The sequence below is a fragment of the Aliirhizobium cellulosilyticum genome (assembly GCF_014198105.1).
GTDB lineage: Bacteria > Pseudomonadota > Alphaproteobacteria > Rhizobiales > Rhizobiaceae > Neorhizobium > Neorhizobium cellulosilyticum.
This window is the reverse complement of the sequence record NZ_JACIGW010000004.1, coordinates 403465-461135: the sequence shown is the minus strand read 5'-3', so window position 1 is coordinate 461135 and position 57671 is coordinate 403465. Positions and strand designations below refer to the sequence as shown.

54 protein-coding genes (2 of these 54 only partly in view) are annotated in these 57671 nt (G+C 60.8%); 26 read left to right on the top strand and 28 right to left on the bottom strand.

Annotated elements, in window-relative coordinates; translation table 11 throughout:
- The 12 genes from GGE33_RS19270 to GGE33_RS19215 all read right to left on the bottom strand — a co-directional run.
- Positions 1 to 1046, bottom strand: partial view of a gamma-glutamyltransferase family protein gene (locus GGE33_RS19270; RefSeq protein ID WP_183826702.1) — the 5' portion only. 739 nt of this gene lie to the left of the window's left edge; only the first 1046 of its 1785 coding nucleotides appear in the window; the start codon lies at positions 1044 to 1046; its stop codon lies off the left edge, out of view.
- A gap of 39 nt (positions 1047 to 1085) precedes the next feature.
- Positions 1086 to 1958, bottom strand: coding sequence for an ABC transporter permease (locus tag GGE33_RS19265; protein ID WP_183826700.1), 873 nt, complete (start codon positions 1956 to 1958; stop codon positions 1086 to 1088).
- Positions 1959 to 1968: 10 nt separating this feature from the next.
- Entirely contained in the window at positions 1969 to 2916 is a 948-nt protein-coding gene (locus GGE33_RS19260; RefSeq protein WP_183826696.1) for an ABC transporter permease, read from the bottom strand.
- Positions 2917 to 3009: 93 nt separating this feature from the next.
- Positions 3010 to 4518 carry an ABC transporter substrate-binding protein gene (locus GGE33_RS19255; RefSeq protein ID WP_183826693.1) on the bottom strand — a complete coding sequence of 503 codons (1509 nt, stop codon included), beginning with the start codon at positions 4516 to 4518 and terminating at the stop codon, positions 3010 to 3012.
- An 83-nt stretch (positions 4519 to 4601) separates the two neighbouring features.
- The gene (locus GGE33_RS19250; RefSeq protein WP_183826690.1) at positions 4602 to 5375 is read right to left on the bottom strand and encodes a FadR/GntR family transcriptional regulator; all 774 of its coding nucleotides are present in this window, start codon (positions 5373 to 5375) and stop codon (positions 4602 to 4604) included.
- A 233-nt stretch (positions 5376 to 5608) separates the two neighbouring features.
- Entirely contained in the window at positions 5609 to 6733 is a 1125-nt protein-coding gene (locus tag GGE33_RS19245; RefSeq protein ID WP_183826687.1) for a M24 family metallopeptidase, read from the bottom strand.
- A 1-nt stretch (position 6734) separates the two neighbouring features.
- A complete protein-coding gene (locus GGE33_RS19240) occupies positions 6735 to 7955 on the bottom strand; it encodes a M20 family metallopeptidase (RefSeq protein WP_183826684.1) in 1221 nt (406 codons plus the stop codon).
- A gap of 35 nt (positions 7956 to 7990) precedes the next feature.
- Positions 7991 to 9622, bottom strand: coding sequence for a dipeptide ABC transporter ATP-binding protein (locus GGE33_RS19235; RefSeq protein WP_183826680.1), 1632 nt, complete (start codon positions 9620 to 9622; stop codon positions 7991 to 7993).
- 10 nt (positions 9623 to 9632) lie between these two features.
- A complete protein-coding gene (locus GGE33_RS19230; RefSeq protein ID WP_183826677.1) occupies positions 9633 to 10457 on the bottom strand; it encodes an ABC transporter permease in 825 nt (274 codons plus the stop codon).
- The gene (locus GGE33_RS19225) at positions 10450 to 11397 is read right to left on the bottom strand and encodes an ABC transporter permease (protein WP_183826805.1); all 948 of its coding nucleotides are present in this window, start codon (positions 11395 to 11397) and stop codon (positions 10450 to 10452) included. Before GGE33_RS19225 ends, GGE33_RS19230 begins: the two co-directional genes overlap by 8 nt.
- 287 nt (positions 11398 to 11684) lie before the next feature.
- Complete coding sequence (locus GGE33_RS19220; RefSeq protein ID WP_183826674.1) at positions 11685 to 13235, bottom strand: ABC transporter substrate-binding protein; 1551 nt, start codon at positions 13233 to 13235, stop codon at positions 11685 to 11687.
- A 35-nt stretch (positions 13236 to 13270) separates the two neighbouring features.
- The gene (locus GGE33_RS19215; protein ID WP_183826671.1) at positions 13271 to 14584 is read right to left on the bottom strand and encodes a M20 family metallopeptidase; all 1314 of its coding nucleotides are present in this window, start codon (positions 14582 to 14584) and stop codon (positions 13271 to 13273) included.
- 114 nt (positions 14585 to 14698) lie between these two features.
- Here GGE33_RS19215 and GGE33_RS19210 point away from each other — a divergent pair, with 114 nt between their 5' ends.
- Positions 14699 to 15463 (top strand): GntR family transcriptional regulator, encoded by a 765-nt coding sequence (locus tag GGE33_RS19210; RefSeq protein WP_148146675.1) that lies wholly within the window; start codon positions 14699 to 14701, stop codon positions 15461 to 15463.
- 45 nt (positions 15464 to 15508) lie between these two features.
- Here the strand turns inward: GGE33_RS19210 and GGE33_RS19205 are convergent, their stop codons facing one another.
- Positions 15509 to 16582, bottom strand: a complete 1074-nt coding sequence (locus tag GGE33_RS19205) for an NAD/NADP-dependent octopine/nopaline dehydrogenase family protein (RefSeq protein WP_183826668.1) — start codon at positions 16580 to 16582, stop codon at positions 15509 to 15511.
- 47 nt (positions 16583 to 16629) lie between these two features.
- Positions 16630 to 17091, bottom strand: a complete 462-nt coding sequence (locus GGE33_RS19200; RefSeq protein ID WP_148146678.1) for an Lrp/AsnC family transcriptional regulator — start codon at positions 17089 to 17091, stop codon at positions 16630 to 16632.
- Positions 17092 to 17426: 335 nt separating this feature from the next.
- Between GGE33_RS19200 and GGE33_RS19195 the strand changes: the two genes are divergently transcribed.
- The 10 genes from GGE33_RS19195 (at position 17427) to GGE33_RS19150 (ending at position 26878) form a co-directional block, all read left to right on the top strand.
- Positions 17427 to 18167, top strand: coding sequence for an aspartate/glutamate racemase family protein (locus tag GGE33_RS19195; RefSeq protein WP_183826665.1), 741 nt, complete (start codon positions 17427 to 17429; stop codon positions 18165 to 18167).
- A 60-nt stretch (positions 18168 to 18227) separates the two neighbouring features.
- Complete coding sequence (locus tag GGE33_RS19190) at positions 18228 to 19328, top strand: extracellular solute-binding protein (RefSeq protein WP_183685528.1); 1101 nt, start codon at positions 18228 to 18230, stop codon at positions 19326 to 19328.
- Between the two features lie 109 nt (positions 19329 to 19437).
- Entirely contained in the window at positions 19438 to 20403 is a 966-nt protein-coding gene (locus GGE33_RS19185; RefSeq protein WP_246436253.1) for an ABC transporter permease, read from the top strand.
- Between the two features lie 11 nt (positions 20404 to 20414).
- Positions 20415 to 21206: an ABC transporter permease gene (locus GGE33_RS19180; protein WP_148146684.1), complete on the top strand. Its 792-nt coding sequence runs from the start codon at positions 20415 to 20417 to the stop codon at positions 21204 to 21206.
- 4 nt (positions 21207 to 21210) lie between these two features.
- On the top strand, positions 21211 to 22281 hold the full coding sequence (locus tag GGE33_RS19175) for an ABC transporter ATP-binding protein (protein WP_148146686.1): 1071 nt from the start codon (positions 21211 to 21213) through the stop codon (positions 22279 to 22281).
- Between the two features lie 87 nt (positions 22282 to 22368).
- Positions 22369 to 23850, top strand: a complete 1482-nt coding sequence (locus GGE33_RS19170) for a flavin-containing monooxygenase (RefSeq protein WP_183826662.1) — start codon at positions 22369 to 22371, stop codon at positions 23848 to 23850.
- 8 nt (positions 23851 to 23858) lie between these two features.
- Positions 23859 to 24449, top strand: coding sequence for a 2-hydroxychromene-2-carboxylate isomerase (locus tag GGE33_RS19165; protein WP_183826659.1), 591 nt, complete (start codon positions 23859 to 23861; stop codon positions 24447 to 24449).
- Between the two features lie 13 nt (positions 24450 to 24462).
- Complete coding sequence (locus GGE33_RS19160; protein WP_183826656.1) at positions 24463 to 24969, top strand: CMD domain protein; 507 nt, start codon at positions 24463 to 24465, stop codon at positions 24967 to 24969.
- Position 24970: 1 nt separating this feature from the next.
- Entirely contained in the window at positions 24971 to 25549 is a 579-nt protein-coding gene (locus GGE33_RS19155; protein WP_183826653.1) for a peroxidase-related enzyme, read from the top strand.
- Entirely contained in the window at positions 25550 to 26878 is a 1329-nt protein-coding gene (locus GGE33_RS19150; protein ID WP_343062537.1) for an MATE family efflux transporter, read from the top strand.
- A 14-nt stretch (positions 26879 to 26892) separates the two neighbouring features.
- Here GGE33_RS19150 and GGE33_RS19145 read toward each other — a convergent pair whose 3' ends face one another.
- Together GGE33_RS19145 and GGE33_RS19140 are read right to left on the bottom strand one after the other, a co-directional pair.
- Positions 26893 to 28185 (bottom strand): MFS transporter, encoded by a 1293-nt coding sequence (locus tag GGE33_RS19145; protein WP_183826650.1) that lies wholly within the window; start codon positions 28183 to 28185, stop codon positions 26893 to 26895.
- Positions 28186 to 28493: 308 nt separating this feature from the next.
- Positions 28494 to 29357, bottom strand: coding sequence for a MurR/RpiR family transcriptional regulator (locus GGE33_RS19140; RefSeq protein ID WP_183826647.1), 864 nt, complete (start codon positions 29355 to 29357; stop codon positions 28494 to 28496).
- Positions 29358 to 29551: 194 nt separating this feature from the next.
- Here GGE33_RS19140 and GGE33_RS19135 point away from each other — a divergent pair, with 194 nt between their 5' ends.
- The 7 genes from GGE33_RS19135 (at position 29552) to GGE33_RS19105 (ending at position 38400) form a co-directional block, all read left to right on the top strand.
- Entirely contained in the window at positions 29552 to 30640 is a 1089-nt protein-coding gene (locus GGE33_RS19135) for a D-TA family PLP-dependent enzyme (RefSeq protein ID WP_183826645.1), read from the top strand.
- 523 nt (positions 30641 to 31163) lie between these two features.
- The gene (locus GGE33_RS19130) at positions 31164 to 32645 is read left to right on the top strand and encodes a M81 family metallopeptidase (protein ID WP_183826642.1); all 1482 of its coding nucleotides are present in this window, start codon (positions 31164 to 31166) and stop codon (positions 32643 to 32645) included.
- A gap of 56 nt (positions 32646 to 32701) precedes the next feature.
- Positions 32702 to 34219 carry an ABC transporter substrate-binding protein gene (locus tag GGE33_RS19125; RefSeq protein ID WP_183826639.1) on the top strand — a complete coding sequence of 506 codons (1518 nt, stop codon included), beginning with the start codon at positions 32702 to 32704 and terminating at the stop codon, positions 34217 to 34219.
- A gap of 135 nt (positions 34220 to 34354) precedes the next feature.
- Entirely contained in the window at positions 34355 to 35296 is a 942-nt protein-coding gene (locus GGE33_RS19120; protein ID WP_183826799.1) for an ABC transporter permease subunit, read from the top strand.
- The gene (locus GGE33_RS19115; protein WP_183826637.1) at positions 35293 to 36156 is read left to right on the top strand and encodes an ABC transporter permease; all 864 of its coding nucleotides are present in this window, start codon (positions 35293 to 35295) and stop codon (positions 36154 to 36156) included. Before GGE33_RS19120 ends, GGE33_RS19115 begins: the two co-directional genes overlap by 4 nt.
- 2 nt (positions 36157 to 36158) lie before the next feature.
- Positions 36159 to 37964, top strand: coding sequence for an ABC transporter ATP-binding protein (locus GGE33_RS19110; protein WP_183826634.1), 1806 nt, complete (start codon positions 36159 to 36161; stop codon positions 37962 to 37964).
- Positions 37965 to 38004: 40 nt separating this feature from the next.
- Complete coding sequence (locus GGE33_RS19105; protein WP_183826631.1) at positions 38005 to 38400, top strand: RidA family protein; 396 nt, start codon at positions 38005 to 38007, stop codon at positions 38398 to 38400.
- Between the two features lie 353 nt (positions 38401 to 38753).
- Here the strand turns inward: GGE33_RS19105 and GGE33_RS19100 are convergent, their stop codons facing one another.
- The 8 genes from GGE33_RS19100 to GGE33_RS19065 all read right to left on the bottom strand — a co-directional run bounded on the left by GGE33_RS19100 (position 38754) and on the right by GGE33_RS19065 (position 48019).
- Positions 38754 to 39680: a dihydrodipicolinate synthase family protein gene (locus GGE33_RS19100; RefSeq protein WP_183826628.1), complete on the bottom strand. Its 927-nt coding sequence runs from the start codon at positions 39678 to 39680 to the stop codon at positions 38754 to 38756.
- Positions 39681 to 39732: 52 nt separating this feature from the next.
- The gene (locus tag GGE33_RS19095) at positions 39733 to 40518 is read right to left on the bottom strand and encodes an SDR family oxidoreductase (RefSeq protein ID WP_183826624.1); all 786 of its coding nucleotides are present in this window, start codon (positions 40516 to 40518) and stop codon (positions 39733 to 39735) included.
- A 39-nt stretch (positions 40519 to 40557) separates the two neighbouring features.
- Positions 40558 to 41772 (bottom strand): M24 family metallopeptidase, encoded by a 1215-nt coding sequence (locus GGE33_RS19090; protein ID WP_183826621.1) that lies wholly within the window; start codon positions 41770 to 41772, stop codon positions 40558 to 40560.
- On the bottom strand, positions 41769 to 43451 hold the full coding sequence (locus GGE33_RS19085; protein ID WP_246436251.1) for a dipeptide ABC transporter ATP-binding protein: 1683 nt from the start codon (positions 43449 to 43451) through the stop codon (positions 41769 to 41771). The genes GGE33_RS19090 and GGE33_RS19085 overlap by 4 nt, the downstream gene beginning before the upstream one ends.
- Positions 43448 to 44269, bottom strand: a complete 822-nt coding sequence (locus GGE33_RS19080; RefSeq protein ID WP_183826618.1) for an ABC transporter permease — start codon at positions 44267 to 44269, stop codon at positions 43448 to 43450. Before GGE33_RS19080 ends, GGE33_RS19085 begins: the two co-directional genes overlap by 4 nt.
- Positions 44262 to 45212: an ABC transporter permease gene (locus GGE33_RS19075; protein WP_148146713.1), complete on the bottom strand. Its 951-nt coding sequence runs from the start codon at positions 45210 to 45212 to the stop codon at positions 44262 to 44264. The genes GGE33_RS19080 and GGE33_RS19075 overlap by 8 nt, the downstream gene beginning before the upstream one ends.
- A 5-nt stretch (positions 45213 to 45217) precedes the next feature.
- A complete protein-coding gene (locus GGE33_RS19070; RefSeq protein ID WP_183826615.1) occupies positions 45218 to 46768 on the bottom strand; it encodes an ABC transporter substrate-binding protein in 1551 nt (516 codons plus the stop codon).
- A gap of 81 nt (positions 46769 to 46849) precedes the next feature.
- Positions 46850 to 48019: a M24 family metallopeptidase gene (locus GGE33_RS19065; protein WP_246436272.1), complete on the bottom strand. Its 1170-nt coding sequence runs from the start codon at positions 48017 to 48019 to the stop codon at positions 46850 to 46852.
- A gap of 242 nt (positions 48020 to 48261) precedes the next feature.
- Here GGE33_RS19065 and GGE33_RS19060 point away from each other — a divergent pair, with 242 nt between their 5' ends.
- Genes GGE33_RS19060 through GGE33_RS19040 form a run of 5 tightly spaced genes read left to right on the top strand, consistent with a single transcriptional unit; the run spans position 48262 to position 52911 of the window.
- Entirely contained in the window at positions 48262 to 48921 is a 660-nt protein-coding gene (locus GGE33_RS19060; RefSeq protein ID WP_183826608.1) for a GntR family transcriptional regulator, read from the top strand.
- The gene (locus tag GGE33_RS19055) at positions 48918 to 50231 is read left to right on the top strand and encodes a hydantoinase/carbamoylase family amidase (protein ID WP_183826605.1); all 1314 of its coding nucleotides are present in this window, start codon (positions 48918 to 48920) and stop codon (positions 50229 to 50231) included. Before GGE33_RS19060 ends, GGE33_RS19055 begins: the two co-directional genes overlap by 4 nt.
- A 2-nt stretch (positions 50232 to 50233) precedes the next feature.
- A complete protein-coding gene (locus GGE33_RS19050) occupies positions 50234 to 51187 on the top strand; it encodes an NAD(P)-dependent oxidoreductase (RefSeq protein ID WP_183826602.1) in 954 nt (317 codons plus the stop codon).
- Between the two features lie 21 nt (positions 51188 to 51208).
- Positions 51209 to 51970, top strand: a complete 762-nt coding sequence (gene pxpB / locus GGE33_RS19045; protein WP_183826599.1) for a 5-oxoprolinase subunit PxpB — start codon at positions 51209 to 51211, stop codon at positions 51968 to 51970.
- Entirely contained in the window at positions 51967 to 52911 is a 945-nt protein-coding gene (locus GGE33_RS19040) for a 5-oxoprolinase subunit C family protein (RefSeq protein WP_183826596.1), read from the top strand. Before pxpB ends, GGE33_RS19040 begins: the two co-directional genes overlap by 4 nt.
- A 249-nt stretch (positions 52912 to 53160) precedes the next feature.
- Here GGE33_RS19040 and GGE33_RS19035 read toward each other — a convergent pair whose 3' ends face one another.
- Positions 53161 to 53931, bottom strand: coding sequence for a LamB/YcsF family protein (locus tag GGE33_RS19035; protein ID WP_183826593.1), 771 nt, complete (start codon positions 53929 to 53931; stop codon positions 53161 to 53163).
- A 127-nt stretch (positions 53932 to 54058) separates the two neighbouring features.
- Between GGE33_RS19035 and GGE33_RS19030 the strand changes: the two genes are divergently transcribed.
- Positions 54059 to 54760 carry a type 1 glutamine amidotransferase gene (locus GGE33_RS19030; protein WP_148146729.1) on the top strand — a complete coding sequence of 234 codons (702 nt, stop codon included), beginning with the start codon at positions 54059 to 54061 and terminating at the stop codon, positions 54758 to 54760.
- Positions 54761 to 54792: 32 nt separating this feature from the next.
- On the top strand, positions 54793 to 55923 hold the full coding sequence (locus GGE33_RS19025; RefSeq protein WP_183826590.1) for a M24 family metallopeptidase: 1131 nt from the start codon (positions 54793 to 54795) through the stop codon (positions 55921 to 55923).
- Between the two features lie 108 nt (positions 55924 to 56031).
- Here the strand turns inward: GGE33_RS19025 and GGE33_RS19020 are convergent, their stop codons facing one another.
- The 3 genes from GGE33_RS19020 to GGE33_RS19010 all read right to left on the bottom strand — a co-directional run bounded on the left by GGE33_RS19020 (position 56032) and on the right by GGE33_RS19010 (position 57078).
- Positions 56032 to 56202 carry a hypothetical protein gene (locus tag GGE33_RS19020; protein ID WP_183826587.1) on the bottom strand — a complete coding sequence of 57 codons (171 nt, stop codon included), beginning with the start codon at positions 56200 to 56202 and terminating at the stop codon, positions 56032 to 56034.
- 65 nt (positions 56203 to 56267) lie between these two features.
- A complete protein-coding gene (locus GGE33_RS19015; protein ID WP_183685548.1) occupies positions 56268 to 56432 on the bottom strand; it encodes a hypothetical protein in 165 nt (54 codons plus the stop codon).
- 445 nt (positions 56433 to 56877) lie between these two features.
- On the bottom strand, positions 56878 to 57078 hold the full coding sequence (locus GGE33_RS19010) for a hypothetical protein (protein ID WP_148146733.1): 201 nt from the start codon (positions 57076 to 57078) through the stop codon (positions 56878 to 56880).
- Positions 57079 to 57616: 538 nt separating this feature from the next.
- On the opposite strand from GGE33_RS19010, the gene repA reads away from it, so the two are divergent.
- Positions 57617 to 57671, top strand: the beginning of a protein-coding gene (gene repA, locus GGE33_RS19005; protein ID WP_183826584.1) for a plasmid partitioning protein RepA. It continues 1142 nt past the right edge of the window; the window shows 55 of its 1197 coding nt (coding positions 1-55); it begins with the start codon at positions 57617 to 57619; its stop codon lies beyond the right edge, outside the window.

Genomic DNA, 57671 nt, shown 5'->3' with positions numbered 1-57671 from the left:
CGCTCGGTATTATAGCCTTCCGAGAGAAGATATTCGGTCGGGATCTGACCAAATTCCGGATCGCCATAATAGACCTCTCGGTCGGCGAAGGCGAGTTTCATCGCCTCGACCACCGTATGGACGAAATCCGGGCCAGACGGGTCCATGGCGGCAAGATCAAAACCCTTCAAGAGCGCAAGCGACTGAAGAAGCACCGGCCCCTGCCCCCAGGCCGGCGTCTTGGCGATCGTCCAGTCCTGATAATCCAGTGTCTGCGGCGCTTCGACGGTGGCGCTCCAGTTCGCCATGTCTTCAGCGGTCAAGACACCCTTGTGCTTGGAGCCGCTCGCATCCATGACTTCGGCGGTCTTGAGGTAGCTATCGATCGTTTCCGCCACGAAGCCGCGATAGAAGGCGTCACGCGCCGCCTCGACCTGATTTTCGCGGCCGGTCCTGGCTTCCGATTCCGCGATGATGCGCTTGTAGGTCTCGGCCAAGACCGGGTTCTTGAAATTGGCATGTGCTTCCGGTGCAGAACCGCCCGGCAGCCAGGTTTCGTAGGAGGTCGGCCATTCCTTCTTGAAGAAATCGGCAAGGCCCTTGATCGTATTCGACACGCGCGGCAGCGTCGGATGACCGTGCTCGGCGTAATAAATCGCCGGCTCCAGCACCTCGCGCACGCTCATCGTGCCGTAGTCGCGCAGCATCAGCATCCAGCCATCGAAGGCACCGGGAATGACTGTGGCCAGCAACCCGTCGCCGGGGATGAGTTTCAGGCCTTCGGATGTGTAGTGCTCGATCGTGGCGCCTGCCGGTGCCGGCCCCTGCGCGCAAATGACTTCCACCTTGTCGGTCTTCTTGGAATAAAAGACAGCCGGCATATCGCCGCCCGGGCCGCAGAGATGCGGCTCGACGATTTGCAGAACGAAGCCGGTGGCAACAGCGGCGTCAAAGGCATTGCCGCCCTTTTCGAGGATAGCCATGCCGACGGCGGATGCGATCCAATGCGTGGAGGTAACGACGCCGAAGGTGCCGAGGATTTCGGGGCGAGTGGTAAAATCGGACATTCTTGGAATTCCCTATGAGATTTCAGGCTTCGCCCAGTCTTAGGCTTCGCGAGGATCGAGTGCATCGCGCAGGCCGTCGCCAAGCAGATTGAACCCGATGACGACGAGGAAGATTGCGATACCAGGCCACATGGTCATCCACGGTGCCTGGCTCAGAAAGTTCTTGGCGGTGTTGAGCATCGAACCCCAGCTTGGTGCTGGCGCCTGCTGGCCCAGCCCGAGGAAAGAAAGGCTTGCTTCCGCGATGATCGCGGTCGCCACCGTAAGCGTTGCCTGAACGATGATCGGGGCAAAGACATTGGGCAGGATGTAGCGGGTCATGATGTCGAAATGGTTCAGGCCGATCGAACGAGCGCCCTCGACATAGTCCTCCGTCTTGACCGCAAGCACCTGGCCGCGGGTCAGCCGCACGAAGATCGGCATGGCCGAAAGACCGATGGCGATCATCGCATTGGTCAGGCTCGGGCCGAGAAAGGCGGCAAGCGCGATCGCCATGATGAGGAAGGGCATGGCAAGCAGAGCCTCGGTGACACGCGAGATCACCATGTCGACCCAGCCGCCGAAATATCCGGCGATCAGGCCAAAGGGCACGCCGATCACCACGGCGATCAGAACCGAGACGACACCGGCCATCAGCGAGGCCTGCGCGCCGTAGATCATCCGCGAGAGAATGTCGCGTCCGAGATCGTCAGTGCCGAGCCAGTGGGCGGCGGATGGTGCCTTGCGGATCGCGCCCCAGCTTGTGGCAATTGGATCGGCGATCGGCAGGATCGGAGCGGCGATGGCGAGAATGGCGAAGAAAAGCACGATGATCAGGCCGGCAAGGGCCGACCTGTTGCGCTTCATCTTCTTCCAGGCGCGGCTCTCCTGTCGCTTGGCAGGGATGGAGATGGTGGAGTTGATGGAGGTCATATCGTCGTCCTCAGATAGTCGCCCTGAGGCGCGGATTGAGCAGGACATAGGCAATGTCGGCGAGAAGGTTCATCAGGATGAAGCCGACGGCGGTGCAGAGCACAATACCCTGGACGACGGCATAATCGCGGGTGAACACGGCATCAACGGTCATCTTGCCAAAGCCCGGAATGGTGAAAATCTGTTCGGTCAGGACGGCACCGGCAAGCAGCTCGCCGAAGAGCAGCGCCAGAAGCGTGATGACCGGCAGAAGCGCGTTGCGGAAACTGTGCGACAAGATGATCTCGCGTGGCGACAGCCCTTTGGCGCGGGCGGTGCGGATATAGTCGGAGCTTAAAACCGCGACCATGGCCGAGCGGGTATGGCGCATCAGCGTCGCGGCAAGCGCATTGCCGAGGACGAAGGCCGGCATGATCATCGTCTGGATGGAACGGACCGGATCGACGAAGATCGACTCGTAACCGGAGGCCGGAAGCCAGCCGAGCTGGACCGAGACGAGCAGGATCAGCATGATACCGAGCCAGAAATTCGGGATGGAGAGGCCGGAAAGCGCCACGATATTGGCGGTGTAGTCGATCCAGGTATTCTTCTTCACCGCAGCCAGAATACCGATCGGGATGCCGATGATCATCGCGAAGAACATCGCCATGACGGCAAGCTGAATGGTGACCGGCAGTTTCTGTCCGATCAGTTCCAGCACCGGCTGGTTGGTTCTGAGTGAAATGCCGAAATCACCTGTCACGACGCCGCCCAGCCAGTTGAGGTACTGAATCGGCATCGGATCGTTGAGACGATATTTCTCGCGCAGGAATTCGATCGTAGCCGGATCGCGCTCTTCACCGGCCATGGCCAGAACCGGGTCACCGGGCAAAAGCTTCTGCAATGAAAAGACGAAGATCGAAATGATCAGCAGCGTCGGGATCGCGACCAGTAGTCGCTTGCCGATGTAAACAGGCATGGCATCGCCCTCGTTCAGGCTAGGTCTCGGTATGGTCAGTGTGGGCGCCGCACGAGGAATGTCCCCGTGCGGCTGCCTTTCTGAAATCGGCGATCAGTCCTTGCTGACGCCGAGCAGACGGATCATGCCGTCCGGCGACGGAGCCCAGCCCTTGACCTTCTTGGAAAGGGCGTAGGCATAAGGCTGGTGGCCGAGGTAGATGATCGGCATGTCCTCATCGAGGATCGTCATGGCCGCGTCATACTTTTCCTTGCGGACGGCATCATCGGTTGAGGCGCGGGCCGCGTTGAGCAGCTCGTCGACCTTCGGGTTGCAATATTTCACGTCGTTAATGCCGCCCTTGCAGGTGACGAACTGGTGAATATTGCCATCCGGATCGATACGGCCGGACCAGTCCGAACGGGACAGCTGATAGTTGCCGGCGGTCTGTTCGGAAAGAAGCGTGGCGAATTCGGTTGCCTTCAGCGTGACGTTGAAGCCGGCTTCGGCCACCATCGACTGGATGACCTGCATCATCTGCGTCTGGGTGGTATTGTTGGCGTGCTGCAGCTCGATATCGAGCTTCTCATAGCCCGCTTCCTTCATCAGCTGCTTGGCCTTTTCGATATCGCGGGCCGGAACCGGGATATCCTTGTCAAACCAGGGGCTCGACGGCGGGAACGGCTGGTTGCCGGCCTTGGACGTGCCTTCGAAAACGATATGGCCGATTGCTTCGCGGTCAATCGCCAGCGAAAATGCCTGGCGCAGGCGCTTGTCCTTGCCCAGCGGATTGTCCGCACGCGGGCCGTTGCCGATGTTGACATACATCGCCATGTAACCCGGACCGATGACGTCGGCATAGGTGAGGTTCGCGTCGTTCTTCACCGATTCCGCGTCGGAAGCGGAAATACGCTCGGCCATGTCGAGATCGCCTGAACGCAGGTTGGCGAGCTTCACCGTCGTGTCGGGGATAGGCAGATAGGTCACCTTGTCGACCAGAACCTTATCCTTGTCCCAGTAGTCGGCGAATTTTTCCAGCACGATACGATCCTGCTGGATACGCTCGACGAACTTGAACGGGCCGGCGCAAACCGGTTTGGAGCCGAAATTGGCGCCGAGTTCCTTGGCGGCCTTCGGAGCGACGATCATACCGGCGCGATCGGAGAGCTGGGCAAGCAGCGTAACGTCAGCGGATTTCAAGGTGAACTTGACTTCCAGCGGACCGGTTGCCTCGACCTTGGCGACCGAGGAAAGCTCGCTCTTGCGGCGCGATTCCGGCAGGGTCATGTTGCGCTCGATGGTGGCGACAACGGCTGCAGCATCGAGCACTTCGCCGTCATGGAACTTGACGCCATCACGGATCTTCATCGTCAAAACCTTGCCCTCTTCGGACCAGGCCCATTCGGTGGCGAGCTGCGGCACGACCTTCATGTCCTGGTCGATATCGACAAGCTTGTCGCACATCGCGGTATAGACGATGCGGCCGACAAAGGTGCGCGACTGGGCAGGATCCAGCACGTCCGCGTCGTCGTTGAGGCCGATGCGTAGTTCAGACGACATGGCCGGCATGGCCATCAAGGCACTGGCGAGCAGCGCCGCACTCAAAGCGGTAATTCTCTTCATGTTCTATCCTCTGGTCTGACTATCTTTGACGTTATTTTTCTTGTTGGCCGGCCCGACGGGCCAGGCGGTCTCCAGTCGGCGGATCACGAGGCGGCGCTGATGTCGCCTCCGTCGGTTTCCTCCGTATCGGCCGACGATACCGCCGAAGCAGTGTCGTCGAGAAACTCAAGTGAGGTGGCGCGGATCAGGCGCTCCTGGTGCATCAGAAGGTGCTGGCGCATGGCTTCGCCCGCCCGCCCGGGATCCCGGGCGGCAATCGCATCGACGATCGCCATGTGCTGTTCGTAAGAGGTTCGCCCATTGGTTCCGGTGCGCCGGGCGCGTTCGCGGATGGACTGCCACGCCTCGTCCTGGCGAACGCGGTTGACCACATCGAAAATCGACAGAAAAAGTCCATTGCCGGCGCTCTGGGCGATCTGACGATGGAGTGAACCGTCCCACAATTCCTTGGAATCTGCGTCGGTGCTCTGCCCGGTCTTTTCGGCAAGTGCCCGCATCCGCTCGATCTCGGAGGGCTTGGCACGCATGGCGGCAAGCTGCGCCAGTTGCGGCTCGATGCGCAGGCGCACTTCCATGATTTCCATGAAATCGGTGCCGGCAACCAGTTCATCGACCTGAGCAGACCAGCCATCCGGCTTTTCACCCAGAAAGGTTCCGGCTCCCTGACGCCGCCAGACCAGCCCCTCCGCCTCCAGGACTTCCAGCGCACGGCGGACTGCCCGACGGCCGACATTCAGGGTCTCCGCAAAGGCCCGCTCCGTCGGAAGACGTCCATCCTTTGCCACCTCGCCGTTCCGAATGAACTCGCGAAGCTTTGCCAAGGCGAAGTTGGAATTGTCGTTAGGGTTTGCAGTCAAGTCGCACCATTTGGTCGAACCAATTGTCTATTGGTTCATCTTGGAGGATTTTTCTCACGCCCGTCAAGCCATTTTTTTAGGCTTCATCCACCATCGCTCAAAATGTAAGCAAACAAGGTTAGTTGGTTCGGCAGTTTTCAACCTGCCGCTACATCTGCACAGCAAAACGCCGGCATCTCGGGTGAGGCGCCGGCAAGGTTGCAGACATCAGAACTGGTGCCGGAGACGGTGTTTCAGACCGTTACGCGCATGATGACGCGTGGGGACTTTGTGAGGCGAATACCGCCCTGCTTGCCGACCACCACCGTTTCACTAAAGCCGAGGCCCTGCGCTGTGGCATAGAGATGGAAGACCATGCCTTCCTCCAGCGGCCAGTCGGATGTCGGCAGGAAGGTGCCGGAAAAGTCACTGGTACGCGGGGTCCGGGTGTAAAGACCTAGCGTATAGGCGGTGACATTGTCGTAGACCGGTCGCAGGCCGGCATCGAGCACGCCCTTGCGCATGATCGCATCGACATCGCTGGTAATCGCACCGGGTTTCATCGCGGCAATCTGCTGGTCCTGCAATTCGACCAGCTTCTCCGCTGCCGCCGCAAGCGCATCCGATGGCTTGCCCACCACGATCGGCCGCATCATCCGCGCTCCGTAATTGCCGACGCGTGGAATGAGCTCGACATGCAACACGTCGCCCTCCTCGATCGCCTCGGTCTTGAACACGCCGTGGAGAAACTCATGGCTGCCGGAAGCCTTGACTACCGGACCGACCTCACCGGTATCAGCGCCCTCGCGCAGGAACACACCCGATGCAATGGCGGCCGCATCGCGCGTCGTCATGCCAGGCTCTGCCTGTCTTGCGATCTCCGCCATCGCCTTATCAGCAATTTCGGATGCCTGGGCAAGAACGGCAATCTCTTCCTCGGATTTCACCCAGCGCAGGCTGTCGCTCAGGCCCGGCATAGGCACGAATGTCGCCTCCGGCAGCAGCGCCTGGAGCCGCATGAAAGTGGCGGCACTCATGCTGTAGGAATTTGTATCGAGAGCAATCCGCGCTCTGCCAAAACCGTGGTCGCGGATGCTTGCGGCAACGGCCGAATGCGCTTCATCGGTATCGGCAAAGCCGACGACATCGGTAATCCAGCTCTTCTCTCGGCATGGGGCTTCATCGAGCGCACGCAAACAAAACCAGGCTTCACCTTCGCGCGGCAAAAACGCCGCGCGATACATGGTTTCGGAGACGGTATAACCCGTCAGCCATGCGAGAAGCTCGCCGCTGTCGGCGAGAAGCAGATCGGCGCCAGAAGACGCCATGGCGTCCCGGGCGAGAGCGATACGACGATCATATTCCGCCCGGGAGAACATCTTATGCCACCTCGCAGATATCGAGGATGGTCAGCATGTAGACGCGGATCATGTCGAGGAAGTCGATGATGTCGACGCGCTCGTCCGGCATGGTGTTGTACCGGCCACCCGGACCGCAGACGATGCCTTCCATACCAAGTTCATGATAGAGATGGCCAGCATCGGTGCCGTAGAAACGCGTGGGGGTGATAGCACCGGTTGGCTGCTTTTCGCCGCGCACGGCTTCGTAAGCGGCATTGATCGACTTGACGATGCGGCTATCCGGCGAAACCTCGAAAGGCGGCATCAATGGGCGGCCTTCGATCATGTCCGGAACCAGCTTGGCCTGAAGCCCGGGGAAGCGGCCTTCAAGCAGACGCAGTTCCGCTTCGACGTCTGCCAGCACGCTTTCCTGCGTCTGTCCCGGTGCATAGCGCAACGAACCGCGCAGGCGGACGAAATCGGCCACCTGCGGCGGACGCCACTCGGCGAAATCCCTGCCGAGCGCGCCATGAACGACGCCGACATGGCCGCGGTTGATCGAGCGATGCGCATCGCTCTTGGCGCCGCTGAAGGTCATCGCGTTGATGCGCGGAATGATATCGCAGGCCGCTGCAATCGCATCGACGGATTCCTCGCGCTTCGAAAGATGACGCGTGTCGCCGGTCAGTTCGATCACATAGCTGAGTGCTGCCGCATGCATGGTCACGGCAACGAGATCGCTCGGCTCGCTGTTGATGAAATAGTCGGCTTTCACGCCGCTCCTGATGGCCGCCAGCGTGCCGACGCCGCCCTGCAATTCGCCGACGACGAAGGTCAGGACCACATCGCCCTTCAGCTTGACGCCCGCATCGAGCAGTGTCTTCACCGCGCAGAAATAGGCGGCGTCACCGGCCTTCATGTTGGACACGCCGATGCCGTAGATGAACTTGTCGTCGACCAGGCCGGCATAAGGATCGACCGTCCAGCCTTCGGTCACCGGGTTGGTGTCGAGATGGCCGTTGAACAGCAGGCTCTTGCCCCCGCCCTCACCCTTCAGGTGACCGATCGTGTTGAAGCGGCGGCCTTCGTCAAACGCCTGAAGCTCGGCCTCGACGCCGATCTTTTCGAGTTCCTTGGCCATCCAGCGGGCGAGATCCTTCTCGCCTTCGGTCTCCGAATGGCTCTTGTGCTGGACCATTTTCGACAGGAAATCGAGGCAGGCCTTTTCGTCGATCCGATCCACGAGGGACTTCGGGTCCATTGTCATGCTCCTTGATGCAGTATCACTGGTATTGGTCATTGAAATTGGGCGGCCGCGCGCGGCACCGCTTCGATCAGCCGGCGGGTATAGTCGGCCCGATCAGGGCTATCGATCTCGTCTGCCTTCACCACCTCGATCAGGTCGCCGCGATACATGACGGCGATCCGGTGGGCGATCTGGCGGATAAGGTTGAGATCGTGGGTGATGAAGAGATAGGCCGTGCCGCTCGCCTTCTGCAGTTCGAGCAGCAGCTCTACCACGGAAGCCTGAACTGAAACGTCGAGCGCCGAGGTGATCTCGTCACAGATGACCAGCTTCGGCTTCGAGGCAAAGGCACGGGCAATTGCCACACGCTGTTTCTCGCCACCGGAAAGCTGGTGCGGATAACGGTTGGCATGGGTGCGTGGCAGGCGCACCTGTTCCAGCATGTCGCCGACCTGTTTTTCCAGATCGCTCCCATCACCGAACAGTTTCAGCGGCCGCGAGAGGATTTCAAAAATCTTCTGGCGCGGATTGAGCGAGGCGTCCGGATGCTGGAAGATGATCTGCACATCCTTGCGATAGGCATTGTCCATATCGCCGAGATGCCGAATTTCGCGCCCGTCGAACCAGATTTTTCCCTCGAACCGGTTGAGCCCGGTCATCGCCTTGGCAAGCGTCGACTTGCCCGATCCGCTCTCGCCGACGATGCCGAGAATCTCGCCCGGATTGACGCTGAGGCTGATTGCGTTGTTGCCCGTCACGCGCTCGCTCTTCTTGCCGGTCAGTGCTGCGAGGAAGGACTTGCGGCCGAAATGAACGCTGACATTCTCGACCTTCACCAGCGGCTTGTCGGTGACGGCCACATCGTCTTGAACCAGCCGGTGGGCGGGATCGGGAACGGCTGCAATCAGTTCTCTTGTGTAGTCCTGCTGCGGGTTCGTAAAAATCTCGCGGACCGTGCCCTGCTCGACGATATCACCACGCTTGATGACAGCCACACGGCCGGCCGTGCGGGCAACCAGCGCAAGGTCATGCGAGATATAGAGCGAAGCCACCCCGGTCTCGGCCTGCAGCTCGACAAAGAGATCGAGAATCTGCCGTGAGGTAATCACGTCGAGCGCCGTCGTCGGCTCGTCGAAGATGATACATTCCGGGTTGCAGGCGAAGGCGGACGCGATGACGACGCGCTGCTTTTCACCACCGGATGCTTCATGCGGCATGCGGTGCATCATCTGCGCCGGCGTTTTCAGCCCCACATGGGCCAGCCGCTCCTCGCCTTCCTTCCACGCCTGCTGGCGGGTCAGACCGCGATGGCGGACGAGGACTTCGGCCAATTGGGTGCCAAGCGACAAGGTCGGGTTGAGCGAGGTGCTCGGATCCTGGAACACCATGCTGATGCGCCGGCCACGAATGGCCTCCATCTGCCGCTCGGATTTCTCCAGCAGATTGTCGCTGCCGAGCAGGATTTGCCCGCCCGGTTCGCGCGCATTTTTCGGCAGATAACGCATGATCGACCATGCGAGCGATGTCTTGCCCGAGCCGCTTTCGCCGACGAGGCCGAGGATTTCGCCACGGTTGATGGCGAGATCGATGTTGTTCAGCGCGTGAAACGCGCCGTTGGCGGTCTCGTAATCCAGCGAGTAGTTCTCGATGGAGAGGACCGGCTTGTTCTCGGTATTTGTCATGGGTGTCACCTCAGGTCCGCGGATTGAGGGCATCGCGAAGACCGTCGCCCAGAAGGTTGAAGCCGACGGCAACGATAGCAATCGCCACGCTCGGCCAGATCAGGATGCCGGCAGACATGTGCATGTAGCGGCGCGCTTCCGACACCATCAGGCCCCATTCGGCCGCTGGCGGCTGCGCGCCGAGGCCGAGGAAGGAAAGCGTTGCAAACAGCATCACGGCAAACGAGACACGAATGGTCATCTCGACGATGATCGGCGCAATCACGTTCGGCAGCATTTCGCGGCGGATGATGTAGGAAGAGCTTTCGCCACGCGCGATCGCCGCATTCACATAATCCTGCTTGCGCACCGACAGCGCCACGCTGCGGGTGATCCGGGCCATGCCCGGCGCGAAAGCGATGGCGACGGCGACCAGCGCATTGACGGTGCTGGAACCGAGCAGGTTGACCACGAGAAGGGCGAAAAGCAGGCTCGGGATCGACATCACCGCATCGATGGTGCGCATGATCAGCTCATCGGCGCGGCCGCCGAGGAAGGCGGACGCGGTGCCGATCAGCGCACCGATCAGCGTGCCGGCGATGGTCGCCAAAACCGCCATGACGACGGTGGCGCGCGCACCGATCAGAAGCCGGCTAAAAATGTCGCGGCCATACTGGTCGGTGCCGAGCCAGTACATCAGGCTCGGCCCCTTGTAGCGGGCGAGCGGCGACAGCTTTTCCGGATCGTAAGGCGCGACCATCGGGCCGAACACGACGATCGCGAGGACCAGCACCACGAGAAAAGTGCCGATCGCACCCTGCGGCGTCTTCAGAAGACGTTTCAAGAACTCAGTCATACTGGATCCTCTTGTCGAGCCAGGCATAGAGGATGTCGGCGATGAAATTGACGATGGAGTAGGTGGCGGCCATGATCAGCACACCGGCCTGAATGGCGGGCAGGTCGCGCGCCTGGATGGCGACGATCAGCTGGCGGCCGATGCCGGGAATGGCGAAGATTTCCTCCACCACGATGACGCCGCCGAGCAGATAACCGACGTCAAGCGCGACGATGGTGATGGTCGGCAGAAGCGCATTGCGCAATGCATGGTGACGCAGCACATGGCCACGGGACAGGCCTTTGAGCCTCGCGGCGCGGATGTAATCCGTATGCATCACATCGACGAGTTCGGAACGAACCATGCGGGACACGTGGGCGATCAGGATGATCGAGATGACGCAGACGGGCAGCACCAGATGCGCGATACCGCCGAAGAAATCTTCCGTCAGCGGCACGTAACCGGTCGGCGGCAGCCATTTCATCCAGTCGGCGAAGAGAAGAACGGCGATGGTTGCCGTGACGAATTCGGGCAGCGCCACGCCGGCATAGGAGATCAGGCTCACCACCATGTCGGCAATCTTGCCGCGTCTTATGGCAGCGATGATGCCGAGCGGGATGGCGAGGATAAGCATCAGCCCGATCGAGAAGAATGCCAGAATGAGGGAGCGGCCCAGCGCCTCGAACATGGCGGGGCCAACCGGCTGGCCGGTACGCAGCGAGGTGCCGAGATCCCCCTGCACGACATGCCAGAGCCAGGTCGCATATTGCTGCCAGATCGGCGCATCGAGGCCCATGGTCTGGCGCAACGCATCGAGCGCTTCCGGGGTGGCGTTCTCACCAAGCATCATGACTGCGGCATCCGCAGGCAGGATCTGGGTGATGGCGAAGACGATCAGCGACACGACAAAAAGCGTGTAGACGATCATCACCAGCCGCTTGGCTATATAGGTCGGAGACAGGGGCGTGTTCCTTGGTCAAGAGGGCCGGACGCTCGGCGGTTTGGGTGATGACATGCGGCAAAGTCCCCCTCTGGCCTGCCGGCCATCTCCCCCACGAGGGGGGAGAGGACCTGTGGCAACCGCTTTGCCTCTATTGAGGCTCGGCGGAACGACCGGGTTAAGCCCTCCCCCTTGTGGGGGTCCGTTAGGACGGGCAGAGACAAGTGGCTTTGCCCGGGGCGGTTGGGAGGGCTCTTTTTTTCACATGCCATGACCTTGCCCTGAGCAAGCGTCCGACAGTCAAAAGATCAGCCGCGCTTCGGTGCCTTGTCGGAAAGCGAAGCGTAGTCGAGACGATAGACGGATGCGCGCGGATGGGCTTCGAAACCTTCTACCCAGCTGCGCTTGGCGGCCAGAACGTCGAAGAAGGACGGGATGATCGAGGGAACGTCCTCGTTCATGATTTCCTGTGCCTTGGTGTAAAGCTCGGTGCGCTTGGCTTCGTCGGTCGTGCCGCGGGCTTCGTTGACGAGAGCATCGAACGCCTTGTTGTTCCAGCGCGTCTCGTTCCAGGCAGCATCGGACGTGTAGAGCAGCTTGAAGATACCGTCCGGCGTCGGCTGCATGTTGTAGAAGCCGACATAGAACGAGCCCTTCTTCCATACCTGTTCCAGATAGGTCGCATGCGGCATGGTCTGAACATTGATGGTGATGCCCGCTTCCTTGGCCATTTCGCGCAGCGCGACGGCAAGCTGGGTGCGCACGGCCGGGCGGTCGGAGGCGATCAGGGTCGCTTCGAGACCGTTCGGGAAACCGGCTTCTGCCAGAAGCTTCTTGGCTTCCTCGATATTCGCCTCACGCTGCTTGACCTGTTGGAAGAACTGGTAGGACGGGTTGAGCGGCGTATCGTTGCCGATCGTGCCGAAACCTTCGGTGACGAAACCGACCATGGCTTCGCGGTCGACGGTGAGCGCGATGGCGCGACGGACGCGCGGATCGTTGAAGGGAGCGGTGTCGCAACCGAAATTGATGTTGCAGAATTGGCCCGACGGCGTGCGCAGCGTGTCGATCCCGTCCGTACCGTCGATGCGCAGGAATTCGGTCGGCTGGATTGTCGAGATGATGTCGATATTGCCGGAAATCAGAGCCGAACCTTCAGCGGAAATATCCGGGAAGACCTGCACTTCGACGCGGTCGAGATAAGGACGCGCCGGGTCGTAATATTTCTCGTTGCGCTCGACGACGATCAGGCGGTCCGGCTCGTAGGAGACGAGCTTGAACGGGCCGGTGCCGACAGCCTTCGTCGACAGGCTCTTCAGGTCGCCGGTGGCGATGGAAGCCGGGATGATGCGGGCATTCGGATAGGCGAGTGCGGCCGGAAGGTCGGCAAAGGAGCCGGAGAGCTTGATCAGAACGGTGGCGTCGTCGACAGCGGAGATATCGGAAATCGGGCCGATATTGTTGCGGCCGGGCGAAGCAGTCGCCGGATCGAGGATCGTCTTCAACGTGGCGACGACGTCCTTGGCGGTGAAGGCAGACCCATCATGGAAGGTGACGCCGGTGCGCAGCTTGAAGGTCCATTCGGTCAGCGCGTCATTGGCGGTCCAGCTTTCGGCCAGATCCGGCTCGACCGACATGTCGACCCGCAGGCGCGTCAGGTTGGAGTAGAGCAGCTCGGTGACGAGATATTCCGGGTTGACGCGAGTGAGCAACGGATGGATGACACTTGCTGCCTGGTCGACAGAGATTTTCAGCGTACCGCCACGGGCAGGCGTTGCGGCCTGGGCAAAACTCATCGACGGTGCGGCCAGTATGGCGGCGGTTCCGGCGAGGAAAAAGCGACGTTTCATTTCCAGCATTTCATGTTCCCTTTGATTGGCCTTTGACTGGCATGTCAGCTGCGGTTTTCCGGTATGGCGTCCGCGGCGAAATCCGCCGCGAGATAGGCGAGAATGCTTTTGGCAAGCGCGATGATATCCTGCCGCGTCGTGTGTTCTTCCGGGCTGTGGATGCAGCTTTCCGGTCGCCCGAGGCCGCCGAGCAGCACTTCAGGGCCGAACCCGGCTCTCTGCACGTAACCGAAATCGGAGCAGGAAGCCGCGCCCCATTTGGCAAAATCCTCCGGCTTGTAGCCGAAACCTTCCGACAACGCCTTCTGCCAGCGCGGCCAGTGCGGCCCATCCGGATCGTCGGTCGGGATCAGGTGCCCGACGAGATCGACGGAAAGCTTGAGATCGGTTCCGACAAGGCAGTCACGGATCACAGTCTCGATCTCGGCGCGCGCCTCTTCATAGCTTTCTTCCGGCGCATAACGGCGCGAAACAAGAATTTTGATCTCCGCCGGCACCTGTCCACCCGCCGTGCCGCCATTGATGGCCGCAATCGTCAGCGACGGCCGAAGCGGCCCGGTCGCATGCGGCGGCGGCGCAAGCCTGGATTGCCTTTTCGCGACTTCCGGCTTCAACGCGGCCAGCGCATTCAGCACCGGCAACGCGCCTTCGATGGCATTGACGCCTGCACCGGTACGGTTGCCCTCGCCGGCATGAACCGCATGGCCGGTGATCGTCACCTGCAGGTTGAAAATGCCGAAACAACCGGCCCAGACACGCGGTGCGGCCGAACCGTTGAAGTTGAGGATATGGCCCTTCAGCATGTCCTGCTCGGCGAGATAGCGGATGCCTGGATAAAGCCCGCCTTCCTCATCGGTGCAGAGAAGCAGCATCGGATCATAGGCAAGCGGCACGCCGCATGATTTGGCGGCGCGCAGCGCCAGAAGCGTTGCGGCGATCGTGCCCTTCATGTCGGCAGCGCCCAAACCATAGAGATTGTCGCCCTCGATCGTCAGAGAGAGCGGGTCGCGCGTCCAGCCGGGAGCAACCGGAACCGTATCGACATGATAATAAAGACCACAGACCGGCTTGCCGCTCTCGCGTGTCGCAACCAAGTTCGTACGCTCGCCGGATGCCGGACCACCGGCAACATGCCAGAGGTCGCGCGGTACCGTCACACGCTCAAAATCAAAGCCGAGCGGCGTCAGCAATTCGCTCATCAGATCGGCGAATGGTGCATATCCTTCGCCGGGCGGAAAGGACGTATCGACCGCAACCATGCGTGACAAATCCCGAACCGCGATCTCGACATCGCGCTCAATCGCTGTCATGGCAGACGTAAGAGGGTCATGATGAAGATCGGGCTGCGGCACGGTCATTGTGGTATCCTCGGCCTCCGGCGCTCGCCTCCTCAGCTTGCGCTTTAATATAAACTATATAGTAATACTGCGTAGATCGGGATAGCGAGTCAACTCCAAAGAAGAGGCAAATAATTGCCGGAATTGCCCAATATATCATCAGATGCCGGAAAGCTCGGCGAGCTTTCTTTACCGCTTTATGAAGTGGTTAAGCGGCAGATCACGGAAGCGATCATGATCGGCAAACTTGAACCTGGGTCGGTTCTGCCTAGCGAAGTGGCATTGTCGCAAACCTACGGGGTCGCCGTCGGCACCATCCGCCGCGCACTCATGGACCTTACCAATGACGGTATCCTCAGCCGCCGCCGCAAGACCGGCACGGTCGTCACCGGCCGCAAGCCGCAGCACAGCCTTCGCCTGTTTTTCCAGTATTTTCGCCTTCACGGTCTCGATGGCTCGCTGAGCAAGTCGGTAACAACGGTGACCTCACTTGATCATGCGACGGCATCCGCAGATGACGCTGGAAAGCTGCAGATCGAAAAAGACGCGCCAATCGTCCGTTTCCATCGTTTCAGAAGCATCGACGACCGACCGATCATGCACGAGACGCTCACCCTCTCACGCGAAAAGGTGCCGAATTTTCCGGAGAGGAAAGAGGATATTCCGTCGCTGTTTTACCTGCATCTTCTGGAACATCACGGCCTTCGCATATCTGCGGTGCGCGAACAGATCGGCGCTGATCTTGCCAACGAGGATGATGCCCGCTGGCTGGATCTGAAACTGCCGGCAGCCGTGCTCACCATCGATGAAATCGCCTATGACCAGATGGCAGTGCCCGTGCTGATTTCGGCGCACCGGGCAACGACTGCCAACCATCGTTATGTCAACGAAGTCCAATGATCTCGACGCCGGACCGATATCTCGGTCCGGCTAATACCACCCTGTTCAATAACCCTCGTCGCAAAGCCTTGCGACCTCATCGATCGTCAGCGCATCGATACCGAGCGCCGGCAGAAGATCATTCTGTCCCGGCAGGTCGTGGCCGGTCGCGGCCGACATCATCGCAATTCCCGCATCATGCAGCATCGTCGGCTTGCCGGCGAGACGGCCAAGCAACGAGGTCGGCACGAGGCCGAAGGGCACGTCCTCGTAGATGTAGCGACTGTCGACCGTCGTCGGGCCAAAGCCGCCGCGACCTTCCGCATGCATCTGCTGGTTCATCTCCGACACGCTGCCCATCGGCACATGGAAGGAAAGCGAGAAATGTTCGCGCACGGTGCGCACCGAAAGGCCGAGCGTCGCGGCAATCGCAAGACGTTCCTCGTCGAGCGTTTCGATGACGCGGCCGACGGTGGGAGTGATGTTGTCGCCCTGCCCCCAGGTCTCGCCCTTTTCCATGCGAGTGAGGTTGAGAAGCGCAATGCCGAGATGGTTCTGCGGGTTGAGATTACTGAGCGAAATCGCCATCACGCCATCGCGTTTGACGAAACGATCGCCGAAAAGCTCCGTGCAAAGCGCGTGCCCCGCATCGATGTCGGATTTCGGCAGCGTCGCGATATCCACCTTCTGGCGAACCGTATTCACCTTCACCGTCGTCATGTCCGGCTGCACCCGGCCGGTCAGAAGCGTCGTGCCCCAGACGCTGATCGGCAGTTTCACACCACGCGCAGCAAGGCCCTTCGAGAGATAAAGCGCGCCAAAAGAGCAATGCGACGAGATGATCACCGGCTGGCCGGATTTGAGGTGCGGGATCGCGGCATCGAACGCGGCCTTGTGGCCGTAACCCGGCAGGGCAACGACGATGACGTCGGCAGAGGTCACCGCCTCTTCGCAATCCTTGGCAATGCGCACCCGGCCGGAGAATTCGAAAGCGCCATTCGCAGTCAGTTCGGCACCATCGGCCAGCGCCTTCGCGCTCTTTCCGGATGGTGACCACAGCATGGGGTCATGGCCTTCCTTTGCAAGATAGGCGGCCATTCCGAATGCGATCGATCCGGCTCCGAGGATACTGACGCGCATGGTTTCTCCTTGATGATTGAGACGATTTTTAAACTTGAGGGTGGGCGCTACATGTATTTGGTCGGCAGCGCCGTTGTAAACTTCATTTCCTCCATGGCGATGGAAGAACTCAGGTCGGAGAATTCCAGCCGGCTGATCAGGTTCTTGTAAACCTGGTCGTAGACATCGATATCCGGCACCACGACACGCAGCAGATAGTCTGCATCGCCGGTCAGCCGATAGGCCTCGAGAATTTCTGGGATTTCCTTGATCTCCTTGCGGAAATCGTCGAGCCAGGTCGTGGTGTGGCGCGGCACCTTCACCGAGATGAAGATCGTCATCGGCACATTTGCCATGCGCCGGTCGATCAGTGCCACCTTGGAGCGGATCAGTCCGATATCCTCCATCCGCTTGATCCGGCGCCAGCAGGGCGTATGCGACAGGCCCACCTCTTCAGCGATCTCGACAACCGATTTTTCGGCATTCTGTTGAAGGATTTCGATGATCTTCCGGTCGATTTGGTCAAACATGACAGCTCCGGGATAAAATTGCGCTTTGACAAGTTTCGGTGGGAATTTTTTCCACTCATCGCCGCAGCAATAGGGGATGAGTGTTCGCACAAGAGCGTATCGAGCGATATTTTGCGCGCACCCCACCCTCCCGGCGGACGGACATCCGCCCAAAATCCATGCAGCGATGATCAAAATTTAAACGATCCAACAATTCTGTCAAATCATCCTATCAAATTCGTGATTTGCTAGGATGACATTGCAATATCAATCTGATCATTGTCAAAAAAAGCAATCCGTCTCCATGCCTGTTTGTCTACCCTCTTTCCAAACACAACAACCTGATGGGTGGAAAGATGAAAAGGATTGGTCTGATCGGCGGCATGAGCTGGGAAAGCACTGCGGTCTATTACCGTCGCGTCAACGAGCAGGTGCGCGAGCGGCTCGGAGGGTTAAATTCTGCGGACGTGGTAATGCGTTCTGTCAATTTTCAGGATATCGTAACCCTTCAAAAACTGGGGGCCTGGGAACAGGCGGCAGGCGAATTGAGCAAGGTGGCGAGAGATCTGGAACAGGCTGGCGCGGACATGATCCTGATCTGCACCAACACGATGCATCTTCTGGCGGACGACGTGCAGAACTCCGTCGACGTGCCGCTGCTGCATATTGCCGACGTGACCGGCGAGGCCGTGACGGCCGCCGGCTGCAAGCGGCCGCTGCTTCTCGCCACGCGCTACACGATGGAGCAGGATTTCTACCGTCGCCGGGTGGAAGACAAGTTCGGCCTGGACGTTCTGATCCCCGATGCGGAAGACCGGCAGGACGTCCACGACATCATTTTCGGCGAATTGTGCTGCGGCGTCGTCAAGAGCGCCTCGCATCAGCGCTATCTCGATATCGTCGCCAAGGGCAAGGCGGCCGGTGCCGACAGCGTCATCCTGGGCTGTACGGAGATCGGCCTTCTGGTGAGCGCCGAGGATTTCGACATTCCGACATTCGATTCGACCCTGCTGCATGCCGATGCCGCGGTCGACATATCTCTTGCGGCGGCCCGAGCGGCCAAGGCGGAAACAGGGCTGGCAGCGCCGATACACTAGCTGGGGGTGTGAAGTCTGCAATGCCTAGGGGAACCCGGACAGGAAAGTAAGGAGACTGACATGCGAGACTTCACACAAACACGCCGTTCGACGCTCAAGATGCTGGCCGCTGGGACCGGCATCCTTGCTGCACCGTCGATCATCCGCCCTGCCATGGCGCAGAGCAAGGTGGTCAACATCACCACCTATGACAAATTCGTTCCCCAATCCTTCATCGACCAGTTCCAGAAAGATACCGGCATCGAAGTCCGCATCCGCCTGACCGACGACCAAGGCAAGCAATACAATCTGCTGGCTGCTGAAGGCAACGCACCGTCCACCGATATCGTCACCGTCACCGGCCATCGCCTGTCGCAGTTCATCACCTCCAACCTCCTGTCCCCGCTCGACACCGGCCGGATCGGAAACTGGAACAAGCTCGCGCCTGCCTATGCCGGCGCGCCGCAGCTGACCATCGACGGCAAGACCTATGGCGTGCCGCTTCTCGCCGGGTTCGAAGGTCTTGTGCGCAACACCGATTACACCAAGGCTTCCGACAGCTGGGACATCATGTTCGACGAGCAGTACAAGGAACTGACGTCCTACATCGTCTCCGACTTCCTTTCGATCACCATGAAGTATCAGGGCACCGACGGTGATTACGTCACCTACGAGGGCAAGGAAGCCGAAGCGCTTGCAGCCACCAACAAGGCCCGCGACTACCTGATCAAGAACAAGGGTCAGGTCCGCAAATATTACGATGCCGGTTCCGAAGTGCAGCAGATGTTCGTCAACGAGGACATCTATGTCGCGCAGGCATGGTCCGGCCCGGCCGCCAAGCTGATCATGGACGGCCATCCGATCGAGCTGTCCATCCCGAAGGAAGGCACCTACGGCTTCCTGTACTCGTTCAACGTCGTCAACAACGCGCCGAATGCGGAAGCGGCCTATCAGTTCCTCAACGCCATGCTGGCCTCGCCGGAAATCGGTGCGGCGATGACCCGCCAGTCCGGTTTCGCGTCGGCCTTTGCCGGTGTCGACACGGTCCTGACCGACAAGGAACGCGCTGCCATGACACTGCCGGACGAACAGATGCAGCGCATCCAGTTCTTCAGCTCGAAGAACCGCAAGATGAAGAACGACATGATCGACAAGGCTTCGGCCGAAGTTAAGGCCGGCTGAGCCGCCCATCCGTGACACCGACGGCCGGTCCCACAACAGGGACCGGCCGCTCGGAACTGCAGTCAAAAGCAAAAAGACGAATGGGAACGTAATGATGGTCGACAGTAGTATGAGCGACACCGCGAAAGTGTCTCCAAGGGCCGGCCCCTCCTATGCCGGATGGATCGGCAAGCTGGCGAATTCGCCGATTTACGCCGCAACGATCGGCCTCATCGCCAACAGTCGCATGGCCCGCCTCGCGCTGCTTCTGGTAATCCCGCTGGTCTGGATCATCACGCTCCATATCGGCCCGATCTACCAGATGGCCCGTATCAGCATAATGGACAACTATCCGCCGGCACCGGGCGGCGCGATCTACACGCTCGACAACTACCGACTGTTCTTCCAGGAACCGCTCTATTTCATGCCGTTCCTGCGCAGCATCGTATTTGCCGTCTGCGTCACCGCCACGACGCTGGTCGTTGTCTATCCCGTCGCCTATTACGTTGCCAAAGTGGTCAAGCCGGAAAACCGCACCCGTGCCCTGCTGCTGCTGCTGACGCCCTTCTGGGCCGGTGAGCTGATCCGCACCTTCTCGGTCATCATGTTTCTGGCAAACCGTGGCGCCGTGAACGTCTTCCTGCGCGAGATCGGCTTCATCGATCGCCCGATCATCCTGCTCTACAACTATTTCTCGTTGAGCTTCGGCGTCATCTACCTGATCTCGCTGTTCATGCTCCTGCCGCTCTATTCCGCGATCGAAAAGATCCCCAACTCGCTGGTCGACGCAGCAGCGGATCTCGGCGCGGGACCATGGCAACGTTTCCGCCGGGTTATCCTGCCCTTGTCGAGGGACGGCATCATCTCGGGCTGCAGCCTCGTCTATCTCACCTCGATCGGTGTCTTCGCCGCCCCGCTTCTTCTCGGTGGCCCGAATTCGACGATCTTCCCGGAAATCATCGCCAGCCTTTTCCATGGTTCCAGCGACAAATGGCCGGAAGGTGCCGCCTTCTCCATCCTGATGCTTGCCGTATCGCTGTCGACCGTTGGTCTGTTCATGCGTGTCGTCGGCGGCCGTACCGTCAAGCTGATGTGAGGATCTGACCCATGCGCTCGTATTTTTCCGACTTCCCCAAAACCGCGCTTCAGGCCTCCTACTGGCTGTTCGTCATCTATCTGCTCCTGCCCCTTGCGCTGATGATGGCGATCTCCTTCAAGGACGCCAATTTCGTCGCCTTCCCGATCGATAAGTGGACGCTCAAGTGGTATGCGCAGGTGCTGCAGGACAAGCAGTTCCTCGAAGCCTGCGCCTATTCGATCTTCATCGCCCTGATGACGACGCTGTTTGCGACGATCGTCGGTGTGTGGATTGCGCTGCTGATCACCACCGAGGGCATGATCGCCCGCTCCGTGATCTTCGCACTCGCCTGTCTTCCGGCGGTTGTGCCGGGCCTGATCAATGCCATCTCGATGCGTATCTTCATACGCGTTCTGGACATTCCGACCGGCACCGGGGCGATCATTCTCGGGCATACCGTTCACGCCGTGCCCTTCGTCGTCATCATGGTGCTGACCCGGCTGCGTTCGATGCCGAACAATCTCGTCGATGCGGCCCGTGATCTCGGTGCCGACAGTTTTGTTGCCTTCATGCGCGTCACGCTGCCTTATCTGGCACCGGCGCTCGCCGGCGGCATGGTCTTCTGCGTGCTTACCAGTATCGACGATTTCGTCCGTACCTTCTTCCTGGGCGGTTACCAGACCACCCTTCCCATGCTGATCTTCGCCAAGGTGCAGGGCGGCATGTCACCTGAAATCAACGCCATAGCGACCCTCGTGCTGATCGTAACCGCAGCCGTCGGGCTTTATGCCGAACATCTCACCCGCCGTTCGAGGACTTAGATCCATGCAGCCAGTCGTTCATTTCCGTAACGTCAACAAATCTTACGGCTCCTCGCTCGCAGTCGATAATCTCGATCTCGCCATCGAACCCGGCCAGTTCGTCACCCTGCTCGGCCCTTCCGGCTGCGGCAAGTCGACGACGCTGCGCATGCTCGGCGGCTTCGAGACGCCGACGTCCGGCGAGATCTTTCTCGACGGCCAGGAGATCAGCAAGCTCCCGCCCAACAAGCGCAACGTCAACATCGTCTTCCAGGACTATGCGCTCTTCCCGCATCTCAACGTCCGCCGCAACGTCGCCTTCGGCCTTGAGCTGAAGGGCATGGCGTCGGATGCGATCCACAAGCGCACGATGGAACTCCTGTCGCTGGTCAAGCTCACCGATTTTGCCGAGCGCATGCCTGGTCAGCTTTCCGGCGGCCAGCGCCAGCGTGTCGCGCTGATGCGCGCGCTTGCGCCCAATCCGAACGTCCTGCTGCTCGACGAGCCGCTGTCGGCGCTTGATGCAAAACTGCGCCAGCAGATGCAGATAGAACTGAAATCGATCCAGAAGACCACCGGCAAGACCTTCATCTTCGTCACCCACGACCAGGAAGAAGCGCTCACCATGTCGGATGTCGTCGTCGTCATGAATGCCGGCCGCATCGAGCAGATGGGCGATCCCCACACACTCTACGCCAAGCCGCGCAGCCGTTTCGTCGCCAACTTCATCGGCGAGACGAATTTCATCGAAGGCAAGCTGAAGGCGATCGATGGCGGGCTCGCCGCCATCGAATGGAACGGCAGCGTTGTCCATGCGAACCTCAACGGTCAAAGCCCGGCGGTCGGCAACACGGTTGCAGCAGCGCTGCGCCCGGAAGCCATTTCCGTCCTGTCGCAAAAGCCAGCCAACACGATTGCCGTTTCTGGCCGCATCACGCAGAGCATCTTCAAGGGCGATCATACATCGCTGACCGTCAGCCTGGCGAATGGCCAGTCGGTTGTCGCCCAGCTCGATCCGGTGGCGCTTTCGGCCATAACCGGCGACGATGTCTGGCTGACATGGCGCGAGAACGACGCCGTGGTGCTGGCCGACTGACCATAACAGCCGGCATCCCCGGCATCTTGCCCGGCCGTGTCACGCGGCCGGGACCGTGGAAGATTTGAACCGAACAGGACCTGACCCATGAGTCCCGAACCGATCCGCAGTTTCAACGATCCCAAGCTTTCAGATCTCAACGCCCGCGTTGCGCAGGACCTCGAATATCTGAACTATCCGCCCGCCAACTGGTCGCCTGCTTCGGCCAAGGTTGATGGCAGACCGGTCAGCGATGTGGTCATCATCGGTGGCGGCATGTGCGGTCTCGTCGGCTGGTTCGCGCTTTCGCGCGTCGGCATCCGCAATGTCAGGATCATCGACAAGGCCCCCAAAGGCCGCGAAGGCCCGTGGAAAACCTTTGCCCGCATGGAAACCTTGCGTTCGCCGAAAACCCTGCTCGGCCCGGCGGCCGGCATGGCGTCGCTCACCTTTCGCGCCTGGTACACCGCGCTTTTCGGCATCGCCAAGTGGGACGAACTGTATCGGATCCCGCGCCCGATGTGGATGGATTACCTTGACTGGTACCGTGATGTGCTCTCCATCCCGGTCGAAAACGGCGTCCACGTCACCCGCATTATCCCGCGCGAGGACGGTTTGCTCGAACTCGAAATCGCCAATGGCGCGGAAGAGCCGATCCTCACCCGCAAGCTCGTCATGGCAACCGGTCGCGATGGCCTGGGTGCCGCGGAAATCCCCGGTTTCGTCGAAGGCATGCAGCGCGGCAAGAGCTGGGCGCATTCCGCCGATGAAGTCGATTTTACCGCTCTCAAAGGCAAGCGCGTCGTTGTCATCGGCGTCGGTGCTTCCGCCGTCGACAATGCGGCGGAAGCGCTGGAAGCCGGTGCCGGTGAAGTCCGTCTTCTCGCCCGCCGCAAGAAGATGCCGACGATCAACAAGCTGATGGGCATCGGCTCCTACGGCGTCACCGCCGGGTTCCCGAAGATCGATCCGAAATGGCGCTGGCGCCTGATGGATTATTCCACGAGGCAGCAGACCCCTGCCCCGCACGGTTCGACCCTGCGCGTCAGCCGCCACGCCAATGCCTTCTTCCACTTCGATTGCGGCATAGCCTCGATGAAGGAGGAAGGTGATGAAGTGGTTATCACCACTACCAACGGCCGCATCTTCCGCACCGATTTCGTCATCCTCGGCACCGGCTTTACCGTCGATCCTCTGGCCCGCAGTGAGCTTGAACCCTACAAGGCCGAGATCGCTTGCTGGGAAGACCGCATCACGCCGCCCGCCAACGAAGAGAACCCGAGCCTTGGCCGTTTCCCCTGGCTGGAGGACGATTTTTCCTTCACCGAAAAGACTCCGGGCAAGGCGCCCTGGCTCAAAAACATCCACTGCTTCAACTACGGCGCGACGATGAGCCTCGGCAAGGTCAGCGGCGATATCCCGGCGATCAGCGAAGGCGCACAATGGCTTGCCCGCGGGGTTTCCGCCGGCCTGTTCATTGAGGATATCGACTACCACTGGGAAGCCCTGCTGGCTTACGAAAAGCCGGAACTCGACGGTTCCGAATGGGTCGATGCCGACGCCGATCTCCCCGAACAGAAGACAGCTTGAGGATTTTCATGCGCAAGACAGTCTATTATTATCACGCCCTCAGTTCGCCGTGGGCCTATCTCGGCTGGCCGCAGTTCAAAGCGCTGATCGAAAAGCACGATCTCGACGTCGTCGTGCGCCCGACCCGCATCGTCACGGAAAATGGCGGTGTGCCTTTGCGCTCCCGTCCGCAGCCGCGGCAGGATTATCACGCGGTCGAACTCGATCGCTGGCGCAAGCGTCTCAACATGCCGCTGGTGCTCAAGCCCAAATATTACCCGACCAATAACGAATTTTCCGCGCGCATGGTAATCGCCGCCGACAGGCTCGGCCTGCCGTCGCTGGAACTCAGCCACGCCCTTCTTCACGCTCTCTGGAGCGAAGAGCTGGACGTGACGCAGCCGGATGTCCGCATCGACGTCGCCAACCGCCTCGGCCTCGACGGCGCCAAGCTGCAGGCGATGGAAAATCAGCCTGAAATCATGCAGGCCTGGCTCGACAGCCACGAAGAAGCCGGCAAGCGCGGTGTCTTCGGCACCCCGACCTGGATCTACAAGGACGTGCTCTATTGGGGGCAGGACCGCCTGGACTTTCTCGACGAAGCCCTGTCGCAAGATTGAGGAATAAAATCATATGACCACCGAAACGACTGTCGATGTGATCGACAAGGTACTGGGCCTTGACCCCTCCTCGCCGCTGCTTGCCCTGCGTGAACAACGCGCCAAGCTGAAACACCTCACCCAGACAAGCTATGTCGCGGCACTCCACCCGACCGACCCCCGCAATTTCTCCTATGTGGAACGCGCCACCCTTGCCGCCCGCATGGCCGCACTCTGGACCTCGCAGGAACTTCTGGCCCATTACCGCGATCTCGCCACGACGGAAGGCGCAAGCGGCGATGTTCTTTCGATTGCCGATCCCGCATGGAAGCCGGAGGACGATGCAAGCCGCCTCGCCGTCATCCTGCGCCATGTCGATCTGGTGACGAAGAACCCGAAAGCGGCAACCCGCGAGAATATCGAAAAGCTCTATGCCGCAGGCCTCGACGATCGCGATATCGTCACGCTCGCCGGCATCATCGCTTTCGTCAATTACCAGGTGCTGGTCGTCGCCGGCCTGAAGATGCTGAGGGACAACTGACATGTCTGACCCGGTCCACGAATTCACCCTCGATGCACTCGAATGGCAGCCTTACGTCAAGCCGGTTGATCTGCAGACGGCGACGCCCGAACAGCTCGATGCGCTGAAGGTGACGCCGTCCAACACAAAAGTTTCTGCCTATGTGCTGGTTCTGGCACAGGAAACCGAGATGCTGGCCGAGCGCTCGCCGCTGTTCAACGACATCATGTATAGCGATGGCGGCCTGTCGCGCGGCGGCCGCGAACTGGGCGCGCTTGCCGCCTCCTTCGTCAACCACTGCATCTATTGCGCCCAGGTCCACGCCAACCGTTTCATCCAGCTGGAAAAAAGGCCGGAAGTGGTGGAGGAAATCTACCAGAACGGCCTCGAAGCCGATCTTGGCGAACACGATCAGGCGCTGTTCAATTTTGGCGTCGATCTGACCGCCCATCCGGATAATGTCGGGGTCTACCAGTTCTACCACTTGCGCGAGACGGGCCTGAGTGATCTTGAAATCCTCGACCTCATTCATTCCGTGGCGATCTTCGGCTGGGCCAACCGGCTGATGCACACGCTCGGCGAACCGCACCGGAAAGACTAAGTGGCAACCGCAACGACGGCAGACAGCGCCCCCTCCTTCGATGTCACCCATCGCGAAGTGCTGCGCATCGCGATCCCGATGATGATCGCCCATTTCTCGACCCCGCTCGTCAGCCTCGTGGCGACGGGCGTTATCGGGCAGTTGGGGCAGGAGGCGCTGATCGGCGGCGTGGCGCTCGCCGCCGTCATTTTCGACGTGCTGTTCGTCACCTTCAATTTTCTACGCGGGGCGACGACCGGTTTCACCGCCCAGGCTTTTGGCGCAGGTGATCGCCGTTTCGAACAGCGCATGCTGCTCGGTGGCCTGACCATTTCCATGGTCGCCGGCCTCGTCATCCTCATTCTGCATGTGCCGATCGGCAATCTTGGCCTCACCGTGCTCGGCGCCGATGGCGCGGTGGCGGAAGCGGCAAAGATCTATTTCTCCTGGCGCGTCTGGTCTGCCCCCTTCGTGCTGTTCAATTTCGTCGCCTTCGGCTGGATCATCGGTCGCGGCGATGCGCTGACCGCCATGCTGCTGCAGGGCCTGTTGAACGGCCTCAATCTGGGCCTCAGCATCTGGTGGGTCCTCGGTCTCGATGGCGGCGTTGCGGGCCTCGCAATCGCCAGCCTCGTCTCCGAAATCGTCACAGCACTTGCGGGCGCTGCCATCATCCTCTGTCGCACCGACAAGTCGAGCTGGAATTTACCGGACATGAAAAGCCTGCGACGGCTGTTTTCCGTCAATGGCGACATGATGATCCGCTCGTTTGCATTGCTGATCGGGCTGTCCTTCTTCACCCGCCAGAGCGGTGAACTCGGCATCGATATCCTCGCCGCCAACACGATCCTGCTGCGCTTCTATTTCTTCGGCGTCGCGTTCCTCGACGGCATCGCCACCGCCGCCGAACAGCTCGCCGGCCGTGCCGTCGGAGCCAGAAACCGTGCCGCCTTCGACCGGATGATCAAGCTCACCACGCTCTGGGCGCTGGTCTGCGGCGCGCTCGTTGCGCTGTCCTTCCTCGCTGGCGGCTGGTGGGTCATAGATCTGGCATCCCCCAATGCGACGGTAGAACAACTGGCCGAAAGCTTCCTGCCCTATGCCGCGATCATGCCCTTGGTCGGCGCCATCGCCTTCCAGATGGACGGCGTATATATCGGCGCCACATGGTCGCGAGAGATGCGCAATCTCATGCTCTTGTCGCTCGCCACCTATTTTGCCGCCTGGGCCGTGCTGCAGCCGCTCTTCGGCAATCACGGCCTGTGGATCGCGCTGCTTCTCTTCCAGAGCGCCCGCAGCATCGCCTTCCGCCTGATGCTGCCGAAACTGACGGCAAGAACGCTCGGATAGGGCCTATCCCATCCTTACCCCAGCGATGATGCGTGCCTGACGGGAGGTTCCTCTGCCTCGGCGTCGTGCTCCTTCACGCCCTGGATCATCTCGTCGGTCACGCGGATCTCTGCCCCGATCGGCGACATTGCCGTTGCCGGCGCGAAAGGCGCAACCTGCGTGGCTTCCGGCCGCGCACCACGCCGCCAGATGAAGAAGATAACCATCAGGATTTTCAGCACCGCCAGCGACCAGAACAATCCCGATGCCCCAAATGCGCTCATCACAGCGGAGATCGAAATCGGGCTGATCGCCGAACCAAGCGAATTGACCAGCAGCATGCCCTGTATCATTGGCACCAGCGATGCCGCCGAGGCCCTGTCAGCCGAAAAGCTGATCGATACGGGATAGATCGCAAAGATGCCGCCACCCAACAGGAAAAGGGTAATCATCAGGGTCGTCGCATTATGCGGCAAGAGCAGAACTGCCGCGCAAAGCAGCAGGCAGGCAAAGGCCAGCGTGATCAGAACCACGCGCCGGTCCTGCTTGTCCGACCAGCGCCCGACAGGATATTGCAGCACCATCGCCCCGAGAATGACACAGGCCATCATCATCCCGACCTCATCAACCGGCATGCCGATCGTCTGCAGATAGAGCGGAAACAGCGTGTAGACCGCCGCGATCGCTACACCCGATCCGAAGCAGCCGATCACGCCGCTTGGCGACATCTGAAACAGCTGCAGGGGTTTGAGCGCCTCCACCCGTTCCATCAGCGGCATCTCGCGCGGCAGGATGACGATCGGCAGAACCGACAGCGACGCCAACATCGCGGCCGCGATGAAGGGCGCGAACTCGCCCAGCCCGTCAACAGTCCCCAGCAGCGCCTGCCCGACGGCACCCGCGCCGTAAAAGGCAATCATGTAAAGCGCCAGAAACCGGCCGCGCACGGTCTGGTCGGCAACCAGCAACAACCAGCTTTCGATCACGAGAAAGACACCGACCGTCGTCCAGCCATAGATCAGCCTGACAAGGATCCACAGCATCCAGTCGGCCGACAGAACCTGCATCAGGATGCTGACGACGCCGAGTGAGGCAAAACTGGCATAGGCGCGAATATGCCCGATCCGCACGATCAGCCGGTCATGAAACATCGCCCCGAGCGTCAGCCCGACAAAATAGGCGGAGGACACCACACCGATCATTGCGGGCGAAGCGCCGGCAGCATCGAGACGCAGGGTGGTCAGCGACGACAGAAAACTGTTGCCGACGCTCAGGATGAACAGGCCGAGAAGCGGCGCCATCACCGTCGTCAGGGTTTGCCTAGACATGAAGGTCTCGTTTTTATGATTTTTGAAAATGGCGATGCCTGATCCCGGCATCTCGCCTCGCCGTGGCGGTACTTACGACCGCGAGAATTGTTGCGCGTGACCGATACGGGATCGTCAACGTCTTCTGGCATGGCTTTTTACACGAAAATCAACCCACGGATACGTGAGACAGGCAACGACCGGCACCTGTGTCAAATGTTCAAAATTCGACGCCTGTGTCGTCTGATTGCGACAATACTTCTTGCCTGAAAACGGCATCATCATGTCGCAAATGCATCAATCCGCAATTGCTCGAATTTGGGTTCGGATCAGTCGCCGAGAAGCTGCCGGTCGTCGCCATCACGGTTGCGCACCAGTTCTTCCTTGATGGCACGAAGAGATTTCAGCGCTCTGGTGCGATCGGCATATGCGACCATGTTGGCCAGAATGTCGATCGCCGCCAGATAGGCATAGCGCGTCGAGGTTGGCCGAAAGATGTTCTTGCCCTCGGGCATCTCGATGGCGATCACCAGATCCGCAGCGCTGGCGACCGGCGAACCGCCCTGCGTCATCACGATAGTCGGGATTGAGCGCTCGCGCAGTAGGTTTAGGCAATGGACAAGCCCCATGTCGCGGCCGGTAAAGGACGAGCCGAAAACGACAGTGCCCGGCTGAGCCGCTGCCGAAATCATCAGGTTCATCCCATGGTCGCTCGATGCATTGACCCGGCAGCTGAGACGAAACAGCCGGTTATGCAGCTCGTTGACGATCATCGCCGAATTGCCGCTGGCACCGAAAGCCTGGATGAACTCGGCAGCCCTGAGCATCTGTGCCGCCTTTTCGATCACTTCCAAATCGAGCTGGCGGTGGACCTCGAACAGCGCGTTCTGCGCCTTCGACACGATATCCTGCGCTACTTCCTCGGCCGTCGCGGTGGGTGCTTCCGGCGTCAGGTAACGCAGGCCGACATAGGCGAGTTTGGCAAGCTGCACCTTGAAATCGGAATATCCCTGGCAACCCAACCGTCGGCAGAAACGCGTCACCGTCGGCGGCGAAACGCCGGCCTTTTCCGCCACCTCGATGATCGACGCATTGACGACGAAATCGACATTTTCCAGCGCGAACTGGGCAAGCTTCGCCTCCAGCCCGGAAAGCCGGCCATCCTGATCGGAAAGGGCATGAAACAGGTCCATTCGGTCTTCCCTTCAGATTGGCTACAGCAGAAAAATGCATGTGCCTGTGAAAATGAATTTCACTGTTCTCGTATTTGATAGCATAATGCCGGCCAGCATCAACGAAACTTGGTCGTTCCAAGAAAATAAAAGCAACCTTCCCTGCGCCGATGCCGTTTCAGGCACGGTCGCGTCATCCCGATGAGGTCTCTTCCATGAACTATCCCTGGCCCGAACCCGGCACGCCGCTCAATGAGGTTGCAACCCCGATGCCGGTCATCGACGAGGCGCGGCTTGCCGCCAACATCGCCCGCGTTCAGGCCTATTGCGATCAACACGGCAAGGCGTTCCGCCCGCATATCAAGACCCACAAAATCGCAGCCGTCGCGCACCAGCAGGTGGAAGCCGGGGCCGTCGGCCTCAACTGCCAGAAGGTCACCGAGGCGGAGGTGTTTGCCGATGCCGGCTTTGAAGACATCCTGATCACCTACAACATTCTCGGCGCGGCAAAGCTTGCTCGCCTCAAGGCGCTCAATGCCCGAGTTGCGAAACTCGCCGTCGTTGCCGATAGCAAGACGACGGTCGCAGGCCTTGCGGCAACGTTCGATGCCGACAAGCCGCTGACCGTGCTGATCGAATGCGACACCGGCGCAAAACGCTGCGGCGTGCAGACACCGGAAGCAGCCGTGGCACTCGCCGAAAATATCGCGGCTGCACCGGGCCTCCGTTTCGGCGGCATCATGACCTACCCGGCCACCGGTGGTGCCGAGCAGGTCGAGGCCTTCATGTCGAAGACCATGGCGCTGCTTGCCGAAAAGGGCATCGATTGCCCTGTCCGCTCCAGCGGCGGTTCGCCGGACCTGTTCTTCGCCCATCTCGTGCCCTCGGCCACCGAACATCGCGCCGGCACCTATGTCTATAACGACCGCAGCATGGTCCGCGCCGGCCATTGCACCAATGACGATCTCGCCATGCACATCCTCGCCACCGTCGTTTCCCGCCCGGCACCGGATCGTGCCGTGCTCGACAGCGGTTCCAAGGCGCTGACATCCGATCTTCTCGGCTTTTCGGATTACGGTTCGATCGCCGGCTACGAAGGCGCAAAGGTCGTTTCACTTTCGGAAGAACATGCCGTGGTCGATACTTCCGCCTGCACGACGCCCTTCCCGGAGATCGGCGCACAGGTAAAGGTCGTTCCGAACCATACCTGCGTCGTCACCAATCTCTTCGACCGCATGGTCTTCCACAAGGACGGCTTGGTCACGCGGGTTGAAAATGTCGATGCCCGCGGAACGGTCTGGTAAGGCCCGTCTTGAAAATTTTTCTCGCGCCGACCCGATAGACAGCGACCCCGCTGCCACGGTTCAAGCGACATGATGAAAATCGGGCGCCTGTCGAGGGCGCCCTTTTTCATGGCGGATTTTCTCTCCGCAGCTAGTGCCCCATGTTCACGGCTAGGGAAATCATTGATTCAAAACGGATTGCGGTTGCGACAACTCACGCAGCGGAATCCGGCATCTCCAGCCGGCATGAAAATTTTCCGCGAAATTCCCGTTCAAGAAAATAAATTACACAAAATAGTGCGAAATCTGAAAATCCATTGACTTGGCTTTGATTTGGCGCATTATGAAGAAAATAAATTACACCGAAACGGTGAGCGGGCGAACTTGAGGAAAACGGGAAATCGAATGATCCGAGAGCATGACGACTGTCGCTAAGCGACATCCAGGCGGTAGCTTCGGCAGACTTCAAATCAGCACAACATGGCAACGGCATTCGGGCACGGCAGCGTCGCCCTGAGGCCGAAGTGTATTCGGATAACAAGACATGCGCATCTTCACCGCCTCGCTGGCGACCGAAACGAACACTTTTTCTCCCGTGCCGACGGATATGAACGCCTTCAAGGCGGCGTTTTATGCCGGGCCGGGCGAACATCCCGATACGCCGACCTTGTGCTCTTCCGTCGTCCCGATCCTGCGCCGCCGCGGCAGGGAAGAAGGCTTCACCGTCATCGAAGGCACGTCCTGCTGGGCTGAGCCCGCGGGCCTCATCCAGCGCCAGACCTATGAGACCTTGCGCGACCTGATTTTGGCCGAACTGAAAGGCGCCCTGCCCGTCGATGGCGTCGTCCTTGGCCTGCACGGCGCGATGGCCGCGCAGGGCTATGACGATCCCGAAGGCGATCTTCTCTCCCGCGTCCGCGAAATCGTCGGCCCCGACGTGCTGATCGCCGCCGAATTCGACCCGCACAGCCACCTGACGGCGCTCCGCGTCGCCAATTTGAACATCATGGCCGCCTTCCTCGAATTCCCCCATACGGATTTCGAACAGCGTGGCGAGCATGTGGTGGAACTCGCGCTCCAGGCGCTGCGTGGAAAGATCAAGCCGGTGATCTCCACCTTCGACTGCCGAATGATCACCATCTTCCCGACCAGCCGTGAGCCGATGCGCTCCTTCGTCGATCGCATGCAGGCGCTGGAAGGTCATGACGGCATCCTGTCCGCCTCCGTCATCCACGGTTTCATGGCCGGCGACCTGCCCGACATGGGCACCCGCATCGTCGTCGTCACCGACAATGACAAGGAAAAGGGCGACGCACTGGCCGCAAAACTCGGCCGCGAGCTTTACAGCCTGCGCAAGACGACCGCGATGCCGATGTTCGATACAGAAGCCGGCCTCGACAAGGCGATCGCCATCCGTGCCGCGCATCTGCAAAAGCCGGTCACCATCGCCGATGTCTGGGACAATCCCGGCGGCGGCGTGGCGGGCGATGCGACCTATATCCTGCGCCGGATGATGGAACGCGGCATGGACGATTTCGCCGTGGCCACCATCTGGGACCCGATCGCCGTCACCTTCTGCCATGCGGCGGGTGAAGGCGCGGAACTGGCACTGCGCGTCGGCGGCAAGTCTAGCCCGGAGGGCGGCGATCCGCTCGATCTGCGCGTCACCGTGCAAAAGGTCTTCGATGCCGGCTGGCAGAGCTTTCGCAATTCGCGCGTCACGCTCGGCAGCGCCGCCGTCATTCGCCCGGTCGGCACCAATATCGACATCGTGCTGATCACCAGCCGCACCCAGACTTATGAGCCGGATATCTTCTCCAATCAGGGCATCGATTTCGCCTCGAAATCCTACATGCTGATCAAGTCGACCAACCATTTCTACGCGGGCTTCCAGCCGGTCTCGTCCGAGATCGTCTATATCGCCGCGCCGACCTCCTATCCGACCAACCCGGCCACGACGCCCTACCGCAAGGCGAGCCTCAAACTCTGGCCGCGCGTGGCCGATCCGCTGGGACTGGATGCCTGAAATCCCGGCCGGACAGGAAAGCCGGCCGCTATATTAAACGCAACAAGGGGATGACCATGAAAAAGAGTGCACTTGTTCTGATGACGCTGGCGGCCTTGGCCGGCACCAGCAGCCTCGCAATGGCGCAGGCGAGCGACGGCGTATTGACCGTTGCCACGATCGGCGAGCCGCCGACGCTCGACGTCATGCAGACGGCGACCGATATCGTGCTGACCATCGACCAGCACATTTTCGAAACGCTCTACACCTATGACGCCGAATGGAAGTCCGTACCGCTGCTCGCAGCCGGCATGCCGAAGATTTCCGAGGACGGCCTCACCTACACGATCCCGCTGCGCGAAGGCGTCACCTTCCATGACGGCAGCATCTTCGATGCCAAGGACGTTACCGCCTCGCTGAAGCGCTGGATGGCGGTCAATTCCAAGGGCAAGCAGGTCGCAGCGATCGTCGAAAGCCTGACGGAAGAGGGCGATCATGCCGTTGTCTTCAAGCTGAAGTCGCGTTATGCACCGCTGCTCGCCACGCTCTCGCAGGCTTCCGTCATCCTGCCGTCGGAAAAGATTGCCGACACGCTGACTGAATTCGTCGGCACCGGCCCTTATGCCCTGAAGGAACGCAAGCCAGACCAGTACACCCAGCTCGTCCGTTTCGACGGCTACAAGTCGCCTGAAGGTGCGCCGAGCAACTATGCCGGCAAGCGCGAGGCGATCGCCAAGGAAATCCGCTTCGTTCCGGTGCCGGATGCCAATACCCGCGTTGAAGGCCTGATCTCCGGCCAGTTCGACTATGCGGATTCGTTGCCCGTCAGTGCCTTCGAGCGCGTCGAAAAGAGCGGCAATGCCAAGCCCGTCATCTTCCGCGATGCCGGCTGGGCGTCGATGAACATGAACATGAAGGAAGGTCTGCTCGCCAAGAAGGAACTGCGTCAGGCGGTTCAGGCGGCACTCAACCCGAACGACATGATGATGGCCGCCTTCTCTGACGACCGCTTCTTCAGCGTCGATGCCTCGATCTTCCCGGAAGGCTCCTTCTGGCACACCGAAGCCGGTGTCGAGCGTTACGGCGACGGCAATCCGGAAGAAGCCGCCAAGCTCTTGAAGGATGGTGGTTACGACGGAACCCCGATCCGCCTTCTGACCAGCCGCCAGTACGAATTCCACTACAAGATCGGCGAAGTCGCCAAGGCCTATCTCGAAGCCGCCGGCTTCAAGGTCGATCTGCAGGTGGTAGACTGGGCAACGCTCACCACCCGCCGCGCGGATTCGAAGGCATGGGATATCTTCATCACCCATTCCAACTTCCCGGGTGACCCGACGACGATCAACACGATCACCGACACCTATCCGGGCTGGTACGTTTCCGATCAGAAGGCAAAGGCTGTCGCCACCTATATGGACGCCACCACTGACGATGCCAAGAAGGCGGCATGGGACGGCATCCAGACGGTCATCTATGATGATGCACCGCTCTACAAGGTTGGCAACTTCAATGCCGTTTCCGGCGTCGCCAACGGCGTTTCCGGTTACGAGCCAACCTATTGGCCGCATTTCTGGAACGTCGCCCCGAAGAAGTAAGCTGAAGCAATTCCGGCCAAATCCGGCAACCGGCTTTAGGTCCGGAATTGCATGACAACAAAGAGATGGAGCAGCTCCGCCTTTCTTGGAAACGCGGAACTGCTCAAAAGAAACTAGGAACCGACTATGGCAAGGATCGCACAAGCGCTGCTGAAACGGCTGGGGGGCATGGCAATCGTGCTCGCCCTCGTCGTGACGGTGGTCTTCATCATCGTTCGCGTCACGCCCGGCGATCCTGCCGCCGTCATGCTGGGGTCGGATGCGACCCCGGCGGATATCGCGCAATTGCGCACCAAAATGGGGCTCGATGCGCCGCTCCTCATGCAATATGGCCAGTTCGTTCTGGGCATATTGCAAGGTGATCTCGGCCAGTCGATCTTTTTGAACCAGCCGGTCACGACAGCGCTTGCCGCCCGTGCCGAGCCGACCTTCTTCCTCACCCTCTTCTCGATCCTGATCGCAGTCGGTATCGCGCTGCCGGTCGGCATCCTGTCGGCAGTCAAGCGCGGCACGATCTTCGACCAGATCGTCGTGACGCTCACCATGGTCGCCGCCAGCGTGCCGAGCTTCTGGCTCGGCCTGATCCTGATCCAGGTCTTTGCCGTCGGCCAGGGCTGGTTCCCGGCCTCCGGTTACGGCGGGCCCGAAACGCCGTTCCTCGAACGCCTGCACCACCTCGTTCTGCCGGCCGTGGCACTCGGCGTCGTCAATTCGGCGCTGATCACCCGCTTCACCCGCGCCGCCATGCTCGATGTCCTGGGCGATGATTACGTCCGCACTGCCCGCGCCAAGGGCGCCGGCGAGGGCCGCGTCATCCTCAAGCATGCGCTGAAGAACGCGATGATCCCGATCATCACCGTCATCGGCCTGTCGATCGCCATGCTGGTTGCCGGTGCCGTTGTCACCGAAACCGTCTTCGGCCTGCCCGGCGTCGGCAATCTCGTCGTCTCGGCCGTGCTGCGCCGCGATTATCCGGTCATTCAGGGCGCGCTGCTTGTCGTCGCCGCCATCTATGTCCTCATCAACTTCATCGTCGACATGCTCTATATTCTCGTTGATCCAAGGGTGCGCCTATGACCACGATGGCCTCCCTCTCCATGCCCTTCGCATCCGGCCTGCGCCGCCTGTTCGGCAACCGCGCCATGCTATTCGGCGCGATCATTCTGGCGATCGTCATTCTGGCCGCGCTGCTTGCGCCCTGGGTCGCGCCTTACGCGCCGAACAAGCTGTCGATCATCAACAAGCTTAAAGCCCCGTCGATGACGAACTTCTTCGGCACCGATGAATTCGGCCGCGATATCTTCTCCCGCGCCATTTTCGCCGGTCGTATCTCGCTGCTCGTCAGCCTCGGCGTCGTCGTCATCTCCACCGTGCTCGGTGTCATTCTCGGTGTCGCCGCCGGCTTCTTCCGCCGCCTCGATGCGCCGATCTCGCGCCTGCTCGATGCAATGATGTCCTTCCCGGACATCCTGCTCGCCATCGCACTGGTTGCGGCCCTCGGCCCGTCGCTGACGACCGTCATCCTGGCACTTGGCATCACCTATGCGCCACGTCTCGCCCGAATCGTCCGCGGCTCGACGTTGGTCCTGCGCGAACTGCCCTATATCGAGGCCGCCGTCGCCATGGGGCTGCCGACTTGGCAGATCCTTGCCCGCCACGTCCTGCTCAACCTCGCATCTCCCATCCTCGTGCAGGCAACCTTCGTTTTCGCCTCGGCAATGCTCGCCGAAGCAAGCCTCTCCTTCCTCGGCGTCGGTGTCTCCACCGACATGCCGACCTGGGGCACGATGCTGGCATCCGGCCGCGAATACATGAACAACGCTCCGTGGCTGATGGTGTTTCCGGGGCTGGCAATCGTCTTCTCGGTTCTCTCCCTGCAATTGCTGGGCGACGGCCTGCGCGATCTCGTCGATCCGCGTCTCGCCAAGGAAAGCTGAACATGACCGATACAGTGACCACCAAACGGCCAGTGCTTGCGGTCGAGAACCTGACGACCTCTTTCAAGACGCAAGAGGGCTGGAAGGCCGTCATCCGCAATATCAGCCTGCATGTCGATGCCGGCGAAACGGTCGCCATCGTCGGTGAATCCGGCTCGGGCAAGAGCGTCACGGCGCTCTCGACCATGCGGCTCCTGCCGGCCGGCCGCTCGCGCACCGAAGGCCGTATCCTGCTCGACGGCACGGACCTACTGAAGGCCAGCGAAGCCGAGATGCGGAAAGTCCGCGGCGGCTCGATCGGCATGATCTTTCAGGAGCCGATGACCTCGCTCAACCCGGTCTTCACCATCGGCAACCAGATTGCGGAAGCTCTCGTTCTGCATCGCGGCCTGTCATGGAGCGAAGCCGAGACTGAGACTGTGCGCCTGATGGAGCGCGTCCGTATTCCCGCGGCCAAAGCCCGTCTTCACGAATATCCGCACAAATTCTCCGGCGGCATGCGTCAGCGCGTGATGATCGCCATGGCGCTCGCCTGCCGTCCGAAACTTCTGATCGCCGACGAGCCGACAACCGCGCTCGACGTGACGATCCAGGCCGAAATCCTCCACCTGCTGCGCGAGTTGCAGCGGGAGGAAAACATGGGCGTGCTGTTCATCACCCACGACATGGGCGTGGTCGCAGAAATCGCAGACCGCACCGTGGTGATGTTCCGCGGCGACATGATCGAAACCGGCAAGACCGACGAAATTTTCGACGCGCCGAAAGCGATCTACACAAAATCCCTGCTCGCCTCGATCCCGCGGCTGGGCACGATGGGTGCCGCCGCCGCCCCGAAACGTTTCCCCGAGGTCGATGCCTCGACCGGTATTGCCGTCGATGGCCGCGAGATGAACCCGGTCGCCTTGAGCGTCGAGCCGATCCTCAAGGTCGACAATCTCGCCGTCCGTTTCGACCTGCCGAACGGCCGCGTCCATGCGGTCGAAGACGTCTCCTTCGACCTTCGCCCCGGCGAAACCCTGTCTTTGGTCGGAGAGAGCGGCTGCGGCAAATCCACGACCGGCCGCGCCATCATCCGCCTGCTCAATCCCTCCGCCGGTTCGATCGTCATCGGCGGTCAGGATGTCACCAAGGCCGGCACGCGGGAATTGCGGACCATGCGCCGCACCTCGCAGATGATCTTTCAGGACCCGTTCGCCTCGCTCAACCCGCGCATCACCGTCGGCTCCGCGATCGCCGAACCCATCCTCGCCCACGGCCTGATGGGTCGGAAAGATGCCAAGGCCCGCGTCTCCGAACTGTTGGAACAGGTCGGCCTTTCCGCCGCCATGGCCGATCGCCACCCGCACGAATTCTCCGGCGGCCAGCGCCAGCGAATCTCGATTGCCCGCGCGCTCGCCCTCGACCCGAAATTCATCGTCGCCGACGAAGCGGTCTCCGCACTCGATGTGTCGGTCAAGGCGCAGGTCTCCAACCTGCTGCTCGACCTGCAGGAAAAGCGCGGTCTCGCCTATCTGTTCATCAGCCATGACATGGCCGTTGTCGAACGCATGAGCCACCGCGTCGCCGTGATGTTCCTCGGAGAAATCGTCGAGATCGGCCCGCGGTCGGCGATCTTCGACAATCCGCAGCATGCCTATACGCAACGCCTGATTTCCGCCGTGCCGATCCCCGATCCGTCACGCCGCGGCCAGACCCCGCCGCCCCTAACCGAAGAAATCAAAAGCCCGGTCCGGCCGTTTGACTATGTCGCCCCCAAGCGTACATACCGCGAGGTCTCGCCCGGACATTTCGTGCAGGAAGTCAGCTAACCTTCCCGCCCCCCCTCTACCGAAAATGAAAGACGCCCCCATGACCAGCAAGAAACTCATCCGTTACGATGTCGCCGACGCCCAGGCCGGCGGCCAGCGCCGCCCCTTCGCCAAGGCTGTCCGCGCCGGTGATTTCGTCTATGTTTCGGGCCAGGTCCCGACCGTCGACGGCGAAGTCATCGTCGGCAATATCGTTGCCCAGACCGAACAGGTGATCGAGAACATCAAGTCGGTTCTGGCTTTGGCCGATTGCACGTTGGAACATGTCGTCAAGGTCAATGTCTGGCTCGACGACGCCCGCGATTTCTCAAGCTTCAACGCCGTCTTCCAGAAACACTTCATCGACCACCCGCCGGCTCGATCCACCGTTGAGTCCCCGATGATGGTCGACGTCAAGGTCGAGATGGACGTGATCGCGTATAAGCCGCTGGATTAATTGGGAAAGACCGGCGGGATGCCCGCCGGTCAGATTACTGATTAAGCTTACGGTTCAGCACGCTCAGATCTGCTTTGACCACCATCGGCAACCCAACTCTCCCTCATTCCTGTGCTTGTCACAGGAATCCAGTAGCCCAAGTCCTTAGGCGGAGAGAGTCTTTTCACGGCGCAGACGCACCGTAGCTGGATTCCTGTGACAAGCACAGGAATGAGGGTAATCAGGGCTCCGTGCTCGGAAACAGCCTTGTCAGCGTTATGACCGGCGCAATTCAGCCAGTTTCACATCAAGTCGAATGATCGCACCTTCAACCCGGAAATCAGCATTTCCGGGTTGAATGCTGGATGGACCAATTACAGCGCCGCCCGCTTGTCGTGCCGCGCCACCCGCGCCAGCAGGTAATCCACCTCAGCCTTCGCCGTCGCCGTCAGCATCTGCCCCGGCTTGCGCTGCGCATCGGACGCAATCACGCCGCGGCGCTTCAATATGTGCTTGCGCACCGCCAATCCCACGCCGAGCTGCTGCTCGTAGCGGATCAGCGGCAGATGCGCGTCGAACAGGTCATGCGCCTCGTCGCGCTTTCCTTCGGCAAACAGCGACACAAGCTCGCTCAGCATGTCGGGGAAACCGTAACCGGTCATCGCGCCGTCGGCGCCGCGTTCCGGTTCGAAATCGAGGAACATGCCGCCATTGCCGCAGAGGATGGAGAATTCGCGCAGCTCGCCGGATTTCTGCATGGCGCGCAGCTTCGAGATCTTTTCGAGACCCGGCCAATCCTCGTGCTTCAGCATCAGGCAGGACGGATGGTTGGTGATGATCTTGGCCACCACACTCGTGGCGATCACCGTGTTGAGAGTCAGCGGATAGTCCTGCAGCACCCACGGCACGTCCTCGCCCACCGCTTCCACGGCACCGGCGAAATAGTTGATCGTCTGCTCGTCGGTCTTCGCCCCTTGTCCCGGCGCAATCATCACGCCGGCGGCGCCCATGTCCATCGAGCTGCGGGCCAGCGAACGCATGGCGGCAAAACCCGGCGCCGAAACGCCGACGATGACCGGAATTTTCGCACGTTCGACCACGCGCTTGATGATCGCCCGGCTTTCATCGGCTTCCAGCTTCGGCGCTTCGCCCATGATGCCTAAAATGGTGATGCCGGTGCAGCCGCTTTCCTCGTAAAAATCCGTCAGGCGGTCCACCGAGTTGAAGTCGATCGCGCCATCGTCATGAAACGGCGTGGCGGCAATCGCATAGACGCCCTTGGACGAAGTGCTGAATGTCATGTCTTTCTCCCATATGCCCGCTAAAACCGCAGGTCTTGATCCCAATTTCTAATCAGATGTTGGCGAGAAGGCCACCGTCGATGCGGATCACCGAACCGGTGATGTAGGATGCGCGCGGGCTGGCCAGAAAGGTGACGGTATCGCCATATTCCTTCGGATCGCCGTAGCGGCCGACCGGAATGGAGCCCGTGCTTTCCTTCGTCACATCCGCCACCGGCCTGTCCTCGCGCTTGGCTTTCTGCTCGTCGAGAAACACGATACGACCCGTGGCGATGCGGCCCGGCAGCACGACATTGGCTGTGATCCCGTCACGTCCGATTTCGCGCGCCAGCGTCTTCGACCAGCCGACCAACGCCAGCCGCAGGCTGTTGGAAATGCCCAGATTGGCGATCGGCGCAACCACACCTGAAGAGGTCGAGGTGATGATACGGCCGAAGCCGCGCTCGCGCATCGACGGCAGGATCGCGTCGGTTACCGCGATCACCGAGCGGACCATGCTGTCGAAATATTTCGACCAGGTTTCCGGCGCCTGACCGGCTGCCGGTGTCGGCGGTGGGCCGCCCGTGTTGTTGACCAGCACGTCCACCGGACCGAAGGTCGAAGCGATCAGCGCCAGCCGCTCCCCGATTACCGAGAGATCGCCGATATCCCATTGCAACGCAAAAGCCTTGTGGCCTTCAGCCTCGATCGCCTGCGCCGTCTTTTCGGCAGCGGCAAGATCGATATCGGCAACGACGACATTGGCCTTTTCCGCTGCCAGCGAGCGGGCGATTGCGCCGCCCAGTCCACCGCCCGCGCCGAATACCAGCGCGGTCTTTCCACTCAGTTGAAGATCCATGAATGCCTGCTCTTGTCTGTATGATTGTCGCTACTGAACTCAGCAGCAGTAAAGCTCCACCGGAAGATCGCTGAACACTTCCGGCGCGCCGTCGGTGATCGCAAAAGTCTGGCCGACGCCGGCAACCAGCCCGGTCTCCGCATCGGGGATCATGATATGGACGAAGAACACCATGCCCGGCGTCATGATCAGAGGATTGCCGGAATAGATCATCGGCGGCACGTCCATCCAGGTCGGTTTGAAGGTGCAGCCCAGCGCATAACCGCAGGCGGCATATCGCGCCTTGGCAAAACCGGCATTGTCCAGCACGCGGCGATGGATATCGTCGAGCGCCCCGAGCGCCACCCCTGCCCTTGCGGCATCCTTGATGCCGTCGAGCGCTTCCTTCGCCACTTTCAACATGTCGAACTGGCGCGGGTCCGGCTTGCCGGTCACCAGCATATGCTCGACCACGACATGATAGCGGCAATGCGATCCCGCGAGTTCAACGAGAATCTGGTCCTGTTCCTCGATCAGTCGCGGCCCGCCGATGCCGCGGCCGTAAAGCGCGCGCGGTCCCGAATTGACCAGCGGCCCGCCGGAGGGAATGTCCCCACCGCCGGAAAGCATCGAAGTGAGTGCGGCCCCCGAAAGCACGGTATCGGGAATGCCGGGCTTCGTTGCATCAATCGCCGCACGCACCGCGGCATCCGCCAGCTTGCCCGCCATCCGAACATGCTCAAGCTCGGCTGCGGATTTCACCAGCCGCCCGGTGCGGATGATGTCTGACGCATCCTCGGTCACGCAGAAACCATCGAGCGCCGTGTCGACCATTCGGGCATTCGCCCCGGTCAGGCCGTAGGTCGCATATTCGACGCCAACCTTTTTGCCGGAAAGCCCCTTCTCGGCCATGATGGCGCGCAGGTCGTTGGCCGGGTTGGCATCCTCGGCATTCAGCCAGACCCGCACATCGTCATAAAGCGAAGCGACATTCGCCTGCCTGAGATCCGGCGTACGGGTCAGAAGCACGGTATCGCTGCCATCGTCGGAAAGCACCAGACCGGCCTGGAAGAACACGTAACCGGCGGTGTCATAACTCGTCAGCCAGTAATGGCTTTCCTGCGAAAACACGATCAGCGCATCGAGACCGCGCTCCCGCATCCGCCGGCGTGTCGCGGCAAGACGCGTCTCGAACTCAGCCTGTTTGAACTTCAGCAAGACCTGCCGGCCGCCGCGGGTTAAACCGGCAAACTCCTGGGGAACATACATGCTCATGCGATTTCGAAAGCCTCCACGGGCGTATGAACCGGCACCGCATCGAGCAGCGCCTTGGTATAGGGGTCGCGATCTTCCGAGCGCGCATCCGGCCGGTCGAAGAAATCGACTAGCTTGCCGTGATGCATGACGGCAATGCGATGGGCGAGTTGGCGGATCAGGTTGAGGTCGTGGGTGATGAACACGCAGGCAGCGCCCGTATCCTTCTGCAGCTTGACCAGAAGCTCGGCCACCGCCGCCCGAACCGACACGTCGAGCGCCGCCGTCACCTCGTCGCAGATCACCAGTTCCGGTTCGGCCGCAAAGGCGCGGGCAATCGCCACGCGCTGCTTTTCACCGCCGGAAAGCTGGTGCGGATAACGATCGGCGTATTCGGCCGGAAGCCGCACCATTTCCAGCAGTTCGGCAATCCGCGCCTTGATCTTTTCCCGCGGCACGACGCCATAAAGCTTCAGCGGCCGGGCGATGATCGTGCCGATCTTTTGGCGCGGGTTGAGCGAGGCATCCGGATGCTGGAAAACGATCTGCACCCGTCGACGATAGGCCCGGTCGATCGCCTTGCGGCTGCCCACCGTCTTGCTGTCGAATTCAAGTTTGCCTTCAAAATCCTGCAGGCCGGCGAGAACCTTGGCGATCGTCGATTTGCCCGATCCGCTTTCGCCGACGACGCCGAGCAACTCACCCTTGCGAACCTCGAAATTGACGTCCTTCGCGCCCCAGAAGCCGACCTTTTCGGCATCTTCCGGCCAGAACATTTTCTGGATCTTCGACGGCGCACCGTAATGCACACCGATCCCGTCGAGCCTGATCAGCGTCTTCGGCTCGGCCGGCGCATCGACGCCGATAAAGCGATCCGGGTTCGGCACCGCACCGATCAGCTGTTTCGTATAGGGCGCGGAAGGTCTGGCGAATACTTCGCCGACAAGCCCGCGCTCGACGATGACGCCCTTATGCAGCACCGACACCTCATCCACCACGCGGGAGACGAGCCCGAGATCGTGCGAGATATAAAGCGCCGACACATTCGTCTCGTCGCGCAACTGGTTGAACAGGTCGAGGATCTGCCGCGCAGTCAGGATATCGAGCGCCGTGGTCGGCTCGTCGAAAATGATCAGTTCCGGCTCGCAGGCGAAGGCGGTGGCGATCACCACACGCTGCTTTTCGCCGCCCGATGCCTCATGCGGAAACCGCTGCAGCATCTCCTTGGGCCTTGTGATGCCGGTGCGGGCAAGCGCCACTTCCGCTTCCGCCCAGGCCTGCGCCTTCGTCAGGCCGCGATGGCGCATCAGCACTTCGGCGATCTGTTCACCGAGGCGAATGGTCGGGTTGAGCGAGGTCGAAGGGTCCTGAAACACCATCGACATGCGCTTGCCACGGATATCGGCCATCTGCCACGGCGTATGGTCCAGCAATTCCTCGCCGGCAAGGCGAATGGCGCCGCCGGTTTCCACCGCGTTCGGCGGCAGATAGCGCATCACCGACCACGCCATCGAAGACTTGCCCGAGCCGCTCTCGCCGACGAGACCGACCGTCTTTCCCTTCGGGATCGTCAGGTCAATATTCTTCAGCGCTGAAACGAGCCGGTTGGCGGTCTTGTAGGAAAGCGAATAGTCGATGATCGAAAGCGCCGGCTTTTCGGCAGCGGCAATCACATCCTGCGTCATGGTCTGCAGTGTCATCCGTGGCTCCTCTTGGGGTCGAGGGCGTCACGCAGGGCGTCGCCGAAAAGGTTGAAACCGAGTGCTGCAATGGCGATCGAAAGACCGGGGATCGCCACGCACCAGGGATTGCGGAACATGAACTGGCGCGCTTCCGCCACCATCAGCCCCCATTCGGTGCTCGGCGGCTGGGCGCCGAGACCGAGGAAACCGAGCGTCGCGCCGATCATGATGGCAAACGAGACACGGATTGTCGCCTCGACTACGATCGGGCTCAGCGCATTGGGCAGCACTTCGCAGGTAACGATATAGACGCCGGATTCACCGCGCGCGACCGCCGCCCGCACATAGTCGCGGGTACGGACGGACAGAACGGCGCTGCGGGCGATACGCGCCATGCCCGGTGCAAATGCGATCGAGACCGCCAGCATCGCATGTTCCATGCCGCCGCCGAGAATGGTGACGATCAGCAGCGTGAACAGTAGATCCGGAACGGCCAGAAGTCCGTCGAGAACGCGCATGATCGTACTGTCTACCCAGCCGCCGGAAACGCCGGCGACAACCCCGATGATCGAACCGATGCCGACGCCGAGCAGAGTTGCGCCGACGCCGAATGCAACGGTCGAGGGCGCGCCGGTCAGGATACGGGACAAGAGATCGCGGCCGAACTGGTCGGTACCGAACAGGTGCGCCATCGACGGCCCCTGCAGGCGGTTCAGCGGATCGAAGGCCTGCGGGTCATAGGGCGCGATCAGCGGGCCGAAGATCGCAGCGAAAAGGACGATCGAAAGCAGGACCGTACCCATGATGGCGGTGGGGGATGAGAAGAAATTACGCATAACGCACCCTCGGGTCGAGCAGGGCAATGACGATGTCCGACAGAAGGTTGGACAGTGCATAGACGGCTGCGAGAAGCAGGGTCACGGCCTGGATGACAGGCAGATCGCGGTTTTCCAGCGCATAGATCAGCAGGCGTCCGAGACCCGGCCAGGCAAAGATTTCCTCCACCACGATGATCCCGCCGAGCAGATAGCCGATATCGAGCGAGATGACGGCGATCGCCGGCGCCAGCGAATTCGGCAATGCATGGCGGCGGATCACCCGCTTTTCGGTAAGCCCCTTCAGCCTTGCTGCGCGAATATAGTCGGAAGACAGCACTTCCGACATTTCGGAACGCACCTGCCGGGAAATATGCGCCATCAGCACGAGGCCGAGCGTTGCCGCGGGCAGCACGACATGCGCGCCGAAACCGGCAAGATTTTCCCAGGGCGCAACGAAGCCACCGGCGGGAAAAAGCCCGTGCTGCGGTGCTGCGAAGAAGACCAGGAGCAGCGTCGCGGTGACGAATTCCGGCAGCGCCGTACCGAGATAGCTGAACAGGCCGAGGCCAAGATCCATTCCCGTGCCGCGCTTCAACGCGGCGAGCGCGCCGAGCGGGATGGCGGTGATGGTGACGGCAACCAGCGCCGTCGCCCCCAGCATGGCGGAGTTGACGAAGGCCTCGCCGACGACCTGGGTCACCGGCAAGGAAAGACGCAGCGAGGTGCCGAAGTCGCCGTGAAGAATACCGGCGACCCAGCTCAGATATTGAGCATACCAGGGCTGATCGAGATGCAGCTGCTTTTCGAGTGCGGCGACTGCTTCCGGGGTGGCGTATTCCCCCAGAATCATGATCGCTGCATTGCCCGGCAGCATCGTCGTGATGGCGAACACGGCGAAGGTGACGATCGCCAGCACGAGAAAGACGGCCAGCAGGCGGCGGAGAAGATAAGCCCTGGTCATGCGGATCAGGCCTTATTCAGCCAGACGTTTTCGGCATAGTAGTAGCGGGACAGAGGCGCGATCGTCCAATCTTCCGCACCCTCGCCGCTGGCGGTCAGGATGTCCTCGAAAATCGGAACAATATAGGGCGTCTCGTCCAGCTGCAGCTGCTGCGCCTTCGCATAAAGTTCCTTGCGCTTGGCCGGATCGACGGTGGCGCGGGCATCCGCAATCAGCTTGTCGAAATCCTTGTTCTTCCAGGCAGTGTCTTCATAGGAAGCGTTGGAGGTCAGGAGCAGGTTGAAGGTCGCGTCTTCAGTGGCCTGCATGCCCCAATAACCCATGTAGAACTGACCCTTCATCCACACATTGGCCAGATAGGTGTCATGCGGCATGGTTTCGACTTCGATGTCGAAGCCGGCCGGCAGCGCCATCTGCTTCAGCGCGATGGCCACCTGCGCGCGGATCGCCGGGCGGTTGGAGGCAACGAGCTTGATCTTGATGCCGTCCGGATAACCCGCCTCGGCCAGCAGCTTCTTGGCACCGGCCGGATCATAGGCGATCTCGGGCGTGTCGATCGCGTAGGGGAATTCCGGCGAAACGAGGTTATCATAGGCCGGGCGGCCAAGGCCTTCGAGCACGATATCGACCAACGTCGAACGGTCGACCGACATGGCAAGCGCCTTGCGTACGCGTACGTCATCAAACGGCTTCTGGTCCTGACGCATGGTGATATTGACGAAGCGGCCCGATGGAATGCGCTGCGCGGTAATGCCGGTTGCGTCGGCGATGCGCTGGAAATCCGCCTGCTGGACAACCAGCATGACGTCTACGGCACCGGAAAGGAAGTTGGCGCTCTCGGCGGCAAGATCGGGGAACAGCATCATGTCGATACCGTCGAGATAGGGCTTGCCCTTGATGAAGTAGTTCTCGTTCTTGACGAGGCGCACCATACGGGCGCTGTCATAGGTTTCGAGCTTGAACGGGCCGGTGCCGTTCGCGGTCGTGTCGAGCTTTTCGCGCGGGCCGGAAAGGGCGGCCTTGGAGACGATGCGGGCATTGGCATGTGCCGTCGAGATCGGCAGGTCGGCAAACGGCGTCTTCAGCGTGAACTTGACGGTCGTCGGATCCACGGCCTCGATCTTCTCGATCATGTTGAGAACGGAACGCGCGGCTGCCGGAATGTCGGGATTGAGAATCGCCTGGAAGGTGGCAACCACATCGTCTGCCGTGCAGGGCGTGCCGTCGTGGAAAACGATGCCCTTACGCAGATAGAAGGTGAAGGTCTTGGCATCTTCACTGCCTTCCCAGCGCTCGGCAAGATCGGCCATCGGCTTGTTGTCCGGGCCCATGCGGGTCAGGCCCGAATAGAGCATGTCGACCACCGGATATTCGGCAGGGCCGGAGCAGTTCAGCACGTTCAGTGTGGCGATACGCGTCGAATGGCTGATCTTCAGCGTGCCGCCGGCCTTCGGCGTATCGGCCGCCAGCGCCTCGGAAAGATCGAGGCCGGGAAGAAGCGCGGTTGCCGCAAGGCCCATCACCATGCTGCGGCGGGAAATCATAAAAGTCGTCATTCTCTTGCCCTCTGAAGTTGTTTTTGACAGAAACCGGGGCGCTGTTTTTTTGTGCTTTTCCCGGCTGTATTCCTCGACCCGTCAGCTGATCACGGTCAGCTCATCGGGTAATTCGGTCAGCACTTCCGGCGCGCCATCGGTCACCAGCAGCGTGTGGCCCACGCCCATCGCCAGACCCGTATCGGCATCGCCGTTCATCACATGGTAGAAAAGCGTCATGCCCGGCTGGCAGACGGTCGGGTTGCCGGAATAGATCATCGGCGGCACGTCCATACTGGTCGGCGCAAAGGTGCAGCCCACCGAATAGCCGGTCGCGCCATAACGGGCGCGCTTGTAGCCGCCCTTGTCGAGACCATCGGCATAGACGTCGAAGATCTCGCCGAGCGTCGTGCCCGGGCGAGCGATCTCGGTCATCTTCCTCAGCGTCTCCATGCCGACATCATACATCTTGCGATGCGCATCGGAGACTTTTCCGAACAGGATCGTCCACTCAGTCTTCACGTTGTAACGGCGATAGGCGACCGGATATTCGACGAGGATCTGGTCCTGCTCTTCCAGCCGGCGCGGATCGGAGACGCCACGACCATAAACGGCGCGCGGGCCGGAATTGAACAGCGGCGCATTCGGCGGCATGTCTGCACCCTGGCCAAGGATCGAGGTGAGATAAATCGCCTTCAGATCGCTGTCGAGAATGCCCGGACGCGCTGCCGCGATCACTGCATTCAGCGAGTCATCCAGAATACGGGCCGCCTTGCGGGTATATTCGATCTCGGCCGGCGACTTGCAGACACGCAGCCAGCGGATCAGGTGACGGTCGTCTTCCAGCTCGCACCAATTCCCGATCGTCTGCTGCGTGCGATAGAGGTTCCAGCCGGTCAGGCCGTGGGTATTGAGCTCGATGGCGATCTTTTTGCCCCCGAGGCCAAGTTCCTCGAGGATCACCTTCAGGTCGGCGGCCGGGTTTGCATCCTCGGCATCCCACCAGATGCGGATATCCTCGATGATGCTCGTCTGACGCGCCTGCACCAGATCCGGGCGGCGGGTCAGAAGCACCGGCTTGCGGCCATCGGTAGGGACGACGAGGCACTGGTAATAGACGAAGCCACCGGTGTCATAACCGGTCAGCCAGTACATGCTTTCCTGCGCAAACACGAGCATGGCATCGACGCCGCGCGCCGCAAGTTCGGCCCGAAGCTTGTCCTGTCGCTGCAGATGCTCCGCCTTCGAAAAGGGGAGGTTCGGTTGCGGCATGGCACTCACAGGGTCGTCCTTTCGCAAGATCGTCAAAGCTCGATGTTGCTTCACGATACGGTTTGGTATACCACTCGTCAACCAGCGGAATACAAAAATTGCGTCACACCGAAAACCGCATGGAAAAAGGGATCGCTGAGGATAGACAGCCTTTGGGCGCAAGAGCTGGTGACAACCGCCATAACGTGTGGCACCAGAAAGTCATTTGAAGCCGTCTCCTTAAAGGGAGGGACTGGATATTTATGCTGATTGAAACCGATAAGCGGCTGGCGCTGCAGGCCTACGAACAGATATTGAACCTGATCCTTTCCGGTGCAGCCCAGCCCGGCGCGATGGTGACCGAACGTCGTCTGGCCGAAACGCTCAACATGTCGCGCACCCCGATCCGCGATGCGCTGCTGATGCTCGAAGGCGAAGGCCTGCTGATCCGTCAGGGAAGCCGCGGTCTGCAGGTGAAGCAGATGCGCATCGAGGATTATATGGACGCGCTGCAGGTGCGCCTGCTGCTCGAACCTGAAGCTGCGCGTCTTGCTGCAGGCCACATGCCGGCGGCGGCACTCGATGAACTGGAAGCGGACCTGAAAACACTTCTCGGCCACCCCGAAGATGGCGAAGGCAAGCCCGATCGCGGCTCCGTGCGTGATGTCGACGACCGCCTGCATGGCGGCATCGGCGATGCGGCCGGCAATCCGCAACTCGCCCATATCATCCGCACGCTGCGCCGCCAGACCCAGATCTTCGACCTGAGAAGCATGCCGGAACGGTTCGACGCGACCTGCCGCGAGCATCTGGCCATCGTTTCAGCCCTGCGCGAAGGACGCGGTGACGATGCCGCACAGCTGATGCGCGATCACCTCGCACATGTAAAAGACAGCATTATCGGGAGACTGACCCGCGCATGACCGTTTTGGCAGAAAAAGCACAGACGGAAACGTCCGTGCTCAGCAACGCCGCCCCTGTGGATATCCCTCTCGCCGAACGGCTGTTCGACGAGCTTCGACGCCGCACCGGCACCAATCGCGGCATCACCCGCACCTCCTATGGTCTGGGCGAACAGATCGCCCATGACATGGTGCGCCGCGAGGCGCGCAAGCTCGGCCTTGAAGTAACGACCGATCCCGGCTGCAATCTCTACATGACGATGAAGGGCCGCGAGGAAGGTCCGGGCATCTTCATCGGCTCGCATCTCGATTCCGTGCCGATGGGCGGCAATTTCGATGGCGCTGCCGGTGTGCTGCTCGGTCTGTCGGTCATCTCCGGTTATGTCCGGGCCGGCATCCGCCCGCCGCGCGATATCACCGTCATGGCGATCCGCGCCGAAGAGAGCACCTGGTTCGGCGCTTCCTATATCGGCAGCCGCGCCGCACTCGGACGTCTCACAGGAAGCGAACTCGACAAGGTCAAGCGCTCCTCCGATCAAATCTCGCTCGGCGCCGCCATCGATGCCGCCGGCGGCGACACGGAATTCCTTCGCTCGGGCCGGTCTTATCTCGACCCGAAAAACATCGCGATGTTCATCGAGCCGCATATCGAGCAGGGACCGGTTCTGATCGAGAAAAAGCTGCCGATCGGGGTCGTCACCGGCATTCGCGGCTCCTTCCGCTATCGCGAAGCCAAATGCATCGGCACCTATGCCCATTCGGGCGCGACCCCGCGCGAATATCGCAGCGATGCCGTGCGGGCCGCCTCCGCGCTTGTGGTGGAACTCGACAAGGCCTGGGACAGGCTGCAGGCGGAGGGCGCCGATCTCGTCGTCACCTTCGGCCAGTTTTCGACCGACGCCTCTGAAGCAGCCTTCAGCAAGATCGCCGGCAAGCTCTCATTTGCACTCGATGTCCGCAGCCAGGAGCCGGAAACGCTCGCCAGGATGCAGGCCATCATCACTGACGCGGTTGCCCGCATCGAGGCGGACCATCGGGTCAAATTCGAGCTCGGCCGTTTGACCGACAGCAAAGCGGCAAAGATGGACGACGCTATTGTCGCCTCGCTCGCCGGATTGGCAAAGGAGCATGGTATCGAGGCCGAAATCATGGCCTGCGGTGCGGGCCATGATGCGGCGGTGTTTGCCGATGCCGGCGTGCCGACCGGCATGGTCTTCATCCGCAATGCCAATGGCAGCCATAATCCGGACGAGCAGATGGAGATTGCCGATTTTACCGAGGCGGCACGGCTCATTTCCGCGCTCTGCCTCGACCCGCCATTGAAAGCCTGATCATGTCCGATATTCGTTGCGACTGCCTCATCGTCCAGCCGATTGCCAAAAGCGCCATCCGCATGCTGGAGGAGACAGGGCTCGTCGTCCATACTGCGGCATCCACCGCCTTTGTCGATCTCGAGCCCTATCTTGCCGTCGCAACGGCGGTCATCACCCGCAATCACGGCCTCTCGGCCCGTGAGATCGAAGCCGCACCCAATCTGAAGGTCGTCGGTGTTCACGGCACCGGCACGGACAAGGTTCACAAGCCGTCGCTTGCCGCCCGCGGCATCCCGCTTCATAACACGCCCGGAGCCAATGCCCAGTCGGTCGCCGAACTGGTGATCGGCCTGGCGCTTGCCTGCTCGCGCTCGCTGATTGCCGCCGACAATGCCTCGCGCACCGGCGACACGCTGTTCCGCCAGCATCACCGCACCTATGAACTCTCCGGCCGCCGCCTCGGTCTGTTCGGTTACGGCCATATCGCCAAGCTCGTCGCGAAGCTGGGCCAGGCCTTCGGCATGGAAGTCGCCACCGTGTCGCGCTACACGCCGGCCGAAGAATTGCAGCGCGACGGGATCACGCTTCTGCCCGATCTCGATAGCCTCTGCGAATGGGCCGATGTCGTTTCACTGCACGGCATACCCGAGGAAAAGCCGCTTATCGACGCCCGCCGCCTGTCGCTGATCGGCAAGACCGGCATCCTGATCAACACCGCCCGCGGCGCCCTGATCGACGAGGACGCTCTCGCAACGGCGCTGAAAGACGGCATCATTGCAGGGGCAGGCCTCGATGTGCTTGTGGTCGAGCCGATTACCGCCGACAATCCGCTGCTTAATTGCCCCAATCTCGTGCTGACACCGCATATCGGCGGCTCGACCGACGAGGCCCTCGAAAAGACCGGTTTTCAGGTCGCCAGCAAGGTTCTGGCCGAACTCGCCGCTCTCGAACGGATCCCGGCCACCGGCACCTGACCGCGACAGGATAGACAAGACATGCAGTTCCGGCCCCGATCCGGCCCCACGCTCACAGGCGAAAACGCCTATCCGCGCATCCTCCGCTGCGGCGATCGCGCCGTCGCAATAGAGTTTTCGGATACGGTCAGCGAAGCCGCCAACCTCAAGGTCCTGTCGCTCGATGCATCGCTTGCAGCCGAGCCGATCGACGGCATTCTCGAAACCATCCCCACCTATCGCTCGCTGACCGTGATCTACGATCCGAAAATCCTGCGCGGAGCCGCGCTCGGCGAAAAGCTGATGCAACGGGCAACGCATGACACCGCGGCACCGGAAACCGGCCGGCTCCTGGAATTCCCGGTCCTCTACGGCGGCGAACATCAGGCCGATCTCGACGAACTCGCCGCGCTGAAAAACATGAGCGCAGCCGATGTCATCGCGCTGCATTCCTCCGCCGAATACCGCGTCTACATGATCGGCTTCGCCCCCGGTTTCGCCTATCTCGGCGGCCTGCCGGAAATCCTGCACACGCCGCGGCTTGCCGTACCGCGCCAACGGATCGAGGCCGGAGCAATCGGCATCGGAGGCCGGCAGTCGAGCATCAATTCCGTCCCCGGCCCGAGCGGCTGGCGCTTTCTCGGTCGCACGCCCTTCAAACTTTTCGACCCCGCCCGCCCCGAACCTTTCCTACTGAAAGCCGGCGACCGCATCACCTTCCGCAGCATCGACACCGAAGAAGCCCGGGAACTGGATGCACAGGTCGCGGCAGGCACCGCCGAACTCAAGGAGATCGCCCGATGACCGCTCTCCTCACCATTTCCCGCGCAGGCCCGCTGATGTCGGTGCAGGATAACGGCCGCTACGGTTTTCGCGCCCGCGGGGTCTCGACCTCCGGCGCCATGGACCGTGATGCCCATGCCATCGCCAACGCGCTCGTCGGCAACGATCCGCATGCCGCAGCCATCGAATTCGCCCTCACCGGCGGCGTGTTCACGGCGGATCGCGACATCCTCATCGCCGTCACCGGCGGAAGCTGCCCCGTTGAAATTGCCGGCAAGCCGGTGCCGGCCTGGGAGAGCCATTTTCTCAAGGCCGGCGAAACGCTGACGGTCGGCTCCCTCAGTGGCGCCGTCTGGGGCTACATCGCCATCTCCGGCGGCATCGCCATCTCAAACATGCTCGGCAGCCGCTCCACCCATCTGAGAACCGCAGTCGGCGGCCTGAACGGCAAGGCGCTTAGCCCCGGCGATACCCTGCCGCTCGGCGATAGCGAGAAACTTTCCCCCCGCTCGCTCGGCACGCCTTACCTGCGCGGACACGGCCCGATCGCCGTCATCCCCGGCCCGCAGGACGATTATTTCGACGAGAACGCGTGGAAAACATTCCTGCGCCAGCCCTATCGCGCCACCACGGCGCGCGACCGCATGGCTATGGTTCTCGACGGCCCGGCGCTTCATGCCTTCAAGGGCCACGACATCGTTTCGGACGCCACCGTCGTCGGCTCCATCCAGGTGCCGGGATCGGGCAAGCCGATCGTACTCACCGCCGACGGCCAGACAACCGGCGGCTACCCGAAAATCGCCACCATCGCCTCCTTCGATCTCTCCCGCCTGGCGCAATTGCCGGCCGGCCAGCAGTTTCTGTTCCGGGCGATTTCAGCGGACCTGGCGGAAGAACAGGCTGTCCACGCAGATGATCGCCTCAGCGCCGCGATCGCCGGTCTGCGAAACAAGGAAGACTAAAAGTCGGCCTTTAGGATGGTGTCAAAGCTTGCAATCCGGCAATGCCGGGTTCTGTTTTGGTCACCAACGGTAATCACATCCTTCCTCATTCCTGTGCTCGTCACAGGAATCCAGTAGCCCAAGTCCTTGGGCGGAAGGACTCTTTTTACGGCGCAGACGCGCCGTAGCTGGATCCCTGTGACAAGCACAGGGATGAGGGTAATCGGGGCACTCCTGTCAGGAAGCAGCCTGCACACCCCTCTCCTCCAATCACCTCTTCGGATGGACCGACGACCCGATCGTCCACCCAGCCTTTTCCAGCGCGTCCCGCAACTGCCGCGCCATGCCCACCGCCCCCGGCGTATCGCCATGCACGCATACCGACCCGACCGACACCTCCAGCCGCTTGCCCGAGGTCGATGTCAGGCACCCTTCCGACACCATTTCGATCACCCGCTTCACCAGCAATTCCGGATCATGGATCACCGACCCTGCTTCAGAGCGCGGCGAGAGATTGAATGTGTCCGCATAGGTGCGATCGGCATAGATCTCGTTGATCGGCGTCAGCCCCAGCCTGTCCGCAGCCCGCGCCGTCGCCGTCCCCGGCATCACCATGAAGGCGAGTTTCGGATCGACGGCCTTGATCGCCCGACCGACAGCCAGCGCCATCTCATCGTCATCGGCACAGGCATTGCCAAGCGCCCCATGCGTCTTCACATGCGTCATCGGATGATTTTCGAGGGCCGCAACCGCCGCCAGCGCGCCGACCTGATAGGCCACCAGCGTCTCCACTTCCGAAATACTCAATCCCGGCAGACGCCGCCGGCCAAAACCGATCAGGTCCATATAGCCGGGATGCGCGCCGATGGCGACGCCGCGCTCCTTCGCCTGCCGCACCGTCTTTCTCATGATGTCGGGATCACCGGCATGGAAACCGCAGGCGATATTGGCCGTGCTGACGATATCGAGCATCGCCGCATCATCCCCCATCGTCCACGGTCCAAAACCCTCGCCGAGATCGGAGTTGAGATCGATGCGCATTGCGTCCCCTTTTGCCTGTTCCCTCAGATGCATAACACGGCACCGGATGATTGCCACGATTTCCCGATTGCGCCGTGCACACCGTTGGTATACCACTGGTGTGCTGATATTGAAAACGGGGAATGACATGGGCAAGCGCCTTCTTTATCTCGGCAATGGCCGCAAGTTTCAGTCCATCGCAAAGCTCGACGACCGCTTCGAAGCCTGGGGCCTGAAGGTCGATCGCTACTGGGCTTATGACGGCCAGTTCCCCGAGACGCTGAAGGGCTATGATGGAATTTTTCTCTCCGGTAGCCCGCATGGCGCCTATGAGGACGTGCCCTTCATCCTGCGCGAACATGATCTGATCCGCGAAGCCGCGGAGCTTGAAATCCCCATGCTCGGCATCTGCTTCGGCAGCCAGATCCTTGCTTCAGCGCTGTGTGGCCGCGACCAGGTGTTCCGCCGCACCTCCTGCGAGATCGCCTACAAGGACCTGCCGCTGACCGAGGCCGCCCGCACCGACAAGCTCTGCCGTGATCTGGTCGACAGCGCCTACATGTTCGTCTGGCATAATGATGAGGTGAAGGCCGCCCACCCGGACATGACGATCCTTGCCTATTCCGACGACTGCCCCAACCATATCTGGCGCTACAAGGACAAGGATATCTGGGGCATTCAGGGCCATCCGGAAGTCACCAAGGCGCAGGCCGTCATCTGGTTCGAGGAAAACCGCGAGCGGATGACGCTCGACGGCGCCGATATCGATGACCTCAAGGCGCAGGCCCATGAAGCCGCCGAGGCCAAGACCATGCTGACCCGCTTTGCGGAACTGGTCCAGAACGCCTGATTTTCCCAAAACATCCCGATCGAGGAAGAATAATGGTTACGCCCGCCTACTGGTTCGAACGCGCCGAATTCCTGTCCCGCCTCTCCCGCGTCCAGGCGGAGCTGAAGAAAAAGCAGCTCGATGGCCTCGTCGCCTTCCTGCCGGAGACCGTAACCTGGCTCACCGGTTATTTCACCCGCGCCTATGGCACGCTGCAGTTTGCCATCATCCCGGCAGAAGGCGAGCCGACCCTGTTCTGCCGTGACGTCGAGGAATATTATCTCGACAGCACCTGCGTTTTCTCCGACCGGGTGATGTGGACAGACAGCGACGACCGCATGGCCGTTGCCGCTTCCGCCATCGAAAGCCGTATCGGCAAAAGCGCCAAACTCGGCATCGAGCTTTCCGCCTGGCCCCTCTCGGCCGGCCGCTACGAATACCTCAAGTCCGCCCTGCCCGGCATCGTCTGGCAGGACGAGAGCGCCATGACCCCACAGATGCGCCTCATCAAGTCGCCTGCCGAAATCGCCTATCAGCGCCGCGCGGCAAAGGCTGCCGAAGCCGGCATGCAGGCGGCAATCGACAGTGCCGCCGTCGGCGTCACCGAGCGCGAAATGGCCGCCGAAGTCTGCGCCGCCATGATCCGCGCCGGCTCCGACCTGCCCGGTCCGGGCGTCATGTCATCGGGCGAGCGTGCCTTCCACCTGCATGGCGGTTATTCCGACCGGGTGCTCGAAGCCGGCGATATCGTCCAGATCGAGACGACGCCGAATGTCAAGCATTACCACGCCCGTTTCATGCGCCCGATCCGGGTCGGACCGGTGCAGGATGATGATTACAAAGTCGTCGAGCAGCTGATCGCCATTCAGGATGCGGCAATCCGTGAAGTGAAGCCGGGCGTCTCTGTCCGCGTGCCCGACGCGATCTATCGTGACGGCGTGCTCTCGGCGGGCCTGCGCGAGACTTACACCAACAAGACCTTCTATTCCGTCGGCCTGCTCCTGCAGCCCAACGGCGGCGAGCCGCTGGAATCGGCGGAAAACAGCACTTGGGTCTTCGAACCCGGCCAGACTTTCCATACTTACGTGCTCGCCTGCGGTTTCGGCATGTCGGAAACGATCACGATCACCGAAACCGGCTATGAAAAGCTGACCAACTTCCCGCGCCAGCTCTTCGTCAAGTAAGCCGACCTAAAGCAATTCCAGCAAAAGTGGGAACCGGTTTTGCGTCCGGAATTGCGTTAAAACAAAGAGATAGAGCTGTTTCGCCTTTCGAAGAAAGGCGGAAGTGCTCTACCCCGGAACACCCTGTGGCGGTGTTCCGGCAAGGCTGTAATAGGCATAGATCGCCGCAAAGGCGGCGATCACCACGAGAATAGTAATAACCCGCTTCAGCCACGGCGGCGTCTGGCGCGGCGGCTTCGGCTGTTTCGGCCGCTGGAACTTGATGACATTGTCGCTCATAGGATCGTTCTAGCCGAGCCTTTGGCGAAAGCCAATCGGCAACGGAGGCGCAGCACCGATCACCCTCAATAGAAAGTTGCGATCCGTTTTCCGTCCATCTCGCGCACCTTGAAACCGGTCTCGCAGGTCTCGGTCGGGACGTCCTCGCGGATGATCTCTTCCGGCCCTCCCTGCCTGAAAAGCCGGCCCGCCGAAGCGGAAGAACTGATGCGATTTAACGAACCTACCATAAGGCCCCTCGCCTAACGGCGCACCGTGTTTTCCCGTCTCATTTCCCGTGATCTCTTCTCCGGCGAAGATATCGAGGCACTGACGCAGGCCGTCTCCATCCCGCTTCTCTCGCTAAATCTCGGCAGATGAACAGCCAACGCCGCGGTTAATCGAATGAAGCTCCGGTCGGAGGGTATAAAGGTCGCCTTTTCAACGACAAAACCATTCATCGAAGGCTGAGAGCCCAATCGCTACCGGCGCGGCCCGCCTGGGGATCATTGACTAGCTGCGGGTCGAGAGCCTGAACCGGATTGCCAGTAAGAGATGATCGACGCACTACGTGTCCCAATAGTCGATGCGATCTAAACATCGGTTCTGCCGAATATTTCGGCCCCGCTGCGGGAAACGGCTACAAAAAAGGGCGGCTCGAAAGCCACCCTTTCTAATTCTGAATGTCCGGCGCTATCAAGCAGCCTTGGCATCGCCTTCAAACTGACCGCACCAGTCGTTAGCGGAAACCACCGGCCAGAAGCCGCGGGCATCGGCCGCCGGCTGCGTGACCGGCGGGTTGACGCGACAGAGACCAGCATCTGCCGGAGCCGAACCGGCGTTTACGACGTGATCTTCATAAAACGAACAGGCTTTGCAGGAAGTATCTTTCGACATGGGTAGCTCTCCTTCTTCAAATGTTGGGCTCAAAACCTGAGACCCAAACTCATAAATATTAGAATGATTCTAAAATAAGGGATGAAGCTTGGCAACCACCAAAAGGGTCGTTTCCGTCAATTTCGCCTGCGGCATTTGATCGCCCGGTCAGTGATTGCGCGAAAACCTGAGATTGAAGTGCGCTTCCCCCCGCACTGTCCAATCCGATTATCCCGCCTCCGCTGCCGCGTGTATGCCCGCAAGCCGGCCGGCACGACTCACTCTGATTCTCTTGATACTGATTCTCACTTTCCGGCGACAAAACCGGCCGCTTACTCGCCAGCCCTACGGCTGCCGGCTAAGGTGTTCGACACCGGCCCCCATTCATGTTAAACAGGAATTTATATATTTATCAAATAGTTAGACACGTCTTTGCAGAATCCGATTCCGTTGGATTAAGGGTCGGTTTACTAGAAATTCCTTGTAAGCCTTCGAGAAAGGCGGATACTGGCGGCAGTTTCCCTGAAACTTGAGTTTTATCGCCAGAACGGTTCCCTGCATGAACGCGCATTCTAAATTGCCGTCTTTCGAGTTTGACGAAAAGATCCTGCTCC

Coding starts and splice junctions, on each gene's coding strand:
- GGE33_RS19265 (WP_183826700.1), bottom strand. CDS start 1,958: ATGACCTCCATCAACTCCACCATCTCCATCCCTGCCAAGCGACAGGAG.
- GGE33_RS19260 (WP_183826696.1), bottom strand. CDS start 2,916: ATGCCTGTTTACATCGGCAAGCGACTACTGGTCGCGATCCCGACGCTG.
- GGE33_RS19255 (WP_183826693.1), bottom strand. CDS start 4,518: ATGAAGAGAATTACCGCTTTGAGTGCGGCGCTGCTCGCCAGTGCCTTG.
- GGE33_RS19245 (WP_183826687.1), bottom strand. CDS start 6,733: ATGTTCTCCCGGGCGGAATATGATCGTCGTATCGCTCTCGCCCGGGAC.
- GGE33_RS19240 (WP_183826684.1), bottom strand. CDS start 7,955: ATGGACCCGAAGTCCCTCGTGGATCGGATCGACGAAAAGGCCTGCCTC.
- GGE33_RS19235 (WP_183826680.1), bottom strand. CDS start 9,622: ATGACAAATACCGAGAACAAGCCGGTCCTCTCCATCGAGAACTACTCG.
- GGE33_RS19230 (WP_183826677.1), bottom strand. CDS start 10,457: ATGACTGAGTTCTTGAAACGTCTTCTGAAGACGCCGCAGGGTGCGATC.
- GGE33_RS19220 (WP_183826674.1), bottom strand. CDS start 13,235: ATGCTGGAAATGAAACGTCGCTTTTTCCTCGCCGGAACCGCCGCCATA.
- GGE33_RS19215 (WP_183826671.1), bottom strand. CDS start 14,584: ATGACCGTGCCGCAGCCCGATCTTCATCATGACCCTCTTACGTCTGCC.
- GGE33_RS19205 (WP_183826668.1), bottom strand. CDS start 16,582: ATGCGCGTCAGTATCCTCGGAGCCGGATCGATCGCATTCGGAATGGCC.
- GGE33_RS19200 (WP_148146678.1), bottom strand. CDS start 17,091: ATGTTTGACCAAATCGACCGGAAGATCATCGAAATCCTTCAACAGAAT.
- GGE33_RS19195 (WP_183826665.1), top strand. CDS start 17,427: ATGAAAAGGATTGGTCTGATCGGCGGCATGAGCTGGGAAAGCACTGCG.
- GGE33_RS19190 (WP_183685528.1), top strand. CDS start 18,228: ATGCGAGACTTCACACAAACACGCCGTTCGACGCTCAAGATGCTGGCC.
- GGE33_RS19185 (WP_246436253.1), top strand. CDS start 19,438: ATGAGCGACACCGCGAAAGTGTCTCCAAGGGCCGGCCCCTCCTATGCC.
- GGE33_RS19180 (WP_148146684.1), top strand. CDS start 20,415: ATGCGCTCGTATTTTTCCGACTTCCCCAAAACCGCGCTTCAGGCCTCC.
- GGE33_RS19175 (WP_148146686.1), top strand. CDS start 21,211: ATGCAGCCAGTCGTTCATTTCCGTAACGTCAACAAATCTTACGGCTCC.
- GGE33_RS19170 (WP_183826662.1), top strand. CDS start 22,369: ATGAGTCCCGAACCGATCCGCAGTTTCAACGATCCCAAGCTTTCAGAT.
- GGE33_RS19165 (WP_183826659.1), top strand. CDS start 23,859: ATGCGCAAGACAGTCTATTATTATCACGCCCTCAGTTCGCCGTGGGCC.
- GGE33_RS19160 (WP_183826656.1), top strand. CDS start 24,463: ATGACCACCGAAACGACTGTCGATGTGATCGACAAGGTACTGGGCCTT.
- GGE33_RS19155 (WP_183826653.1), top strand. CDS start 24,971: ATGTCTGACCCGGTCCACGAATTCACCCTCGATGCACTCGAATGGCAG.
- GGE33_RS19145 (WP_183826650.1), bottom strand. CDS start 28,185: ATGTCTAGGCAAACCCTGACGACGGTGATGGCGCCGCTTCTCGGCCTG.
- GGE33_RS19140 (WP_183826647.1), bottom strand. CDS start 29,357: ATGGACCTGTTTCATGCCCTTTCCGATCAGGATGGCCGGCTTTCCGGG.
- GGE33_RS19135 (WP_183826645.1), top strand. CDS start 29,552: ATGAACTATCCCTGGCCCGAACCCGGCACGCCGCTCAATGAGGTTGCA.
- GGE33_RS19130 (WP_183826642.1), top strand. CDS start 31,164: ATGCGCATCTTCACCGCCTCGCTGGCGACCGAAACGAACACTTTTTCT.
- GGE33_RS19125 (WP_183826639.1), top strand. CDS start 32,702: ATGAAAAAGAGTGCACTTGTTCTGATGACGCTGGCGGCCTTGGCCGGC.
- GGE33_RS19115 (WP_183826637.1), top strand. CDS start 35,293: ATGACCACGATGGCCTCCCTCTCCATGCCCTTCGCATCCGGCCTGCGC.
- GGE33_RS19110 (WP_183826634.1), top strand. CDS start 36,159: ATGACCGATACAGTGACCACCAAACGGCCAGTGCTTGCGGTCGAGAAC.
- GGE33_RS19105 (WP_183826631.1), top strand. CDS start 38,005: ATGACCAGCAAGAAACTCATCCGTTACGATGTCGCCGACGCCCAGGCC.
- GGE33_RS19100 (WP_183826628.1), bottom strand. CDS start 39,680: ATGACATTCAGCACTTCGTCCAAGGGCGTCTATGCGATTGCCGCCACG.
- GGE33_RS19095 (WP_183826624.1), bottom strand. CDS start 40,518: ATGGATCTTCAACTGAGTGGAAAGACCGCGCTGGTATTCGGCGCGGGC.
- GGE33_RS19090 (WP_183826621.1), bottom strand. CDS start 41,772: ATGAGCATGTATGTTCCCCAGGAGTTTGCCGGTTTAACCCGCGGCGGC.
- GGE33_RS19085 (WP_246436251.1), bottom strand. CDS start 43,451: ATGACACTGCAGACCATGACGCAGGATGTGATTGCCGCTGCCGAAAAG.
- GGE33_RS19080 (WP_183826618.1), bottom strand. CDS start 44,269: ATGCGTAATTTCTTCTCATCCCCCACCGCCATCATGGGTACGGTCCTG.
- GGE33_RS19075 (WP_148146713.1), bottom strand. CDS start 45,212: ATGACCAGGGCTTATCTTCTCCGCCGCCTGCTGGCCGTCTTTCTCGTG.
- GGE33_RS19070 (WP_183826615.1), bottom strand. CDS start 46,768: ATGACGACTTTTATGATTTCCCGCCGCAGCATGGTGATGGGCCTTGCG.
- GGE33_RS19065 (WP_246436272.1), bottom strand. CDS start 48,019: ATGCCGCAACCGAACCTCCCCTTTTCGAAGGCGGAGCATCTGCAGCGA.
- GGE33_RS19060 (WP_183826608.1), top strand. CDS start 48,262: ATGCTGATTGAAACCGATAAGCGGCTGGCGCTGCAGGCCTACGAACAG.
- GGE33_RS19055 (WP_183826605.1), top strand. CDS start 48,918: ATGACCGTTTTGGCAGAAAAAGCACAGACGGAAACGTCCGTGCTCAGC.
- GGE33_RS19050 (WP_183826602.1), top strand. CDS start 50,234: ATGTCCGATATTCGTTGCGACTGCCTCATCGTCCAGCCGATTGCCAAA.
- pxpB (WP_183826599.1), top strand. CDS start 51,209: ATGCAGTTCCGGCCCCGATCCGGCCCCACGCTCACAGGCGAAAACGCC.
- GGE33_RS19040 (WP_183826596.1), top strand. CDS start 51,967: ATGACCGCTCTCCTCACCATTTCCCGCGCAGGCCCGCTGATGTCGGTG.
- GGE33_RS19035 (WP_183826593.1), bottom strand. CDS start 53,931: ATGCGCATCGATCTCAACTCCGATCTCGGCGAGGGTTTTGGACCGTGG.
- GGE33_RS19030 (WP_148146729.1), top strand. CDS start 54,059: ATGGGCAAGCGCCTTCTTTATCTCGGCAATGGCCGCAAGTTTCAGTCC.
- GGE33_RS19025 (WP_183826590.1), top strand. CDS start 54,793: ATGGTTACGCCCGCCTACTGGTTCGAACGCGCCGAATTCCTGTCCCGC.
- GGE33_RS19020 (WP_183826587.1), bottom strand. CDS start 56,202: ATGAGCGACAATGTCATCAAGTTCCAGCGGCCGAAACAGCCGAAGCCG.
- GGE33_RS19015 (WP_183685548.1), bottom strand. CDS start 56,432: ATGGTAGGTTCGTTAAATCGCATCAGTTCTTCCGCTTCGGCGGGCCGG.
- GGE33_RS19010 (WP_148146733.1), bottom strand. CDS start 57,078: ATGTCGAAAGATACTTCCTGCAAAGCCTGTTCGTTTTATGAAGATCAC.